This window comes from Lactobacillus kefiranofaciens, assembly GCF_900103655.1.
GTDB classification, from domain to species: domain Bacteria; phylum Bacillota; class Bacilli; order Lactobacillales; family Lactobacillaceae; genus Lactobacillus; species Lactobacillus kefiranofaciens.
In genome coordinates, this window is the sequence record NZ_FMXC01000007.1 from 1 (window position 1) to 57671 (window position 57671).

Genomic DNA, 57671 nt, shown 5'->3' on the forward strand with positions numbered 1-57671 from the left:
AAAAGCATCAGTTCATGATGCCAGGGAGACAGTTGAACTGATGGAAAATACCCATCCATCTAATTACTATCTTCTTGGCGACGAAGGCTATTTAGGCAAAGAACTGCATCAACAGCTAAAACAAATGGGTTATGAACTTTGGACACCATATCGTAAAAATATGACAGGAGCTAAAAAGCACAATGATCATCAATTGATGGCTATTCGCAGAACAATTGAAAGCGACTTTTCGCTTCTGACCTATTACAATGCCGAGAACAATCGAGCACGTAGTCTGATAGGCTTTCAAAGCCGGTTAGAAATTGCAATTTTAGCTTATAATTTGGCTTATTGTCTAGAACGATTTAACTAGCACCACGCGTATTATTTATACTATTCTGGTTACAATAGAAGTTACAAATAATAATCGGTGAGGAAATATTGGTGTTAATGGATAGATATCTTGTATTGCTGTTATCAGCTGCAATTTTGTTATTACTCATTTTTAATATAAAAACCTCGCGTCGCTTTAATATGTGGGATCACTGGCTGCACCACCAATTGGTAAAAAAGCATGATGGTTATAGTTGGCAAGTAATTGCTTTTATTAATGATCCCAAGCTCATGGTTGTGTGGGACGTATTATTAGCTGGTATTTTGTTGAATCAGGAACGTGACCTGACTGCTCTGTGGGTGTTGGGAACGTTAGGTTTTGCTGACTTATCAGGAATTGTCTTAAAAAAGATGATCCGTAGAAAGCGCCCTTTTTTGCATTCCAAAATGGAAACTGGTTATAGCTTTCCCAGCGGTCATGTATTGGGTGCGACTACAATGGGCCTAATCTTATTGCAGCTATTTGCTAAAGAGTTCGGTGTTGGCTTTATTATTAGTGTTATTGCTTTATGGGTAATGGTAATTATTTCTCGGCTGAGCTTAAAGGCTCATTATCCTTCAGATGTGATTGGCGCGACTAGTTTAGCGATTGTTTGTTTTAGCATTTCACAACAATTATTTTTAGCAATCTAAACTAATAAAAAATGATTTGATTCATCTTTTTTTATTTTTTGCTTAAAACACTAAATATTGGTATTTGCATTATCAAACATACAAGATATGTGCTATCGTAATTAAAAATGTATTTTTGAAAGGTGTATAAAAATGGCAATTCTTGAACAACCTTATTTAGATCTTTTGCAGAAAATCATGACTGAAGGCCATGATAAGAGTGACCGAACAGGTACAGGAACTAGAAGTTATTTTGGAGCTCAGATGCGTTTTGATTTATCTCAAGGTTTTCCACTCCTAACTACAAAGAAGGTGCCTTTTGGCTTAATTAAAAGTGAATTATTGTGGTTTCTGCGTGGTGATACCAATATCCGCTTTTTGTTAGAACATTATAATCATATTTGGGATGAATGGGCTTTTAAAAATTGGGTAACCAGCGCTGAATATGATGGCCCTGACATGACTAACTTTGGCTTAAGAAGTCAAAGCGATCCGGATTTTAATCAAGTTTATCAAACCGAGATGAAAAAATTTGATGAACGAATTTTAAGTGATAAAGATTTTGCTCAAAAATATGGCAATCTTGGCGATGTCTATGGCGCACAATGGCGACACTGGGAAAAGCGCGACGGCGGCTTTATTGATCAAATTGCTAACGTAATCAAACAGATTAGGGAATCGCCTGATTCGCGGCGCATGATCGTGACAGCTTGGAACCCAGAAGATGTGCCAACTAGCGCATTGCCACCATGTCATGTAATGTTTCAGTTTTACGTAGTTGATGGCAAGATTAGCGTGCAGCTTTATCAAAGAAGTGGCGATATGTTCTTAGGCGTACCTTTTAATATTGCTTCATATGCGCTTTTACTGAGTATGATTGCTAGAGAAACAGGACTTGAAGTAGGAGAATTTGTTCATACTTTAGGGGATGCTCATATTTATCGCAACCACTTTAATCAGGTAAAAGAATTGCTCAGCCGACAGCCCTATGATTCACCTAAATTGTGGCTGAATCCTGAGAAAAAGCGGATTGAGGATTTTGAAATGCAAGATATCAAAGTAATCGATTACCAACATCATGGCACGATTAAGGCGCCTGTTGCCGTATAAAGGAAAAGTTATGATTGAATATGTGTGGGCAGAAGATGAAAAACATCAGATTGGGCTAAATGGGCATTTACCCTGGCATTTACCAGCTGATTTACGCCATTTTAAAGAAAAAACGATTGGGCATCCCATAATTATGGGCAGAAAAACTTTCATGAGTTTGCCAAAATTATTACCTCAAAGAAAGCATATTGTTTTGACTAGTAGTCAGGAACTTAGGCAAAAGTATCAGCATAATAAACAAGTGCTGATTTTATCTTCTTTAGCTGAGATCAATGACTATATACAAAAGCACAAGCAAGAAAAAATGTGTGTCATCGGTGGCGCATCAGTTTTTAAGGCTCTGATAGATCAGGTAGATATTTTGGAAAAAACGGCGATTGAAGCAGTTTTTGAAGCTGATACTAAGATGCCGGCGATAGATTATGATCAATTCGCTTTGCTTAATAAAGAACATCATGTTTCGGATAGCAAGAATAAATACCCATATACTTTTTTAACTTATCAAAGGAAATCTTGAAAAGAAGCCCGCTAAAATTGCGAGCTTTTTTGATTATTAGGTATAATAGTGTCACGAGAGAAAATATTTACTGGGTAATAAAAATGAACGAAGAAAAAACTAACTTAGAAACAGGTTTGACTTCTGTGGAAGTTGAACACAGAATTCAAGCAGGAGAAGTAAATAAAGCGGTTGATGACCAATTTAAGACGAATAAGCAGATTATTCGTGAGAACTTATTTACTTACTTCAACTTAATCTTTTTGGTACTCTCAATTTTATTGGTAGTTGTGGGAGCTTATAAGGATTTGACTTTTTTACCGGTAATTATTTTGAATACTGTTATCGGAATTGTGCAAGAAATTCGTGCTAAGAAGATTTTGAGTAAATTAAACGTAATGAATACCACAGATATTATGGCATTACGTGATGGGCAGGAAGTCAAAATATCAATTGAAAACCTAGTTAAGGATGATATCGTCTTGCTTAAAACAGGTGATCAGATTCCAGCTGATGGTCATGTGATAAAAGGCAATATTCGAGTAAATGAGTCGCTATTAACCGGTGAAGCAGACGAAATCACTAAAGGAATTGGTGATGAGTTGATGTCAGGCTCTTTTGTTGTTTCTGGTACAGCTTACATGCAGCTGGAAAAAGTAGGTAAAGAAAGTTATATTTCTAAACTAACGATTAAGGCTAAAGCAATGGGTAGTAGTGAGCAATCCGAGATGGTGCGCTCGATTAACAAGTTGATCAAATGGGTCGGCATTATCATTATTCCGTTGGGAATTGCATTGTTTTCAATGAGTTTCTTTATTAATAAGATGTCGCTCTATCGTAGTATTGTGTCGATGGAAGCAGCAATTATCGGAATGATCCCAGAAGGGCTGTATTTGTTAACTACGATTGCTTTAGCACTTGCGGTAGTTCGGCTGGCACGCAATCAAGTAATGCTGCATGATATGAAGAGCGTGGAAACTTTGGCTAGAGTCAATGTCCTTTGCGTGGATAAAACTGGTACAATTACCGAACCTAAGATGAGCGTTGAAAAAGCTATTCCTTCGAAGAACTATAAAGGCAATTTGAATAAGATTATTGGTGATTTCGCGCAAAATATGCCGGCGGATAACGCCACGATGAAGGCTGTACATGAATTCTTTACAGAAAACAATGACAAGAAAGCCAACGGTATTCTGCCGTTTACTTCCGTAAATAAATATAGTGGTGTCATTTTTGATGATCATACTTTACTGATTGGTGCACCAGAAATGGTTCTGCGTGATCAATTTGATGAGTATCAGGCTGAGTTTGAACATTATGCGGCTACGGGCTACCGAGTATTAATTGTAGCAAATTATCCAGGTGTGTTAACCGAAAATGATTCAGCTTTAGTAAAACCGGTTGAGGTGTATGGTTATATTCTATTAACAAATCCAATTAGAAAGGAAGCTAAGGCAACATTTGAATATTTTGCTAAACAGGGCGTAGAAATCAAGGTGATTTCTGGTGATAATCCGGTCACTGTTTCTAGAGTTGCGCAGCAAGCTGGAATTAAAAATTCAGATAGATATATCGATGCGCAAGAAATTCCTGAAGATGGTTATGAAGAGGCAATGCAAAAGTATAGCGTTTTTGGCCGAGTGAAGCCTGAGCAAAAACGTAAATTTGTTAAAGCATTGCAAAATCAGGGCAATACAGTCGCTATGACTGGTGATGGTGTAAATGATATCTTAGCTATGAAAAAAGCTGATTGCTCAATTGCTATCGCTTCAGGCAATAGTGCGGCAGTTCAGGCATCACAAGTGGTTTTGCTAGATTCAAACTTTGCTAGGATGCCTAAAGTAGTTAATGAGGGCCGCAGGGTAGTTAATAATATTCAACGTTCAGCAAGCTTATTTTTAGTGAAGAATATTTTCTCATTCTTGATGGCAATCTTTTCATTGATCATGGTAATTAATTATCCATTACAGCCATCACAGATTACTTTAATTTCGGCTTTTACAATTGGACTACCTTCATTCCTGCTTGCTTTAGAGAGCAACAAGAACAGAATTCGCGGTCAATTTATTCCCAATATTTTGTCACAAGCAATTCCTGGTGGGGTCACTGATATGCTAGCAGTAAGTATTTTGGTAGTAGCTGGAGGCTATTTTCAACTAGATCATAATAATGTAGGTACTACGGCAACGTTATTGCTAATTGCAGTAGGAATGATGGTGTTATATCACATTTCTGCTCCGCTTAATCGTTTTCGTTTACTGGTAATGATTGGCTCTTTTGTGGGACTGGTTCTAGCAATTATTTTCTTGCATAATTTGTTCTCGATGTCGATGATTACTGATAAGGCGCTCTTTATCTTAGCAGTCTTGTTCTGTGCGGCAACGACAATTTTCCGTTGGCTATCTAGAATCTTGGATGGAATTCGCGAAGTATTTATTGTTTTTGACCAAAAAGGGAAGAATATGACATTTGGCGATTTTCATGAGGCCTATAAACGCGGCAGAGAAAATATAATTGAATAAAAATGAAAAAAGTTATTGACTAGATTAAAAGATAATGATAGTCTATTTATAACAAATCAAAATTTAGTATCTTGAAAAGCTGAGTAACTAGAATCTTATTTTTAAAGAGAGCTAACAAAGTGGTGAAAGTTAGCAAATAAGAACTAGTGAATATGGGCTTGGAATGATATCTGGTAGTGATAGTTAGCTATCAGCGGAGTTGCATCCGTTAGTAGTGCAGACTATTTTTTTGATAGTCAGTAAGATTTATCATGTGAATGATAAATGAATTAAAGGTGGTAACGCGAGCATTCGCCCTTTGGGGGTGGATGCTCTTTTTATTTTCATTGATAAATTAGGAGTTGAGTTTTATGAGAAAACGTAGACGAAGAAATACAATTATTTTGTCAATTATCGGAATTTTAATTCTGATTGCAGGCTGGTTTAGTTTTGGACCTGGTCTTAATATCAATAATCAAGCGCAGAATAAGACAGTTGTAGTAGGTGTAGTTTCACAAAGCAAACAAGATGCGGCTATTTGGAAGAGTGTAGCCAAAACTGCCAAAGAAGATTATGGGATCACTATTAAAATCAAAAATTTTACTGATTATAACCAACCCAATAAGGCTTTAAAATCTGGTGATGTGGATTTAAATGCTTTTCAACATTATGCCTTCTTAAAAGCTTGGAACAAATCTAATGGTGGTGGCGTAGTTCCTATTGGGAGAACTTATATTGCACCAATTCGCTTATATTCTAAGAAATATAAGAAACTGGCTGATTTGCCAGATGGAGCAACGATTGCCATTCCTAATGATGCTACTAATGAATCAAGAGCTTTATTTGTATTAAAGAATGCCGGCTTAATCAATTTAAGAAAGGGCAAGGCGTTAGTTACTGTTGCTGATATTACGAAGAATCCACATAACTTTAAATTGAAAGAGGTTGGCGCAGAACAAACTGGCCGGGTGATCAACTCCGTTGATGCGTCAGTAGTCAACAATGACTATGCTGGACCTGCTGGCTTAGGTGATAAGCAAACTATTTACATTGAGCCAGTCAACAAAGATTCTAAGCAATGGATTAACATCATTTGTGCTAAGAAGGGTCAAGCAAATAACAAGCTTTACCAAGACGTAGTAAAAGCTTACCAAACCAAGAAGACAAAGCAATTAACTAAACATTTTTATGGCAATTCACAGATTGCTGCTTGGGATATCAAGATTAAGTAGGAGGGGTAAGGATGAGTATTATTCAATTAGATCATATTAATGTAGATTTCCCGCAAAAAAAGGGGAAAGTTGTGCAGGCTGTTCATGATGTAAGCTTACATGTTGAAAAGAGCGATATTTACGGCGTAGTTGGCTTTTCTGGTGCTGGTAAGTCAACCTTAGTTAGAACCATCAATCTCTTGCAGCACCCTACTGCAGGCGATATTAAAGTCAATGATGTTGATTTTGTTAAAAATGGTAAGCAGGTAATTTCAACTAAGCAATTACAGCTAGAGCGTAGAAAAATCGGCATGATTTTCCAGGGTTTTAATTTATTAAATGAAACAACGGTTTTAGAAAATGTAGCTTTTGCTTTAAAGCATGCTAAATTATCTGATGATGAATTAGAAAAAAGATCCTTGGAGCTGCTTGACTTGGTTGATTTGAAAGATAAAGCAAACTTTTATCCAGTTGAACTCTCAGGTGGGCAGCAACAACGAGTAGCAATTGCGCGAGCTTTAGCCAATCATCCAGATATTTTAATTTCGGATGAGGCAACTAGTGCGTTGGACCCACAAAACACCCAGCAAATCTTAGATCTGCTAAAAAGCTTGAATAAAAAATTAGGCTTAACGGTTGTCTTAATCACGCACGAGATGGACGCTGTAAAGAAGATCTGTAATAAAGTTGCAGTGATGGAACACGGCAAGATGATTGAAAATGGCAATTTGAGACAAGTCTTTTTGCATCCAAAGAAGGAATTGACTAAACGATTTGTAGGTGGAAGTCTTGAAGCAATTCAAACTTTAGATGCCTTGAATCTAGGCAAGCTGACTGAAAATGAAGAAGTTTATCAGTTGGTCTACAGCATCGCCAACGTAACTAAATCGATTATTATTGAACTTTATCAGCAAATTGGCGTCGAAGTTTCAATGTTGTATGGCAACGTGGAGTTGTTAAACGGTGAAGCAATTGGTACTTTGGTGGTATTGGTAAAAGGTGATGCAGAAAAGCAGGAACGAGCTAGAGAATTCCTGAAAAAGCAAAATGTTACTTTAACTAGATTGGATGAAAAGGGGAATTTAGATGATTAGTTGGTTTGCAAAAGTTTGTCCAAATGTAGTTCAGTTAGGCTGGGGTGGAGATGCCGGCTGGGGAACTAGTATTTTTCAAACATTATTCATGACTTTTTGGGCTACAATCTTCGGTGGCATTCTGGGAATCATCTTTGGCGTTTTGCTAGTAGTGACTAAAGATGATGGCATTCGTCCCAATAAGTTCTGGTACAATGTCTGCGATAAGATCGTTTCCATTTTTAGAGCCATTCCATTCGTAATTTTGCTGGCCTTTGTAGCACCAGTTACGCAAAAGATTGTTGGTACCCAAATTGGGATAAAGGCAGCATTAGTTCCGTTGACTTTGGGCGTTTTCCCATTTTATGCTAGGCAAGTGCAGGTTGCTTTAGAAAGCGTAGACACAGGTAAGGTCGAAGCAGCACAAAGTTTGGGTGCAACAGTATCAGATATTATCTTTGATGTTTATTTGCGTGAATCACGTTCAGAACTAATTAGAGTTTCCACAGTAACAATTATTTCGCTGATCGGTTTGACTGCAATGGCTGGTGCGATTGGTGCTGGTGGCTTAGGTAATACTGCAATTTCATATGGTTATAATCGTTTTAATAATGACGTAACATTGGCAGCAACAATTTTAGTTATTGTTTTAATTTTTATTGTACAAATAGTAGGTGACTTCTTTGCTAAGAAGATGAATCATCAAAATAGATAGGAAAATGCATCTCTTAATGTAGGAGGTGCGTTTTTTTATTTTAGGTAGCTTATGCTAGGAGTATGTGAAATAAGCGTACTTTTAGCATTTTATTTTTAAATAATAAGTCGTTTTATTTGTTATTTTTAGATTAAGCATAGTATTGGTCTTGAAAGCGATTAAAAAGTGAGAGAGGAGAGATTAAAATGGATGAAAAACTGGCGCTTGCCCAAAAGCCAGTTAGCAAAGGCTATAGATATTTTATGGTTTTCCTATGTATGCTAACGCAAGCAGTGCCATATGGAATAGCTCAATTGATTCAGCCATTATTTGTGCATCCATTAGTTAATACATTTCATTTTACATTAGCTTCATATACTTTGATTTTTACTTTTGGTGCAGTTGTCGGGTCACTGGTATCACCATTAGTTGGTAAAGCATTGCCAAAAGTTAATTTTAAAATTATGTATCTAATCGGTATTGTTCTATCGGCTGGAGCATATGGGATTTTCGGACTTAGTACAAAATTGCCTGGCTTTTACCTGGCTGGCATCATTTGTATGGTTGGTTCGACTTTTTATTCAGGTCAAGGTGTTCCTTGGGTAATTAACCACTGGTTTCCAGATGAAGGCCGTGGTGTTGCATTAGGGCTTGCCTTTTGTGGTGGTTCTGTTGGTGAGATTTTCTTACAGCCAATTACTCAAGCAATTTTAAAGAGCTTTATGGTTGGCGGTGCTAAAACAGGACATCTAACTTCAATGATGCCATTCTTTATTTTTAGCATTGCACTGCTAGTTATTGGTGTAATTATCGCGCTGTTCATTCGCGTTCCTAAAAGTAATGAAATTGTTTCTAGTGCAATTGATAAAAAAGATAGAGCCACTAAAGCTCAAACTAACCAGGATTTTCAAGGCTGGTCTAGTAAAGAGGTCTTGAAAATGAAGTGGTTCTGGATTTTTAGTATTGGTTTTCTGATTTTTGGCCTAGGCATGGCCTCTTTGAATGAAGATTATGCGGCCTTTTTGGATACCAAAATGTCTTTAACACAAGTAGGATTAATTGGTTCCGTCTTTGGCATGGCCGGAATTGTCGGTAATATCTCTGGCGGTTATCTATTTGATCGTCTTGGAGTAGCTAAAGCAATGACCTATGCTGGAGTAATGCTGGTAATCTCGATTTTGTTAATGTTGTTAATTAGCGTGCATCCTTACGGCGATTCCATGAATTCAGTTGCTGGGATTGGTTATGCTATCGCTAGTGGTTTATCGGTATTCAGTTACATGTCCGGGCCGGCTTTCATGACCAAGAGTCTCTTTGGCGCTAAAGCTCAGGGGGTAAATTTAGGTTATGTAAGTTTGACCTATGCAGTTGGCTTCGCCATCGGTGCACCGTTATTTGGCGTAATTAAGGGGATGACTAATTTCACAATTGCTTGGTGCTTTACGCTGATCTTTGTATCAGTTGGCTTCATTTTGTTGATTATTGCTGCACTAAGAATTAAGCGGTTGCAAAAGCAATTAATTTAATAAACATAAACAGAGTAAAAACAGATTTAGTAGAGAAAGAGGGACGTTAAAATGAGTAGGAATAATGTCGCTGTTGACCAGAAAAAGACAGTAAGCAATGGCTATAAATATTTTATGGTCTTTCTATGTATGCTGACCCAAGCAATTCCTTATGGGATTGCCCAAAATATTCAGCCGTTATTTGTTCATCCGCTCGTTAATACATTTCATTTTACACTGGCATCTTATACTTTGATCTTTACCTTTGGGGCCGTAGCTGCTTCAATTGCTTCACCATTTATTGGTAAAGCATTGGAAAAGGTTAACTACAAGATCATGTATTTGATTGGTATGGGTCTTTCGGCTTTAGCTTCTTTAAATGAAGACTATGCTGCCTTCCTAGATACGAAACTAACCTTAACTGATGTTGGTTTGATCGGCTCAATGTATGGTGTTGGTTGTTTAATTGGTAATGTATCTGGTGGTGTCTTGTTTGATAAATTCGGCACAGCTAAATCAATGACCTATGCAGCTTGCATGTACGTCTTATCAATCGCCATGCTGATTTTCGTTAGTCTGCAGCCTTATGGTGCCACTCAAAGCAGAGTAGCCGGTTATGCTTATGCGATCTTTTGTGGACTAGCAGTATTTAGCTACATGTCAGGTCCTGCCTTTATGGCAAAAGATTTGTTTGGCGCTAAAGAACAAGGGGTAATGCTAGGTTATGTTGGTTTAGCTTACGCAATTGGTTTTGCGATTGGTGCGCCATTATTCGGCATTATTAAGGGAATGTCTAGTTTTACCGTTGCCTGGTACTTCATGCTGGCCTTTGTAATTATCGGCTTTGCCCTTTTAATTGTGGCTGTTATTCAAATTAAGAAATATCAAAAGAAATATATTGCTGAGCAAGCTGCAAAAGGCGCTAACGCCTGAGGAGGAAAGACTATGTGTACAGGATTAAGATTTACAGATGATCAAGGTAATCTATACTTTGGTCGCAACTTAGATGTAGCACAGGATTATGGTGAAAAAGTTATTATTACCCCTAGAAACTATCCTTTGCCGTATAAGTTTTTGCAGGATACGAAGACTAAAAAAGCTGTTATTGGGATGGGAATCGTTGTTGACGGCTATCCATCATATTTTGACTGCTATAACGAAGACGGTTTAGGAATTGCCGGTTTGAATTTCCCTCACTTTGCGCAATTTAGCTCAGGCCCAGTTGAAGGGAAGACCAACCTGGCTTCTTATGAAATCATGCTCTGGGTAACCGAAAACTTTTCAACCGTTGAGGAAGTTAAAAAAGCTTTGAAGAATTTAAACTTAGTCAACGAAGCAATTAATTCTTCATTTCCAGTTGCTCCGCTTCATTGGATCATTAGTGACCAAAATGAAGCAATTGTGGTAGAAGACTCAAAACAATATGGTTTGAAAGTCTTTGAAGATAAGTTAGGTGTTTTAACTAATAGTCCTGATTTCAATTGGCATTTGACCAATTTAGGCAATTACACTGGCTTAAATGTTCATGATGCCAGTGTTGAAAATTGAAATGGTCAAACTGTGACACCTTTGGGCGTTGGCACTGGCAGCTTAGGTCTACCTGGTGATAGTATTCCTGCCGACCGTTTTGTTAAGGCAGCATACCTCAATGCTAACTATCCAGTAGTAACTGGTGAAAAAGCTAATGTCGCTAAGTTTTTTAATATTTTAAAATGTAACCGCATTATCTTAATTTTATTGAAAAAGAAAGCTCTTACAGGTATTATAAAAGGTGATTGAAAATTAATGAAAACCTTATATCACTTAATAAGGAGGAAAATTATGAGCGAAGAAGAATATCGTATTGAGAGTGACACTATTGGTCCCGTTAAGATTCCTAAAGATGCATTATGGGGTCCTCAAACTGAGAGAAGTCGCAATAACTTCCCGAGTGGTGAAAGAATGCCACTGCAAATCATTCGTGCTTTTTTACACTTAAAGAAAGCAGCCGCTGAATCAAACGTTGAAGTAGGGGATGAGTCTAGAGAAAAAGGTGAAGCAATTGAAGATGCTATTGATCATCTTTTAAAGTTGAACGATACAGACTTGCGTAAAGACTTTCCACTTCATGTTTTGCAAACTGGTTCAGGTACGCAAAGCAACATGAATGTCAACGAGGTTGTTGCTAATTTAGCTAATAAATTGCATCATGGCTTAGAAATTTTACCAAACGATGATGTTAACCGTGGTCAATCATCTAATGATACTTATCCAACAGCTATGAATATTGTTGCAGTGGAAGTATTAGACAAGCTTGAGCCAGCTATTCAGCACTTAATCGATGAATTAGTGATCAAAGAGAAAAAGTACTGGAAGACTGTGAAAGTAGGACGTACTCACCTTCAAGATGCAACGCCTTTGACTTTTGGGCAAGAAGTTTCTGGTTACATTTCAGCTTTAAAGCATGATCTAGCATATATTCAAGAATTGAAGCCGACTCTTTATGAACTGGCTATCGGCGGCACCGCAGTTGGTACTGGTTTGAATGCTGCACCAGGTATGACTGAAAAAATTGCTGGCAAATTGTCCGAAGTTTATGGTCATGAATTTAAGGTTAAGACCAACAAGTTCTGGGGCTTAGCTCACCACTCTGGCCTTGACGTGATGCACGGTGCTCTCAAGACTTTAGCTGCTGATATGTTTAAGATTGCCCAAGACATTCGTTTGCTTGCTTCTGGTCCTCGTGCTGGTTACCATGAATTAAATATTCCGGCTAATGAGCCAGGCTCAAGTATCATGCCAGGTAAGGTTAACCCAACCCAGGCTGAAGCTGTAACAATGGCTGCCGCTAAAGTCTTTGGTAATGATACTACAATTACCTTTGCCTGCTCACAGGGTAACTTTGAAATGAATGTCTTCAAGACTGTTTTAATTGCTGCCTTCCTTGATTCATGTAACATTTTGACGGGGACGATTACCGGCTTTGCCGACAAGATGATTCATGGCTTGACTGTCAACGATGAACGCATGGATGAATTATTGGAGAATTCATTGATGACAGTTACTGCTTTGTCACCACACATTGGCTATCATGCTGCGGCCAAGATCGCTCAAGCTGCAGATAAAGAAGGTACGACCTTGAAAGAAGCTGCCTTAAAGAGTGGTAAAGTGACAGAAGAACAATACGATGAGTGGATGGACTACATGAAGATGACTAACGTTGATAAGTCCACTCCAGAAGAATAATAGGGAGAAAATATGCCTAATAACGAAGAATTAAAGAAAAAATATGATGCAGTTATCATCGGTTCTGGTGGTACTGGTTTAACTGCTGCATTGCAAGCACGTGAACTCGGTTTAAATGTAGTTGTTTTAGAGAAAAATGGTAAAACTGGTGGCAATACCAATCGAGCTTCTAGTGGGATGAACGCTTCAGAATCACTAGTTCAACTGAATGAAGGGATTATTGACAACAACCGCGATTTCTATGAAGAAACTTTAAAAGGTGGCGGTTTGTTAAATGACCGTGCCATGCTTAAGTATTTTGTGCGCCATTCAGCAATCGCCATTAGCTGGCTGATGAAATATGGCGTTCGGTTGACTGATTTAACTATTACTGGAGGGATGAGCAGAAAGAGAGCTCACCGTCCTGGCTCCATGGAACCAGTTGGCTTTTATTTGACTTCGCGTTTGACCACGCAAGTTAAAAAGCAAGGCGTTAATATTTTTACCAACGCTAGAGTAACTAAGCTTTTACAGGATAGTAAGGGCAAGGTTAATGGCGTGGTTGTAGACACCGATGACGGTGAGAAGACCATTAAGGCTCAAGCGGTCTTATTAGCAACTGGTGGTTTTGGTGCTTCAAAAGAAATTATCAAGAAGTATCGACCGGATTTAGTTGACTACAAGACGACTAATCAACCAGGCGCTACTGGTGATGGCTTGAAATTGGCTAAAAACGTTGGAGCACAACTAATGCAAATGAACTTTATTCAGGTGCACCCAACCGCTAATACCGACAATCCTCACGTTTACTTAATTGGTGAAGGTCTGCGTGGTGAAGGTGCCATCTTGGTCAACAAGAGCGGCCAACGTTTTGTCAATGAATTAAGCACGCGAAAGATTGTATCTGATGCAATTACTTCATTACACGAAGATGGCGCATATTTGATCTTTGATTCTGGTGTACGTGGTCACTTCGCTGCGGTAGAATTTTATGATCATATTGGATTGGTTAGGCATGGCGATAATTTAGCTGATTTGGCTAAAGAAATTGGTGTTGATCCGGCAAACTTGGAGACAACTGTGGCTGACTGGAATAAGGCAATTGAGAGTCATAAGGATAAAGAGTTTGGTCGAACAACTGGGATGGATCGTGCCATTGATCGTGGTCCATACTATGCTATTCATATTCATCCAGCTATTCATTACACGATGGGTGGTATCCATATTAATACTGAAACCCAAGTCTTGGATACTAATGGTAATGTAATTAAAGGATTGTATGCGGCTGGTGAAGTTTCTGGTGGACTTCACGGTAATAACCGAATTGGTGGTAACTCAATTGCTGAAACAGTTATTTTCGGTCGTCAAGCCGGTATTCAAATGGCTAAGTTTGTTCGTGAAAACAAGTAGGATGCTGATGATCAAATAAATAGTGTCTAATGTAAGCGCTTAGTGTATAATGATCATGTAAATAAACAGTTAATAACTTTGAAAGGACTAATATAACTTATGAGTAGAAAAGTATTTCTTGTTGGTGATGGTGCTGTAGGTTCAACTTTTGCAAATGATTTATTGCAAAATGCTACTGTTGATGAATTAGCAATTTTTGATGTTGCTAAGGATCGTCCAGTTGGTGACTCAATGGATTTAGAAGATATTACTCCATTTATGGGTCAAACTGATATCCACCCAGCTGAATACAGCGATGCTAAGGATGCAGATGTATGTGTAATTACTGCTGGTGTGCCAAGAAAACCAGGTGAAACTAGATTAGACTTAGTTGCTAAGAATGTTAAAATCTTGAAGAGCATTGTTCAACCAGTAGTTGAATCAGGCTTTAAGGGTGTCTTTGTTGTTTCAGTTAACCCAGTAGATATTTTAACCACCTTAACTCAGAAATTATCAGGCTTCCCTAAGAGTCGCGTAATTGGTACTGGTACTTCACTTGATTCAATGCGTTTACGGGTTGAACTTGCTAAGAGATTAAATGTGCCAGTTGCTAAGGTTAACTCCATGGTTTTGGGTGAACATGGTGATACTAGTTTTGAAAACTTTGACGAATCCATTGTTGATGGTAAGCCATTACGTGACTACTCAGAGATTAACGATGATGTTTTAAGTGAAATCGAAACTGACGTCCGTAAGAAGGGTGGCAAGATCATTGGCAACAAGGGTGCAACTTTCTATGGTGTTGCAATGATGCTTACTCAAATCGTGAGTGCTATTTTAAACAACCGTTCAATCTGCTTACCATTATCAGCTCCAATTAATGGCGAATATGGTATTAAGCATGATCTTTACTTAGGTACTCCAGCCGTAATTAATGGTCAAGGAATTGAACAAGTTATTGAAACTAAGATTTCTGATGCTGAACAAGCTAAAATGACCAACTCAGCTGATAAGATGCAAGAAGTCTTAGATGGAATTAAATTAGATTAATAAAAAGCTCCTCACCAAGCTAATTGATTAGAGGTTGGAATTAGGATTAGGTGATTTTTGATCACTTAATCTTTTTTCTTTTCTAATGGCTTATTCCGGCTGAACTTGGCTTATAATGATAATTAAGTATAGAAAATTTAGGATGGTTGAAGAATAAGTATGTCTCTGTTTAAAAAAGAAAGAAACAAAGCAATAGTTAACTTTATAGATATAGATAATGGATCTGCTCAACTAGCTAGCTCAGGCGAGTTGAATGGAGAAGCAGGGCAAAGGATTGTATATGATAGTCAAGCTCAAATTAATAGCTTAGAGCAGCAAGGATATGTATTAGAGAAAAATAATTTTAATCCAAATGGAGAAACGCCATTTTTTGGAAAGCAAACAGAATATGTAATTTCTTTTAAGCATCAGAAAATAGCAATTACTCATCCTGATGAGAAATCAGGTATTACGTCAGCTGATTTGAAGAAAGTTGGACAACAGATTGTGCACTATGATGGTGCTGCTAATCGAACACCACAAGATAGCGTTAATCAAGTTGTTTTTAGGCGGACAGTGCTAGTTGATCGAGTAACTGGACAAAAGAAGATGCAGCCTTGGCAGCCTGCTGAGCAAAATTTCTTGATGGTTTCTACACCTGAAATTCCCGGATATATTGCTCAACATGCTTATGTTGGCGGTGAAAGCGTTACGCCATTAGACTGCAACCGTAATTATGAGGTAACCTATGAGATTAATCATGCACCCTCAAGCAATCAGCAAAAAGTTGAAATTAAATGAGATTAAATATGTTGATCTAAGTAATGATAATGAAGAAATTACTACCGATACACTAGTAGGCGAGCCGAATGCCGTAGTTAATTATGATCCCCAGGAAACGGTTGCTAAGTTAAAGCAGCAAGGATATCTATTGATCAATAATGGTTATAATCCTAATCAAGAAATTCAATTTTTTAGTAATAATGACGATTATGTTCCTACTTTTATTATGACCATGAAGCGTTCGGTTGTTCTGGTTGATGCAGATCATCCTACCAAACTTATTCCTAAAAGAGAGTATGCTAAGCAGATTCAACTGATTGTTAGCTATAGTGGTGCTGGTGAGTTGACCCCACCTGACAATATTCAAACAATTAATTTAACTAGAAAACTTCAGATTAATGAAGCTAGTGGTGAGATTATTAAATCTAGTCCTTGGCAAGCTGACCAAGAAAAGTTTAATGATGTTCAGGTCCCATTAATTCCGGGCTTTCATGCCGATAAAAACAAGATTGCGGGGATGAAAAGCAAGATCTCTATCGAAAAAGTAGTGAAGTATCAAGCTAATGGTAGAATTATCCCAATTGATGCAGAAGGCAATGAAATTCCTAATGCCAAGCAACCAATTTATAAGACTGACGGATATGATCCTACCAAAGTAGAAGCTGGTATTATCTTGCCTGTAATTAAGGACTACAGTTGCGATTTAGTAACTATTACTCCAAAGGATCCCGCCAAAAATACTAAGGTAGTTTATCAACCAGTGAAACAAGATGATAATGTACTGGTAATTAAAGTAGGCCAGCAAAAGGCGAAAAAAACTAATACAAAGAAGAAAGCAAAAGTTGAGCCTAAATCTCAACCTCAAACTAGAACAAAGTCTCAGAAAAAGCCGATCCAGATGGCAGTGGTCAATTTTATTGATTTGGATCAAAATGGTAGGCAGTTAACATCTTCTGGTATCTTGAAAGGTTATGCTGGCAGCAGCATTAACGCTTTATATAGTACTAAAATACCACTTAAAATTATTAAACAGGCAGGTTATCATATTGTCTTTAACAATTTTGACATCCCAGATACGGTGCAAAAATTTGGTGATCAGCCATCAATCGTCCAGATTTTTACCATTGGCCTAAGTCGAAAATAAACTAAAAGAGTGAATGAGTTTTCACTCTTTTTTGGTTGCAGAGCAAATCAAAACACTGTATGATTAAGATATTAATAAAAAATTAAAGAGATTAATAAAATCGAGGTAAAATATGACAGTTATTTCAGAGCAAGAATTAGCTGAATTTTCAGCTAATTTCAATTCTAATAAGAAGAATGAGGTGGCTTCTCGTGCCGCTCGTCGTAGTGGTCTGCTTGAAGCATCATTTAATGACCGTGTATCAGAACGCTTGAACCATGTATTTTCAACTGAGCTTGATATTGGTGGCGTTACTGATCAAAAGCATTCTGGACGTTGTTGGGAGTTTACTACGTTGAATGTTTTGCGTCATTATTTTGGTAAGGAGAACAAAGTTAAGAATTTCACTTTTTCACAAGCTTATAATTTCTTCTGGGACAAGATTGAACGTGCTAATGCTTTTTATGATGCGATTATTCGCTTAGCAGATCATCCTTTGACAGATCGTCATGTTCGAGCTTGGCTAGAATTTGCTGGTGAAGATGGTGGTCTTTGGACAATGGCTATTAATTTGGTTAAAAAGTATGGCGTAGTGCCTTCATATGCAATGCCAGAGAGTTTTAATACCAACAATACTACTGCTTTAGCTGAAAATCTTGCTCGCAAGGAACGAAAAGATGCTCTTGTTTTACGTAAATTGGTTAATGAAGGCAAGCAGGATGAAGCTGAAAAAACTAAGAAACAATTCTTAAATGAAGTTTACCGAATGGTAGCTGTAGCTCTGGGAGAACCACCTAAGAAATTTGATTTGGAATACCGTGATGATGATAAAAAATATCATTTAGAACGCGATTTAACGCCACAAGCTTTTGTACAAAAATACTTTAAAGATTTTAATTTTGACGATTATGTAGCTTTGTCTAATATTCCTAATCATGAATATAACAAGGTCTACCATTTGCCACTTTATGATAATGTCGCTGGTGGCGATCAAGTAAAATATTTAAATGTGCCAAGTGAATATCTAGCTCAAGCTGCTGTGGCTCAACTTAAGTCAGGTGAAGCAGTCAGCTTTGGTAACGATGTGTTAAAGCAAATGGAGAGAAAGACAGGTTTTCTGGATACTGATTTGTATAAGACTGATCAGTTATTTGATGTTGATACGCAGATGAGCAAGGCAGATCGTTTGAATACTGGTGAAGGTTTTGCCACGCACGATATGACCTTAGTTGGTGTTGATGAAGATAATGGTCATATTCGTAAATGGAAGGTAGAAAATTCCTGGGGTGACAAGTTTGGTCACAAGGGCTTCTATGAAATGAGCCAGGCTTGGTTTGAACAATACGTCTATGATGTAATTGTAAAGAAAGAATTTTTACCAAAGGAATTACAAAAGTTGGTTGATCAACCAGCAATCGATGTAATGCCTTGGGATAATTTTGGTGAATAATAAATAACCTCTATATGAAGTTAAGGGATCTAGCAAAAAAGGCTAGATCCTTTTTTGTTGGAAAAATAAAACTTAAAATTATCAAAAATAGCCTATAAATTTAAATAATTTAAAATTTGTAACCGCTTAACGCCTTGATAAGTGTATAATATTAATTGTGAGTTGAAACAATTTTGAAGTTAAAAATTGTTTTAACAAAGTAGAGGATAACTGTCTTGAATCAAAAACAAGAAGGGGAGAAATATTCTATGCCTGTAGGAAAGAGAATCTATCTAGAGCGACAGATGCCTGATCCGCAAATTGTCGCGGGATTTAAGGGGATACCTGCGTCGAATACAGCTGATTGTATGGAACGTAACTGTGCAATGAATCCACGTATCAAGTTGATGTCTAATCCCGATGAAGAAATGGTGGGACCTGCATTTACTGTTCATACTAGAGCCGGTGATAATCTAGCTATTTATGCTGCATTAAGATATTGTCAGCCTGGGGATGTGATTGTGATTGACGATGAGGGCGATAATACCAGATCCTTAATTGGTGAAGTAATGATGTCATATTTGCGTGATCAAAAGAAGATCGCTGGAATTGTGATTGATGGCCCGATTCGTGACATTGATAATTTACAACATTGGAAGTTACCAATTTATGCAACGGGTACTACACCAGGTGGTCCATACAAGGAAGGGCCTGGTGAGTTGAATGTACCAGTCGCTTGTGGGAATGTGAGCGTTAATCCAGGCGATGTGATTTTAGGCGATCCGGATGGCATTATCTGTATTCCGCGTCAAGATGCACCGTCAATTTTGCCTAAGGCACAAGCCTTTCATCGACAAGATGATGCTAAAGCGATTGCTTTTAGCAAGGGTGAAGTTGATCTTAGTTGGGTTGATCATTCGTTGAAAGATAAAGGCTTTGATATTATTGACGATGTTTATCGGCCATAGGGAAGCAGGGGAAAACTTATGAAAGCTTTAGAGAAAGTAAATTATAAAGGCTTTATTTGGCCTTTGATTGTCGGAATTGTGCTGTGGTGCATTACACCATGGCGTCCTAGTGGTTTAACGCCGCAAGCTTGGCAAATGTTTGCCATCTTTGTTGCGACGATTGTGGGCTGTATTACTAAGCCATTACCAATTGGTGGTACAACCTTGACTGGGCTAGTAGTGACTGTCTTAGTTGGCTTGGCTCCAATGAAGGACGTGACTAATGCTAAGGGTATGGTAGTTAACCAAGGCGTGCTTAGTTCGTTTGGTAATTCTGCAGCTTGGCTAATTGCGATGGCCTTTATTATGGCTCACGGAATCAGTAAAACTGGTTTAGGTAATCGCATTGCTTATATTATGATTCAAAAATTTGGTAAGAAGTCATTAGGTATTGGCTATGCAATTACTGGTTTGGAATTAGTTTTAGGTGCTTTGATTCCGTCTAACTCTGCTCGTACTGGTGGGGTTGTTTGGCCTGTAGTTCAATCAGTATCTAAGGAAGGATATGATTCTAAGCCTGATGAGGCATCACGTAAAAAGATTGGTGCTTATATTGACTTTACAGCTTTTCATGCCAATATTTTGTCGACGGCTTTATTCATTACTGGTGCTGCGCCTAACATGGTTGCTCAACAATTAGCTGCTCAAAAAGGATATCAAATGTCTTGGGCCGGTTGGTTCTTTACTGCAATTGTGCCTGTAGCTGTGGGTGCAATTATCGTGCCTTGGGTAATTTATAAAATGTATCCACCAGAAATCAAGGAAACTCCTGATGCTAAGAAATGGGCTGATGCTAAATTGCAAGCAATGGGTCCAATGTCTGTACCAGAAAAGATTATGTCAGCTGTCTTTGCATTGTCTATTGTGCTTTGGGTTTTATCTGGTTTCTTCAAGATTCCACAATTAGATGCGACTTTTGTTGCCTTCTTAGCTGTCACTATTTTAATGGTAACTGGCGTTTTAACTATGCAAGATGCCTTGAAAGAAACCGGTGCTTGGAACATTTTGATTTGGCTTTCAATTCTGATGTTTATGGCTGGTAAATTGATTTCATACGGCTTCATTGATTGGTTCTCCAAACTTGTACAAAGTGATTTACGTGGTGTTAGCTGGGGCTTTGTATTAGCGATCTTGGTCTTGCTTTTATTCTATACTCACTACTTCTTTGCTAGTGGTACCGCTCATATGACTGCACTTTACTTGTCATTCTTGTCTGTTGCTGTTGCAACTGGGGCTCCTTTAGGTCTTTCTGCGATGCTGTTGGCCTTCACGGGTGCCTTCAACGCTTCAACTACTCATTATGCTAATGGCCCTGCTTCAATTTTGGCTACGACCGGTTATGTCAAGCAAGGCGAATGGTGGAAGATGAACTTTGTTTTAGGTTTGATCTATCTAGTTATCTTTGGTGTGATTGGTACTCTTTGGATGAAAGTAATCGGTGTTTGGTAAAAAATTAAGCAATCTGGAATTCCCGGATTGCTTTTTTGCGTCATAATATTAATTGAGCCAAATAAATGAAAGAAGAGTAAAGATGAAATTCAAAACTAATGACGATGTGATTTTACATTATACTGATACTAGTGAAAAAGAAAAGCCTGTTTTACTGGGAATTCCAGGCATCGGTGGATCTATTCAGATGTGGCGAAATTTGATTGCTTTATTTAATGATAAGTATCGTTTTATTATGCTAGATCCACGTAATCAAGGTCAGTCTGAGAGAACCTATCGCGGACAGCGAATTAGCCGTCATGCTGTAGATTTAGAAGAATTAATGGTTAAACTTGATTTGCATGATGTTGTAGCAATTGGTAATTCCATGGGGGCAGCTAACCTTTGGGCATACTTATCAATTTATGGTAAAGGCAGATTAAAAGCGATGGTTGATTTGGATCAATCGCCTAAAATGATTGCAGACAAGAGTTGGAAGTATGGTTTTAAGGATTTGAATTGGAATAATTATCCGACGATGCTAAAGTTTGATTTTGGTAAAGCATTTTATCACCATATTGATGACCAGATTTTTCAAGCTGCTAAAAAGGAATACCAAGAATTTCCTTATGATCCCGCTGAAAATTATAATTGTTTAGTCGAACATGCAGAACAGAATTGGCGGGACATGATTATGGATATGCCAGTGCCGATGCTAATTATTGCGGGTGAAAAATCGCCATTCTTTAATCCAGAGTTTATTAAAGCAGTGAAGTTTTTAAACGAAGATATTAAGACAGCGATTATTCCAGAATGTGGACATTTGCCCCAAGCTGAGCAACCAGAGAAGACTTATCATATCATTACCGACTTTTTGAATAATTTAAAAAATTGATTCATAAATTGAAATAATTCAAATAATAGAGTAAACTATATTTATGAAAGCGATTACTCAAAAATAGTTAGGTGGCATGCTTATGGATCAAGTCGTTGATTTGTTTTTAAGTGACGCATCAACTCGAAAGAAATGGGAGGAATTATTAAGTTCACTTGGTTTGCATGACTTCAGCGAACGTGAAGTTGACGTAATTGACCATACAATCGGGCTAAAAGATGAAGAAGGCAATTTAGTTGGCACGGGTAGCGTGGCTGGCAATGTTTTAAAATATATCGGCGTAAAAAATGACAATATGGCCCAAGGTGCACGTTTTAATAAGGTTGTTTCAAGCTTAATGCAGTATCTAGTTAATGAACGAATTTTTCATTCATTTGTATTTACGAAGGCAAAATATGCGACAAGCTTTGAACATTTGCACTTTAATTTACTGGCCAAGACGGATACGGCTGCTTTTCTTGAGAATGGCATGCCGGATGTTACCGACTATGTTGCCGATTTACCTAAAGTTGAAGATCAAGCAACCAAGAAGGTTGCAGCCATAGTGATGAATGCTAATCCTTTTACCTTAGGACACCAATATTTGGTTAAATTGGCTAGTGAAGAGAATGATTTAGTTTACGTTTTCGTTGTCGCTAATGATGCTTCATTGTTTAGTTTTGATGAGCGTCTCGAATTGGTTAAAGCGGGCACTAAGGCATTTGCCAATGTGAAGGTTGTCTCAGGTGGAGACTATATGGTATCACCGGCAACTTTTCCAGCATATTTCTTAAAAACACCAGCCGATTTAATCAAAGTACAAACAGTAATCGATGCTGCTGTATTCAAAAATAAGATTGCCCCGGACTTAAACATTCACAAACGTTATTTAGGTCAAGAACCGTTTTCAAAAACCACCAACTTCTATAATGAAAGTCTAATAGATGAGCTTGGACATGATATTGATGTAGTAGTTGTTAAACGCCTTCAAGAAAATCAAGAAATTGTCACTGCTACTAAGGTAAGACAATTAATCAAGGCAGATAAGTTAAAGGAAATCAGTAAATTCGTACCGCCAACAACGTATGAATTTGTTAAAAAAAACATGGATGAATTACAATCCAGAATTAAGAAAGGAATGAAAATTGATGGAAATTAAAACCACAGCCGTTGCTGGAACACTTGAAAGTTCTGATATTCAAATCATGATTTCTAAAGGTTCTAACGGCATTGAAATCGATTTGGAATCGGAAGTTGAAAAAGCATATGGTGATCAAATTAGAAAAGTAATTACTGATACTTTGAAGAGCTACGGACTTGAAAATGCTAAAGTTAAGGCAACTGATAAGGGTGCACTTGACTGTGTAATCAAGGCTCGTACTTTAGCTGCAGCACAACGTGCAACTGAAACGCAAGATAAGCCAGATTTGGAGGTGCTCTAATGACTTACGTTAAGAATCGTTTGCGTAGAACTATGATGTTTGTACCTGGCAACAATCCAGCCATGATCAAGGACGCTGGTATTTATGGTGCTGACTCAATCATGCTTGATTTGGAGGACTCAGTTTCATTAACCGAAAAGGATGCTGCCAGAATGCTTGTTTACGAAGCAATTAAGACAGTTGATTTTGGCGTTAGTGAGATTGTTGTCAGAGTTAATGGACAAGATACGCCATTTTATGACGAAGATGTTCGTGCGATGGTTAAAGCTGGTGTCGATGTTATTCGTTTGCCAAAGACTGAATCAGCAGCCATGATTCAAAAATTGGTTAAGGATATTGAACACTGGGAAGATGAATATGGCATTGAAAAAGGCTCAATCGGTGTAATGGCTGCTATTGAAAGTGCCAAGGGCGTTTTGAATGCACCAGAGATCGCTACTGCAACGCCATTAATGATGGGCTTAGCCGTATCAGGTGAAGATTACACTGCAGATATGCATACGCACCGTTATCCAGATGGTCGCGAATTGGAATTTGCTCGCAACATGGTTTTACAAGCTGCTCGTGCTGCTGATGTATATGCTTTTGACACTGTCTTCTCCAATATGAAGGATACTGAAGGCTTCTATCGTGAAACCAATTATATTCATGAATTGGGTTATGACGGTAAGAGTTTGGTAAATCCACGTCAAATTCAAATGGTTAATAAAGTCTTCAACCCATCCAAAGAAGATATTGAACAGGCCAAGAATGTTGAAAATGCTATTCGTGAAGCTAAAGCTAAGGGTTCAGGTGTTATTTCACTTAACGGTAAGATGGTTGATAAACCAGTCGTAGAAAAAGCAACCCGTGTCCTTGAAACTGCTAAGGCTTCTAACTTGATTGATGAAGAAGGTAACTACATTGGAGAATAAAGTTAAACGCGAATTACCAGACGATTTAATGAACAAAATGGGATTAAAGCCATTTGAAACTACAGAAATTGGTCATCCAGAAGTAAAACGTGTAGCTCCTAAAGTCAGAGTTACTACTGGTCAAAACAAGATTGTTGATTCACTTGATGAAGTAATCAAGAATAACTTGCAAGATGGTATGACAATTTCATTCCACCACCACTTTAGAAATGGTGACTTTGTCTTTAATTTAGTTATGGATAAGATTATTAAGATGGGCTACAAGGATTTGACTTTAGCTCCAAGTTCATTGACTGGTGTAATGAATGATAAAGTAATTGAAGCAATCAAGAAGGGTGTAATTACTAACATTACTTCTTCAGGGATGCGTGGCTCCTTAGGTGACTTCGTTTCTCATGGCGGCTTGAAGAATCCAGTTATTTTCCGTTCACACGGCAATCGTGCTCGGTCAATTGAAGATGGAGAAATCAAGATTGACGTTGCTTTCTTAGGCGTACCTGTATCAGACCCAGCCGGTAACGCTAATGGTCAAGATGGAGATGCTGTCTTTGGCTCATTAGGTTATGCTTTAATGGATGCACGATATGCTAATAAAGTGGTTTTGTTGACAGATAATATTGTTGACTATCCAAATACTCCTGCATCAATTAAGCAGGATCAAGTTGATTATGTAGTTAAAGTCGATAAGGTAGGAGATCCTGATAAGATTGGTTCAGGTGCTACTCGTTTCACGAAAGACCCTAAGGAATTGAAGATTGCTCAAATGGTTAACCAAGTAATCGTTAACTCACCATATTACAAGCAAGGCTTTAGTTTCCAAACTGGTTCAGGTGGTGCCGCATTGGCTGTAACCCGTTATCTTCGTCAAAGCATGATCAAGGACGGCATCACTGCTTCATTTGCCTTAGGTGGTATCACTAAGCCAACTACTGATTTACTTGAAGAAGGCTTAGTCAGAAAAGTAATGGATGTTCAGGACTTTGACAAGGGTGCTGCACAATCGATGGCTAATAATAAGAATCAACAAGAAATTGATGCTTCTTGGTACGCTGATCCACATAACAAGGGTGCCGTAGTAAATAACCTTGATGTTTCTATTTTATCAGCTTTGCAAATTGATACTGATTTTAATGTTAATGTAATGACTGGTTCTGATGGCGTAATTCGTGGCGCTGTAGGTGGTCACCAAGACGCAGCAGCTGGTGCTAAGATGACGATTATTACTGCTCCACTTGTTCGTGGCAGAAATGCAACTGTTGTACCTAGTGTTGAAACGATTGTTACCCCAGGTTCATCAATCGATGTTTTGGTAACTGAGCGTGGTATTGCAATTAATCCAGCTCGTCAAGACCTGATTAAGGCATTTAAGAATGTTCCAGGACTTAATATTTTGGACATTAAAGACTTGCAGAAGATGGCAGAAAAGCAAGTTGGTGCACCAAAGCCACTTGAATATACTGATAGAACTGTTGCTTTAGTTGAATACCGTGATGGTACAATTATTGATGCAATTAAAGAAGTTAAAGACTAGAGAATAAAAATAATAAAAAGAGTTGACAGTCTATGCAAAAATAGGATTGGTCAACTCTTTTTTATTTTTGAAGAACAAAACAGTCTACCGGTTTTAGGGTAGACTGTTTGCATATACATCTATTGTCCTGAGTAACTATAGTATGACAGCTCTATTTAAAAAATTCACTTATTTTGTCTTGAAGTTTATTTTTTGATAAAGTAAGTAAATACTGTACGCAATTAGAATAATGGGGGATATAAATGGAAAGTTGGTTGTTTTTAGCATTAGTCTTAGCAGTGGCCGTAATTGGTAAAAATATGTCGCTAATCATTGCCACAGGAGTAGTTATGCTTTTTAAGCTATTACCATTTACCAGTAAGTGGCTGCCTACGATTCAAGCAAAAGGAATTAATTGGGGAGTAACCGTGATCTCGGTGGCAATTTTAATTCCAATTGCTACTGGACAGATTGGTTTTAAAGATTTGGTTAAAACTTTTAAATCACCAGCTGGATGGATTGCAATTATTGCTGGTATTGCAGTAGCTATTTTATCGAGATATGGTGTTGACCAGTTGGCGGCTGTTCCGCAAGTTACAGTGGCTTTAGTATTAGGTACTATCATTGGTGTGGTAGTATTTAAGGGGGGGGTGCAGCTGGCCCTGTAATTGCTAGTGGGATGACTTACCTAGTAATCACTTTGTTTAATTTGCATTTTTAGATGCTATAATTTAAAAAAGAGGTGAGTGCAATGACAATAATTGTACATGAGAATATGACGCAACGACTTGATGATTATTTAGAACGTCGTTTACGCAATTATGAAGTCATTACGCCGCCGATTCCTAAGAGACCTAAGATTATTACGATAGACAATAAGAAAGATAAGCATCGTAAAAAGAACGCTAATTAACGAGGTAAAATAATGAATAAAAAAGAACGAACAGAACAACTAAATATGAAAATTGGCGCTTATGTAGCTACTGAAACTAAAACTATTTGGGTAGACGAACATACTATGCAAATTGCAACTATCATGATTGATGCATATGGCGATACTGTGTATGTTTGGGCAGAAGACCATGGTGATTATTGGCGAATTACTGATGGCGGACGAATTTTGTTCAAACTTGATCCTAAGGCTGAGGACAAGGAATTAAACGAGACAGCACAGGATATCGCATATGGTTCAGGCTATGAATTTGATCCGGAACATTATGAGATCTATGTAGATGTTGCTCAAGAAAATGTAGCGCAAGTTATCATGAAATTGGCTCAGTTAGAAGTAGCAATTTCATATTTAGGCTAAAAAAAGCTGCCATTTTTTGGCGGCTTTTTCATTTAGTCTTAAAATGATTAACGTGCTGCATAAAGATAAAAAATGCAGACACTATATTAACAATTACAGCAGGCAAAGCTAAGACGGCAGTGAAGCCGTATAGTGCATTGCCAACTACGCCCAGGATCGGTCCGACTAGCGAGATCTGCAAGTTATGGGATTGAACTACAGCGATGGCATTAATAATTACGCCAATCCAGGCAAATAGATAAAAGAACATTGCTACCCTAGTAGTAAAATCGGCACCAAAGATTGCAAACCATGATGCAATGAAGAGTAAGCAATTAATTAAATTGATCGCCCCAATCCAGATGTCGTATTTAGATTTTTTCATTTTTTCCTCCAATAAAATTATGCCATATTTTGTAAAACACGGTTAGCGATGACATCATTTGTCACTAGATGAGTTAATGTTCCAGTTCTTAAAGCACCAAGTAATGCGGTTGCTTTAAATTGATCTCGAACAACGCAAAAGCGAATCGGCGTTTTCATAATATCAGTAATAGAAACACCACAGATATGCTTTTCAAAATTCTGGAAAAAGTGACCGTCGATATCATAAGGTCGGCCCATGATTGTACCTGCAACTTTTTCTTCGGGGATATCTTTAAACAATATAGGTACATAATTTCTGTCTAAGAACTGATTAACTTTGATTGACTGCATGGTGCCAATCCCTGTGAAGAGTAGATCTAAATTATGATAGCAGGTCTCAATCACTTCAAAATAAGGCTCGCGTTTTAATTCCATAATCAAGTCAGAATTGAGCATATAAAGAGGCGCTGGTAAAGACAGACTTTGTACGTGCAATTTTTCTGCTGCTTTTTGAGCTAATGGATTCTTGCGACGGTTAGCATTAATTGCCTGTCCTAATAATTGAACGAAATAAAGCTGATTTAAGTTTTTTTCGTCAAAGTCATTAATAATGCCACGCATCGTGGAACCCCAACTGATGCCGATTGTTTTAGCATTTTTTAAATAAGTTTCAATCTGTTTAGCAGCGAAGTTAACGATGGCTTCTGCATCCTCATCTTTATTTTCAGAACTTTGCAAAATGAATGCTTCTTTAAGATTGAACTTTTTTTGAAATTCTCGTTCTAGTTGTTGGTTACGCTTAATGCGATGAGTGATTTGAATTTTTACAATTCCACGGTTCTCTGCATCTTCTAATGCTTTAGCAATTAGATAGCGTGAAAGATCATATTTCTGTGAAATTTCTGCAATATTTAGCTTGCTTAAATAAAAGTCATGTGCAATTCCAGCAAGTTCTTGATCAGTTAATTGTGCCAATTTTTATCCATCCTTTATCACTTTTTAATTGATATGTTAATTATAAATTTAAAATAGTCAAATGGCGTATAAAATTTTGAAAAAGTATCAATAAATTGCCTCCTCCAAAATGTGTTAAAATAGAGAAGTTAATTTTTGCTAAATTTTAAAATTGTGAGGGAAAGTAAACATTACTGATGAAAGAAAAGGAACGAGAATACCATTTATCGAAAAAACATCATATGAAAATTCTATGGGAAGAATTTTTTAAGAGTGATGATGATACCATGGCTCAAGATGCCACTCTGGTTGATAAAGCATCGATCGTTGGTCGTGTCGGGATTATGCTTTTGAGTTGCGGTACTGGTGCTTGGCGTGTGCGAGATTCAATGGATACAATTGCTCGAACATTGGGAATTACTTGCTCGGCTGATATTGGTCTAGTTTCAATAGAATATACTTGCTTTGATGTAGATAATGAATCTTATTCACAGACATTGTCACTCCCATCCACGGGTGTGAATATGACCAAATTAAATGCGATGGAAAAATTTGTCCGTCAATTGGAAGCAGGCCATGGTAAATGGACGATTGGGCAGATTCATAAGCGACTACGTGAGATTGAGAGCCAAAAATCAGCATATTCTTCATTAATTGCTGGTTTAAGTTCTGGATTAGCCTGTGCAGGCTTTATATTCTTGTTAGGTGGAGGCTGGCCGGAAGTTATCTGTGCTTTCTTTGGCGCAGGTGCAGGCAACTTTGTCCGTGCAGGTATGGGAAAGAAAAAGATGACTTTGGTGTCAAAGATTGCTGTAGCAGTTGCAGTTGCTTGTGCAGTTTACTTTTTGTGTTTCCACTTGGGGTTACTGCTATTTCACTATGATTATCATCATGCATATGGCTATATCGGTGCAATGCTGTTTGTGATTCCAGGTTTTCCATTTATTACATCTGGTCTGGACATGTCAAAGTTAGATATGCGTTCAGGTTTGGAACGCCTGACTTATGCCGTTTTGATCATCATTATTGCTACAATGGTTGGTTGGGGCGTTGCCACTATTTTGAACTTGCATCCCGGATCAATGCCTAAGTTAAATATAAATTCAGGTATGCTCACGTTTTTAAGATTAATTGCCAGTTTCTGTGGGGTATTTGGCTTCTCAATTATGTTTAATAGTCGTCCAGATATGGCTGCTACAGCCGCAATTATGGGCGCTATGGCGAATACTTTGCGGCTAAGTCTGTTTGACTATGGTCATATGGCTCCTGCCTTAGCTGCTTTTATTGGTGCGTTAATGGCAGGTCTACTTGCAAGTATCGTTAGAAAAAAGGTTGGTTTTCCAAGAATTGCAATTACTGTTCCTTCAATTGTTATTATGGTGCCAGGTCTGTATATGTATCGTGCCGTATTTAATTTTGGGGTGACGAATATTAATATTGGTGCTTACTGGATTACTGAAGCATTGATGATTGTGATTGCCTTGCCATTAGGGTTGCTAGCTGCTCGTATCTTGACAGACAAGAAGTGGAGACATGCAGATTAAATGAAAAAGAGACGAAATTTAAGTTTCGTCTCTTTTTTTGTGATTTTGAATTAGTTTTTATGCTTTTTTCTATCAATTGCTAAGCTAATTAAGCCACCTAATGCAACTAAGCTTAGACCAAGAATGTCTAATTTCGCTTTATTTTCTCCGGTTTGCGGAAGGGTATTATAGCCTTGGTTTTTACTTTGAATGCTTACGTTAGATAAGTTATTCCCTTTAGGTTCAGTATTATTGAATGAACTGCTCTTAGGAATATTGCTATGACGATAATCATGTTGACGTTCATTACGTTTATGATACTTGCCATTTTCACCCCATGGATTATTATTATTGCTCCAATTATGTGATTGTTTACCAGTTTTCTTAACTATTTGTTTAGGATGACGAGTAGAAGTCTTGTGTTTAGTGGGTTGGGTAGGCTCAATAGGCTCAGTGGGCTGAGCTGGTTTAGTCGATTAACTGGTTGAGTAGGTACTGTTGGCTGAGGCTTTGATGGATTAGGACTAGGCTGTGGCGTTGGGATAGGACTAATTACATCGTAAGGTACTTGAACATCAATTTTAGCGTTAGCTGGCAAAGCCGAGATTTCATTATTGTTGAATGTAATCAGTTGAATCTTGCCATTTTTTCCTTTGACAATCAGCAATTCTTCAGTCTCATGTTTGCCAGAAGTATCTGTAATAATAAACTTACCCTCGGGATTTAATTTATAATGATCATCTAAATTTTGTGGCAGTTTACCAAATGGAATTGCTTTAAATGCCAGCTCGATATTGCTATTGTCTTTAGCCGAATCTAAAATCCAATTGCTTTCAGTTGACTTGTGAGTTACTAGGTCAGTTTTTATATTTCTGACAAAATTCAGTTCGTAGTCTAGTGGCCGATAAGTAGCAGGAACTTTTTAACCTTGCTTGGGACCATTCTCATAGTAGTAAGAGATATGCTCTTTGACACTAGCAATCTTTTTTTCATTCTTAACGTTATGTATAAAGTGTAAAACAAAAGTTTGATCTACATTTTCGTTATTATCGAATTTGCCATATGAGATATTGGAATATTTTTTATTTGTAGTAGAGCCTTTACCAGTAACGCCATTGAATATGTAATGGTTATTTGTCAAAAAGCTTACAACTGAGTCTGCATTTTTAAAGGAGATATCTTGTTGAGTAGAATTATTGTCTTGCTTTTGGTAATTGTCATCGATCTTTGTTTTTTGTGAGTGTTGGCTTAAATAAGTATCTAGAGGTTCATTATCCGTGTCATCGTAGAAAGTAACATGAGCGGCTTCTGTTACATAATATGGAATAGTGATGACATATTTGTCCTCATTTTGTGCTGAAGCAGTATTAATAACCAGTTGATGATCAGAGTTTAAATTAAAGTGTTGATCATTCTTAGTAACGATCATTTGCCCGAAATCAGCTGTATATTTTTTAGCAGCTTGTTTTGAAGCATTAGGTTTAATGATAATCTTATTATTTGAAATATCTTTCCAAGTTTTTCCGTTATCTTCGCTATACTTAGTCCAAGTTTTTCCGTTATCTTTTGATAAGAATTTAATTGTAGCAGTAGTCGAATCAAAAGGACTATTTGATAATCTACTACCATTTTTATAAACGTGATTAATTTGATAATTAATAAATTTGGTTTGTTGATCAATATTACTGTCCGATTCACCACTTATTTTATTAGTCCAGCTTGTAGTTTGGTGGTCAATTTGTTCACCAGTTCCATTTAAAGTGTGAGTATATGCAATAGTAGTACTGTCATTAGGAATTGCAGTAGCATTGCCTAAAAAGGTATCTAGTTGAATAAAGTAAGCGTGTTTACCATAGTTATTATTACCGTTTATTTTAAATGGCCCTTTTTGTGAAACTTTAAATCCATTGTGGTCTTTTTTAGTAGTCGAATCAACATATGTTAAATTTGTTTTTAATAGATTTTCGAATTCTGGTTTTTGATTTTGTCCAGTTGCAATCTGATTATAGTAAGTAGAATTTTGAGTTTGGTCTTGTGGATCGTGATAGTAATCAGCTACTCCATGACGATAGCCATTGTTATCAACTGCCATACCAGTCGGGACCTCAAATACCTTAATAGAAGATGGAATTAAAATTTGACCGGAACTAAAAGAAGTACCAAAAGTGGCATTTATTAATGAATAAAGGTTAGTATTGTTTTTTTGACTACCATAATTGAAGTAAATTCCCCATTGAAGAATTTTGCTATTTTCGTTTAATTTAAAATCCTTAATATCAGCTGTTGAAAAGTTGCTTTTTTCGGCATAGCTACCGTTAACACTATTGAAGGTTTTTACGCCCATTAGGAAGCCTTTTAAAATTTCTCTCTTTGAAACTTTTTCTTGATAAGGCTTTAGATCGGCGGTGAAGGCAGTATATGAAGTATCGTTGACTTTAATAGCAAATTTTTGATCATTAGTATCACGTTTAATAAAATCTGAATTACCTTGAACAGGAAGAGTAAGTTTTAAATCTTGAGGTTGTCTCATAGTTGGAGAAGACCATTTAGCCACAATTGAACTGCCATTTTGTTTATCTTCGCTAGGAACGATGGTCCAAGTTGATTTCTTGTCGTTTTTATCAGGAATTATTTGCTTTTGATAAGGAATTTTAAAATCTTTGTTTTTTCCAGCATTTGGCAAATTAATAGTTAAGGAACTGTTATTATCTAATTTTGGATTAGTAACTTTAATAGTAATATTTACTGTATCTTGACCTGCCATTAAGGATACATTTTTTTGTTTATCTATGGGAGTAGTATTATTTCCGTCTTTATCTGTTTTGTTTGCAGTAACCTTGATTGTTTCATTAGCAACTGTTTTTCTTTCAAAGAAAGCAGAATAAGGGTGGTTACTCTTTTTTACATCAAGGGAAGTTTCTTTATCATTATCATTTAAAGTACTATCAGTTATTGAAGCTTTTAAAGTATTATTGGTTGCTGGAGCTTTATCATTTGATTTAAGGGTAGTGTCCGTCTGTTTATTAAAGTCTGCGGATGCCGGGTTAGAAACCTCATCTGCTTTGGGGTGTTGTGACTTAGCTTTGGTCTTCACTTGAGAGACTGATTCAGGATTATTTTGTGTATCAGCTTGCACTAATTGACCATTTTCTAAGAAAAAGGCGGTTCCTAGTGTCACTGCAGCTAGGCCAACAGTTAATTTTCTAAAGCCAAATTTGGGTTTACCATTAAATTTATTATTAAAAATTAAATCATTTTTATGTTTCATATCTAGACCTCGTATTATTGGAAATTTAAAAGAATGATCTTTCTTAAGTCATTCTTACACTAGCACAAATAAATAACGATATTCATAAAAATTATGAATTAATTTAAAGTTTTTTTACAAAAATCTATATATCAAGTAAAAAGTATTCACATGACAATATTTTATGTACATAAATATAAAATAGCGATCATCAATATGAAACAATAAAAAAAGAGCAGTATTAAACTACTCATTTTTAAATATCATTAACTTGCAACTTTATTTGGCTATTGCTAATGCTGTCACAACAAGTGCAGCGATAATAGCGACTGTAAAGCCGACAATCCCTAATAATATATTCAATTCAGTCATCTTCTTCTATAATCAGTCACGTTCTACATGTGGTACAAAACTAGTTTAACATAAAAATAAGATAATGACTTAATAAATTTGAAGCGCTTTCACTCTTTTAAATCAACGAATGGAGCATGACAGAACTTAGCCAAGTCTTTTGGATTGAGAAAAACGCTTCGACCAAGTTCACCACTTGAAACAGCAATTTCATCGTTCTTTTTCATTGAATCATCAAGATAAATAGGTAATTTTTCCTTAAAATAAATACCAATTGGAGTGTTTGCACCATGAATGTAACCTGTCGTTTTGGCTAATTTCTTTAAAGGAAGCATTTCACATTTTTTATTACCAGATACCTTAGCCAATTTTTTCATGCTGAGATGCTCAGTAATGGGCACAACCCCAACTAAAGGGCCAGTTTTATTTCCTTCACAAACCAAGGTTTTGTAGACTAAATGCTCTTTCTCTTCTAAAATAGAAGTGTCCATTTGTGCGACCCCACCTTTATCTTTGGTTACCGCAAATGAAGCTTGATGATACTTGATCTTATGTTGGTCTAAAATTTTTTCTACTAATGTTTTTTCAAGTTTATTCTTTTTATTTTTCTTCTTTGACATATTTATCACCTTTAATCATGATAGCATTGCTCAAAGAAAATCCCAAAGGAGTTTTACATTAATGAAATTATTAATTATTAAAATTGACACTAGTCATGAAGTAGAAGATGCGCTTGGCATTTATGCAATGGATAATCTAAATGCATTAGGGATTGAGTCTAGACAGCGCAACGATTTTGAACAAGCAGGGTGGTTGCATGACTCAACCGTGGTTGAGATGGATGATATTAAGGATTTACCTAAGGATACCTATTTTTATGCTTATTTTGACGAAGAAGCAGATAAGGATGATTTAGTTAAAAAGTTTGCGGAAAAGTTGCAAGAGCTGCAAGGTTATGGTCTTAAGATTGGGGATGCAAAAATTACTACTTCTTACATTAAAGATCAAGATTGGAATACCGCTTGGCAGAAGTACTACCATGTCATTGATTTTTCAAGACACTTAGCAATCGTTCCTGAATGGGAAGACTATCAGCCAGCTTTTAAGGATCAAAAGCTGATTAAGCTTGATCCAGGTTTAGCCTTTGGTACTGGCAATCATAAGACTACTCAACTTGCGATGATGGGGCTTGAACGCGATATTACTAAAAAGCCAATTAGTGTGGTTGATGTTGGTACTGGATCCGGTATTTTAGCCATTGCAGCGGCGAAATTAGGTGCTACTGATATTTTAGCTACTGATATTTCTGATGAATCAATGACTGCAACTAAGCAGAATGCTGCCTTGAACCAAATCAAAAATATTCGAGTGCAAAAGACTAGTTTATTAGCTGATGTTAAAGGAAAGTTTGATATTATTGTAGCTAATATTTTAGCTGAAATTTTGCTTGATTTGATTCCGCAAATGGACGCCCATCTAAATGAAGGAGGAAAGGTTATCTTTTCAGGGATTGATTACAAGCAGTTGCCTAAGATTCAAAAATCTCTTGCTGAGAATGGGTTCAAGATTGATCTAACTATGAGACAAGGTCGCTGGATTGGGTTAGCAATTACTAGAAAAGATAAATAAACGTGGTAAAATAATATCAATTAAATTAAACTTTAATGAGAGGCATAGATTTTTAATGAAAAATGGTGGAAAGAAGACCCAAGAAATTCCAATAGTTAAAAAAATGAGTAAGTATGTTTGGATGCCGCTCATCTGGTGGAGTATCTTAGCTGCGGTTTTGCCTTATATTTTCAGTCTTTGCCGGATACCAATTGCTTGGCGTTTAGGATTGCTTTTTTTCGTAATTAACTGTGCAATTGCCTATCATCTGGGTTGTTTAATCGTACGATTGAAGCTTAATTATGGTTGGATTTTGTTAATGCCGATCCTATTTTGTTTAGCAATTTTGCCGCATTTTGCACTCTATAATTTAATGTTTGGTTTAATTTATTTAATAATTGAAGTTTTCGGACTAATGAATAAGAATATTTATCGCTAGAAGGGATGACCAGAATGTCCAAATACGTTGAAATGACTCATGATCAGGTAATTGATGCCTGCAAAAAGTATATGAATGATGATCAAGTTGCCTTTGTTGAGAAAGCATATGAATTTGCTGATAAGGCCCATGCTGGACAAAAACGGGCATCTGGACAACCTTATATTATTCATCCCACTCAAGTTGCAGGGACTTTAGCAACTTTAGGATTAGATCCAGATACTGTAGCCGCTGGCTTTTTACATGATACAGTGGAAGATACGCCAGTTACTAACGATGAATTAAAAGAAAAATTTGGTGAAGATGTCGCCTTTATCGTTGATGGCGTAACTAAATTAAATAAATACGAATATAAGTCTCATCAAGAATTTTTGGCTGAAAATCACCGTAAAATGTTGATCGCAATGGCTAAGGACTTGCGGGTCATTATGGTCAAATTAGCTGATCGTTTGCATAATATGCATACTCTGCAGCATTTGCGTCCCGATAAGCAACGCAGAATTGCTTCTGAAACCATGGATATTTATGCACCACTAGCCGACCGTTTAGGTATTGGGACAATCAAGTGGGAACTAGAAGACATGAGTTTTCACTATCTTAACCCAGAAGCTTACTATCGCATTGTTAATTTGATGGACGTTAAGAGAAGTCAACGTGAAAAATATATCGCTGATACCATTAAGACATTGAAAAAGACTTTGGATGAATTGGGCATTAAGTACGAGATTTATGGCCGTCCTAAGCATATTTATTCTATTTACAAAAAGATGGTCAATAAGCACAAAGACTTCGATGAAATTTACGATTTGTTGGCTGTCCGTGCAATTGTTAAAAATGTGCGTGATTGTTATGCGGTCTTAGGTGCCGTCCATACCGAATGGAAACCGATGCCAGGCCGCTTTAAGGACTACATTGCCATGCCTAAGGTCAACGGCTATCAATCACTCCATACTACTATTATTGGACCGGGTGGTCGACCTCTAGAAATTCAAATTAGAACTGAACAAATGCATGAAGTTGCTGAATACGGTGTTGCTGCTCACTGGGCTTACAAGCGTGGCAACTTTAGCGGTGTGCAAACTACCTCTTCTGGTGAAAAGTTAGACATGGTACGTGAGATCCTTGAATTAAAGGATGAGACTAAAGATGCTGGGGAATTTATGAAATCCGTTAAAAGCGATATTTTCTCGGACCGTGTATATGTATTTACCCCAAGAGGTGAAGTATATGAATTGCCTAAGGGATCAGTAACTTTAGATTTTGCATATGCAATTCATACTCAAGTTGGTAGTCATGCCGTAGGGGCAAAGGTTAACAATAAGTTAGTACCACTAGATTACAAGTTAAGAAATGGTGACGTCATTGAAATTATGACGCAGACTAATGCCACACCATCGCGCGACTGGGTAGATATTGTTAAAACTTCTAGAGCTCGTAATAAGATTCGGCGTTACTTCAGAAGTCAGGATCGTGAACAAAGCATTGAGCATGGACAGCAAATGCTTGCTAATGTGATCCGTGAAGAAGATCTTGCTCCAAAAGATTTTATGGATAAAGAGCATATTGAGAAGATCTTAGATCACTTCAATTACCATACTCCAGATGAATTGTATGCTGCAGTGGGCTTTGGCGATTTATCTGCACAGGCCGTAGTCAACCGTTTAACAATTGATTTACGTCGTGAAGATGAGAAGCAAAAGCAAAAAGAATTAGAAGAAAAGATTCTGAATTCTGGTCAACAGTCCATACAAGAGGAACAGCCAAAAAAGAACACCAATTCAGCTATGAAGGTAAAGCATAAGAATGGCGTTATGATACAAGGCGTCAGTGATTTAATGCTTCATTTGGCTAAGTGTTGTAATCCTGTTCCAGGTGACAAGATTATTGGCTATGTTACCAAAGGTCGCGGAGTAACGATTCATAGAGCAGATTGTCGCAACATTACCAAGGAAGCGGCACAGCAAGGGCGTTTGATCGATGTGGAATGGGAAAATGTTGAAGAAAACAGTGTTCAGTCATTCAGCGCCAATATCGAAGTCTTTGGCTACAATCGCTCTAATTTATTGAGCGATGTCATTAACAAGTTGAATTCACTTACCAAAAACATTACCAATATTTCTGGTAAAGTTAATGAAGACAATATTGCTCATATGTACGTTACTGTGGCGGTTAAGAATGCCGATCAGCTTGATGAAATTTTAAGTAAATTACGCGACATTCCAGATGTTTACGAAACTAAGAGGTCAGATAATTAATGAGAGTTGTAATTCAAAGAGTTAATCACGCCAAGGTAAATATTGCTGGCAAAACTGTTGGCAAGATCGGCAAAGGGTTTATGTTGCTAGTCGGCATCAAGAACGGAGATGAACTCTCTGTTGTTAAAAAAGCAGCCGATAAGATTGCTAAGATGCGAATTTTTGAAGATGAAGAGGGCAAAACTAATTTATCTTTAAAAGATGTCGGCGGTGAAATTTTAAGTGTTAGTCAATTTACTTTAATGGCTAATACTAAAAAGGGCAATCGTCCTAGCTTTGTTGATGCCATGCGTCCTCCGAAGTCTAAAGAACTATGGGAAGACTTTAACAAAGAACTTGAAGCAGATGGCTTTCATGTTGAAACTGGTGAGTTTGGTGCTGATATGCAGGTTGACCTAGAAAATGATGGACCATTTACAATCGTTTTGGATTTGTAAAAAATCGCTTACAAAGGTTGACTTTAAAGCTGTAAAAATATAAGCTAAAAAAGAATTATCGATGACAAAGAATGAAGATTAGCGATGATCTATTTTTAGAGACTGCTTGTTGTGGTGCAAGAGCAGATAGATCAGAATCTGTGACACCTTTATCAGATAATGGATCGTTTGGCGAGCGTTAATCGCAGCAACCAAAAAAGGTGGTACCGTGCTAATTTGAGCGCCCTTGATTAATTTCAGGGGTGCTTTTTATTTTTATCAAGATAGCAAAATATAAAAAGGATGATTAAATGAGAGTTCAAAAACCAAAAGGTACAGTTGATATTTTGCCTGATCAATCTGGTTCATGGCAAAAAGTCGAAGAAACTGCAAGAAACTTCTTCAATCGTGCCAATTACCGTGAAATTCGCACGCCTAGTTTTGAAAATTATGAGATTTTTTCACGTTCCAGTGGTGACAGTTCAGAAATTGTAGAAAAGCAAATGTATGATTTTAACGACAAAGGCGGTCGTCATATTGCTTTACGTCCAGAAGGTACGGCTGGCGTAGTTCGTGCTTACGTCGAAGACAAGATGTACGCTCCAGAAGTAGTTAAGCCATTTAACGTTTTCTACATGGAATCAACTTTTAGATATGAAAGACCACAAGCAGGTCGTCAACGCGAATTTCACCAAATCGGAGTTGAAAGTTTTGGCTCAAGCAACCCATTATCAGATGTGCAAACTATCATGATGGGGCATGATTTGCTGGGTGAATTGGGCGTTAAGAATTATCAACTGCATATCAATACTTTAGGTAATGAACAAGTGCGTAAGGATTACCATGATGCTTTGGTAAATTACTTTACTCCGGTAAAGGATGAATTATCAGAGGATTCACAAAGAAGATTGCGTGATAATCCTCTTCGTATCTTAGATTCAAAGGATGACTGCGACAAGAAGTTCTTGCCAGATGCACCTAAGATTCGTGATTTCTTGGATGACGATTCTAAGGCTAACTTTGAAGCAATCTTAAAGATGCTGGATCAATTGGGCATTGATTATGTCATTGACGATGACTTAGTTCGTGGTCTTGACTACTATACTGGCGTAATTTTTGAATTCATGGTTGAAGATAAGAGTCTTTGGGAATCAGCTACTACTATCTTAGGCGGTGGTCGTTACGACCATTTGGTAGAAGAATTTAATGGCCCAGCTACTCCAGCTGTTGGTTTTGGTATTGGTGAAGAAAGATTAATGCTTGTTTTGGAAAAGCAAAATCCTGCTTTGTTTAAGAATGAAGGCTTAGATTTCTTCATCACTAATATCGGTGAAGGAACCGCCCAAAAAGCAATCGAGATTGCTAGAAGCTTGCGTAAGCAAGGCTTTGAAGCTGATTTTGACGTTAACCAAAAGAAGCTTAAGGCGCAATTTAAGAAGGCTGACCGTGATCATGCTAAGTTCGTTATTACTTTGGGTGAAAAAGAACTTGAAAATGGCGTCTTAAACGTTAAGCGTTTGGCTGATGGCAAGACCATTGATTTGAGTTTAGAAGATCTCAATGATATGAGTAAGGTAATGGGAGAATTAAAGGATTAGCATAATGGAAAAGATTGAAAAAAGAACAGATTATTGTGGCAATATTACTGAAAAGTATATCGGCGAAAATGTAAATCTTTATGGTTGGGTACAACGTGTACGTAACCTGGGCAACTTGGTATTTATCGACTTGCGTGACCGTGAAGGCTTAGTACAAATTGTGGTTAATAAGGATTCTGGTAAGGACTTGATGGATATTGCCGACTCTCTTGGCAATGAATACGTTCTTCAAGTTAAGGGTAAAGTTGTTAAGCGTTCAGAAGTCAACCCAGATATGAAGACTGGTCAAGTTGAAGTTGACGCTACTGATATTATTATTTTAAATAAAGCTAAGAACCCTCCATTTGAAATTAAGAACGGTGTAGAAATTTCAGAACAAACTAGATTAAAGTACCGTTACCTTGACCTTCGTCGTCCAGAAGTTCAACAAGCTATCATCTTACGTTCAAAAATTTTGCGTGCAACGCACGAATTCTTTGACGAGAATGGCTTCATTGATATTGAAACCCCAATTTTAGGCAAGTCATCTCCAGAAGGTGCACGTGACTACTTAGTTCCATCAAGAATTTACCCAGGTAGTTTCTACGCTTTGCCACAATCACCACAATTGTTTAAACAATTATTAATGGGTGCTGGTTTTGACAAGTACTACCAGTTAGCTCGTTGTTTCCGTGACGAAGACTTGCGTGGTGACCGTCAACCTGAATTTACTCAAATCGATATGGAAATGTCATTTGCTGACGAAGAAACTATCCAAGGCTACACTGAAGGTCTTTTAAAGAAGATTATGAAGGATGTTAAGGGTATCGACCTTAAGACTCCTATTAAGCGAATTACTTGGACTGATTCAATGAACAGGTACGGTTGTGACAAGCCAGATACACGTTACGGCATGCTTATTCATGACTTAAGCCCAATCTTTAAGGATAGTGACTTTAAGGTATTCTCAGGTGCAATCGCTGACGGCGGCTTCGTTAAGGGTATTGCCGTTAAGAATGGTGCTAAGGAATACTCACGCAAGAAGATCGACAAGAAGGCTGACTTCATCAAACGTTTTCACGCTAAGGGTTTAGCTTGGGTTAAGTTTGAAGATGGCGAATTCTCAGGCCCTGTTGCACGCTTTTTAACTGATGAAAACAAGGAAGCTTTGAAGAAGGAATTCAATCTTGAAGGTGGAGAATTAGTTGTCTTCATCGCTGACAAGTGGAAGGTCTGCTGTGACAGTTTGAACCACTTGCGTCGTGAATTTGCTCATGAAACTGGTATTATTCCTAAGGGCGTTTATGACTTTGTCTGGGTTGTTGACTGGCCATTATTCGAATATGATGAAGGTCTTGGTCGTTGGGTTGCAGCTCACCACCCATTCACCATGCCAGATGATAAGGGCGTTGAATTATTGACTACTGAACCTCATAAGGCTCACGCACGCAGCTACGACATCGTTATGAACGGTGATGAAATGGGCGGTGGCTCAATTCGTATTCACAAGCGTTCAACCCAAGAAAACATGTTCAAGGCATTAGGCTTCACTAAGAAACGTGCTTATGAACAATTCGGTTACTTGATGGATGCCTTAGATATGGGCTTCCCACCTCACGCAGGTTTAGCTATTGGTCTTGACAGATTTGCTATGATGCTTGCCGACAAGGATAATATCCGTGACGTATTGGCCTTCCCTAAGAATGCTAGTGCTTCAGAACCAATGATGCATGCTCCAGCTCCAGTTGCTGATCAACAATTGAATGATTTAGGTATTGAAGTTGAAGACAAGTACCAAGATAGTGTTAAAGCAACTGAAGCTCGTCTTGAAAAGATGGCAGCAGAGGATGCTGAAGAAAACTCAACTTGGGACAAGTAATAAATTAAGATATAAAAAAGGCGATCCAAAGGATCGCCTTTTTTGATACAGTTTTAAAGATTTTTTACAAAATTGATAATACGCTTTAGAGCTTCTTGCATTTGTTCATTTGAAGAAGCATAGGAAAGACGAACATATCCTTCGCCACCTTTACCAAAATAACGACCAGGAGTTACACCAACTTGAGCTTTTTGGGCTAATTCAAAGGCAAATTGCTCGTCATCAGTGCCATATTGCTCTGGAATTTTAGCGAAAATATAGAAAGCACCTTGAGGTGTGGCCATTTCAAAGCCAACTTTTTCCAGCCCAGTTTTCATAAATTGCAAACGCAATTCATAAATTTTTTTCGCTTCTTTGGGATCGTCGTGTCCATTGTTTAAGGCTTCAACCGCCGCCATCTGAACGTTGTCTGTCACCGCTGTGACTAAGAAAGCATTAATTTTACAAATGCTTTGCATTATTTCCTTGGGACCTGCTATGTAGCCCAATCGCCAACCAGTCATTGCGTAAGCTTTAGATACGCCAGAAATTAAGATATTGCGATCTGGAATATATTCAGAAAGTGAATGGTGCTTTACTGTGTCATAAACAAGTTCTGCATAAATTTCGTCAGTTACAGAATAAATTTGATATTCTTTGATTACTTCTGCAAGTTCTTTTAAAATTTCAGCGGGATAAACGCGGCCAGTTGGATTAGATGGGTTAGTAAGAATAATCGCCTTAGCTCCCTTGCCACGACCGTCTAAAACATGGCGTAAGTGTTGAGGGGTGAGGATAAAATTATCTTTTTTGGTATCAATTTGGATAGGAATTGCACCAGTCAATTTGATTAATTGAAAGTAAAGTGCCCAAACTGGGGTTGGCACTAGAATCTTGTCACCAGGATTAAGCAAGGCCATGAAGACATCGTTTAAAGCACCTGTAGCACCAACAGTTGCACAGATTTCACTTGTAGGATCGTAATGAATACCAATTTTGCGTTCAAGATAGTTACTAATTGCATCAAGTAGTTCCGGTTTACCTGCTTGAGGAGCATAGTGTGAATCATTAGCTTGGATGTCACGGATTGCGGCATTTTTGATATGATCTGGCGTATTTAGATCAGGTTCACCAATGGTTAACTTAATAATACCAGGAATACTTGAGACTTTTTGATCAAATGCACGAATTTTAGAAGCGGATAAATTATTAAGTCTTTTGTTAATAATAGGAGTTAAGTCACTAGATAAATTTGGCATATATGTATAAAATCCTTTCTTTAATACTATTGATTTTATCGAAGCAAACAAAAGAAGACAACATATTTCTTTTCAAAAAAAGAAATGACAGTAAATCATTTCTTCTTTAGCACTTTATTTAAATCGGTATAAATTGTCTTTTTTTTATTCAAATTATGTAGCAGTGGTGAGCTTGGCAAAGTGCCATTCATTGGTTTAGCTGGATGATGTGGCTTTTTGGGTTTAACTGATTGATCAACGATTTTGACAGTGTCAACATTATTTTTTGGTGGTGTTGGTGCTGCCGAGTTGCTACAAGCAGATAAACTCGCCCCTAGTAATAAGAGCAATAATAATTTACAAATAAGTTTCATTTTTCCTCCAAAATATGATCCCCGAAAGATATTCTACTATTTTTTTACTTAATGATAAAATAAAATTAAATTGAAACATGAAGGGATTAAGATGACGAGAATAACAGTATATATGACAGGTGGGATTGCGGCTTATAAGGCAGTAGAGGCAATCCGTGATTTGGAGAAAAAGGGTCATGAAATTAGAATTGTAATGACTAAAAACGCTGAGCATTTTGTAACCAGTAATACTCTTGCCGCCTTAACTAAGTATCCAGTTCTAGATGACTTATGGAGTAAAGAAAATGAAGCTAGCATTCCTCATGTACATTTGGCGTGCTGGACTGAATTAGCGTTAGTTTTACCAGCTACAGCAAATTTTATTGCTAAAATGGCTGTTGGAATCGCCGATGACGCAGCTAGTACGACAATTCTAGCTACTGCGGCTCCTAAGCTAGTAGTACCTGCTATGAATGATCAGATGTGGTTTAACCCGGCGACTCAACGTAATTTATCTTTTTTGCGCAAAAACGGAGTCCAGATTATGGATCCGGCAACAGGAATGCTAGCAGAAGGCTATGCAGCTAAGGGGAGAATGCCAGAAATCACCGACATTGTTAAGTGGGTTGAAGATTTCTTAAAACAGAAAAAGCTTCTCCAAGATAAGACAATAATTGTAACAGCAGGTGGAACTGAGGAACCAATTGATCCTGTTCGTTTTATTGGAAATCGCTCCAGCGGCAAAATGGGAATCGCAATTGCAACGGCAGCAGCAAGTTTGGGTGCACAGGTAAAATTGATTTATGGGAATGTCACTACTACGTTGCCTCGAAACTCTAAGATTGATTTGATTTCTGCGCGATCAAGTGAAGATATGCTACAGGCGATAGAAAAACATTTTAAGCAGGCTAATATTTTAATTATGGCAGCTGCGGTAGCTGATTGGCGTATGCAAAAAGTGGCAGATCATAAATTAAAAAAGCAAGTTCAGCAACCAACTCTAAATTTAACTTTAGTTAAGACGACCGATATTTTGGCAACGATAGCTCATCATAAACAAGAAAACCAGATCGTGGTGGGCTTTGCTGCAGAGACTAATGATTTAATGCAGAATGCTGAAAAGAAACTGCAATCTAAAGGTGCAGATATGATTGTGGCTAATGATGTGTCGCAAAATGTTTTTGGCAATGATCAAGATCAAGTTACGCTTTTAGATAAAGATGGGACAATTAATCGTTGGGCGCGGATGAGTAAGATAGAGATCGCTAAGAAGTTGCTTAAAATAGTTGCTTCTAAGCTATAATATATATGCATATATATTATAGCAAAAATATAAAAGCTGCTAATGTAATAATTTTGTAATATAGCAATCAACTATTTATGTATGTACTGAGACTATACAAATATATTTATTAAAAATAACATAAATTGCCTTTATAACCTCTAAAAAAGCTTGTTTTCCTACTTAAATCTAGTATTATAGGTAATGGGAATTAAGAGACTGAGGAGAAAGAGTTGATGCGTTAATAATCAGCCCTTTCTTTTTTATGGTTTAAATTCAAAAAACGTATAGAATTACTAAAAAATTTCTATAATATAAGAAAGCATAGAGGACTTGATATGACGCACTTTATAGCGGGCTTAAATGATGACATGGTCTCATAGTTGATACAATATTTCTGATATACGTATAGGATTTAGTGATATATTGGTGTATGCTATAAGTAAGATGCAAAGGAATTAAAAATTATAAGACGACTAAGTTTTTAAATAACTATGCACATATAGGGAATAGAAGAGGCAGAAACATATTAGATAAAATGTAGAGGTGTAAAGTGTGTACTCTGATAAAACAATAACATTAAACAACGGAATAAAAATGCCTCAAATTCAGCTGGGTACCTGGCTCATCAACAACGATGACGTTAGAAAAACAATACGTCAAGCAATTGAGGTAGGTTATCGCGCCTTTGACACTGCTAAGGACTATGGTAATGAAACGGGTGTTGGTAAGGGTATTTGGAATTCCGACGTGGAACGTAGTGATATCTTTTTAACTACTAAATTACCAACTGCAGTTAAGGATTATGAAGGTACAAAAAAGGCAATCGATGATGCATTGGATCGATTTAGCTTGGAATATATTGATATGATGCTGATCCATTCACCTCAACCTTGGATTGAAGTGAATCGAACTAATGATCGTCATTTCGAAGGAAATCTAGAGAATTGGCGCGCAATGGAAGAGGCGGTTAAAGCTGGTAAGATTAGGGCAATTGGTGTTTCGAACTTTCTAGAAGAAGATGTAGATAATATTGTCAAAAATGGTAGTATTAAGCCAGCTGTTAATCAAATTGAAGTTCATATTGGCAAAGTACCGAAAGAATTAATGGATTATTGCCAACAGTTAGGTATTCTAATCGAAGCATATTCACCACTTTCTCATGGTCGTTTGCTTAATGAACGCAAGGTACGAGAATATGCTAAGAAATATAAGGTTTCTGCAGCTCAATTAATGCTTGCTTTTGACCTACAGTTAGGTTGTGTTGTCTTACCTAAGAGTGACAATATTTCAGAAATGAAAGATAATTTAGCAGTTAATTTCAAAATCAGTGCTGAAGATATGGCAGAATTAATTAAATTGAAAGAAAAAGTACTTACTTTGTCAGTTTAGTGAGTATCGCGAAAAAGCGATACTTTTTTATTGGAAATCGAGAGTAATGGAAGATATTAAATTAATTGCCATTGATATTGATGGCACCTTAGTCAATTCTAAAAAGAAAATTACGCCTGCTGTTAAACAAGCAGTCTTAAGAGCGCGTCAAGCAGGGATGCAGATTGTTATTTGTACAGGTCGACCATTGTCTGGGGCACAGCAATATTTGGATGAATTAGGTTTAAATAATCAAGCTGATCAATATGTCGTTAGTTTTAATGGTGCTGTTGTTGAAACTACTAATGGTCAAGTTATTTTTAAGCAGGGATTGAATTATGAAGACTATATTGATCTAGAAGCAATTGCTCGTAAATTAAAGCTGCATTTCCATAGCGTTAGTTTGGATAGAATTTATACAGCTGAACGTGATTTAGGTCATTATACGATTTATAATTCTCGAGTGGTAAAATTAGAAGTTTCTTATCGAACACAGGCAGAGATGCGTCAAATCCCAATTATTAAGTGTATGTACATTGATGATCCAGCCTATTTAGATAGTAAGCTGGAAAGTTCATTGTTTAAGCAAATGGCAAGGCGAGTTGTTTTTTCAAAGACAGAGCCGTTTTATTATGAGGCTACTGCGGCTGGTGTTGATAAAGGAACTGGCCTAAAGAGATTATGTGATCATTTGAATATTGAGCCTAAAAATGTCATGGCTTTAGGTGATCAGGCTAATGATATGCCAATGCTTAAATATGCTGGTCTCGGAGTAGCGATGGGCAATGCAGTAGATTATACTAAAAAACATGCAGATGAAATAACTGCTGATTGTGATCATAATGGTGTTGCTGTAGCGATCAATAAAATCTTGAAATAAGATATTATTTTCCTTCAAAGAGTGTTATCTTTAACTAAAGCTATTGAATAGAGGTTTTGAAATAATGAATAAAGCAAAAGTTTTGGTTTTAGGCGGTTTTAAGGGACGATGCTTTAACTGATTTAAAGAATAACTGTGAAGTTACAATTGGTCCTGTAGGGCATCGTCCAGATGATGATCGTCAGTGGGTACTTGATCATATTGCTGAATATGATGGTGTGATTGTGGCTAAGATCCCTTTTGATAAGAAAATAATTGATGCTGCTAAGAATTTAAAAATCATTTCAACTTATGGGGTAGGTTTTGATCATATTGATGTTGCCTATGCTAAGCAAAAAGGCATTGTTGTTTCAAACTGTCCGAAAAGCGTGTTGCGTCCAACTGCTGAATTAACTTTAGCAATGATCTTGGGTTCAGCACGGCGGTTACGCTATTATGATCATGCTTTGCGTGAAGGTGTCTTTTTGGATGCTAATGAGTATGACAATCAAGGCTACAGTATTGAAGGCAAGACATTAGGTATTTTAGGTATGGGTAGAATTGGCCAGCAAGTGGCACGGTTTGCTAAAGCTTTTGGTATGAAGATAATTTATCATAATCGTCATTGTGTTGCTGAAGATATTGCTAATGAATTGCAAGCAAAATATGTTGATTTTGATACTTTAATTAAAGAGTCTGATTTCTTAACTTTACATTTGCCTTTGACTAAAGAAAGTCATCACGTTATTAATGCGGATGTCTTTAAGCAAATGAAGAAGACGGCATTTTTAATTAATGTCGCTCGTGGATCGCTCGTCAATGGTGAGGACTTAGTTTCTGCCTTAAAGAATGATGAGATTGCCGGAGCAGCACATGATGTCTTTGAAAATGAACCACATCCAAGACAGGAATTAGTGGAGATGGATAATGTAATTATGACACCACATGTGGGCTCGGCTACTCATGTTGCTCGTTATAATTTAACTAAAGAAGCAGCTGACAATATTTTGAATTTCTTTGAAAATAAACAAGCAGAAAACAAATTAATTAAAGGCAATCAAAAAAGCGCGATATTTGTTCGCGCTTTTTATTTTACATAATATTAATTATTCATGTTCTAGTTGACTGTGATGGTAACCATAAACAAAGTAAATTATTGCTCCAATAATTAACCAAATGCCGGCCATTAAATATATTTCTGAACTCAAATGACAGATCATGAAAATGCAGATTAAGCCAGAAATAATTGGTAAAAATGGATAGCCTGGAACTTTAAAGCCATCATTCGTAATATTTGTTCTTTTTCTTAATTTTAGAATGCCAAAGGAAACTAAGGTGAATGCAAATAAGGTACCAAAGTTAACTAGGTTGGCTAGCTGATCAACAGAGAAGAAAGCTGCTCCTAGTGCAATAATAATAGTGACTGCAATTAATGCATTTTGTGGTGAATGGTGCTTTTTGTCTAATTTGCTAAAGCTTGCAGGCAATAAACTGTCACGGGCCATAGCATAGATTAATCTGGAGCTGGAATAAATCATTGTCAGCATCATCGTAGCCATTCCTAACATCGCACCAAAGGACAAAAGCTCAGCCACCCAATTTTGGTGAACATATTGTAAAGCAAAGGCAACCGGATTGGAAACGTCAAGATGGGTATAATTGACCATTCCAGTTAATACGATGGATACGCCAAAGTAAAGTACGGCTGCAATTGCTAGTGTTCCAATAATGCCGATTGGCATGTTCTTCTTAGGATTCTTAACTTCAGCAGCTGAAGAAGAAACAACGTCAAAACCGAGAAAGGCAAAGAAAACTGTCGTTGCTCCCTTAATTACACCAGAAAAATGATAAGGCAAAAATGGGTGGTAATTGCCTGGTTTAATAAATTGTAATCCTACGAAGATAAAGATTAGAATAATCGCAATTTTAATCGCAACGGCGACGACATTGATTCTAATCGAATTTCGCATCCCATTTGACAAAAGAATACTGATTAAAAGAATAATTAAAACTGAAACTAGATCAAAATATACACCATGAGATAAATTCATTGGACCTGAAATAGCTTGAGGCACCTTTAAACCAAATGGGGCGATGAAGGAACTAAAATATGAGGACCAGCCAGCAGCTACAGTGGCTACTGATAGCATATATTCCAGAATTAATGCCCAGCCGATAAGCCAGCCGGTAAATTCACCATAGATGATGTTGCCATAAGAATAGGCACTACCAGCCACTGGAATTGCAGAGGCAAACTCTGCATAGCACATGCCGGCTAATGCACAAACAATTGCAGCTACGACGAATGATAAACTTACTCCAGGTCCTGCTAATGTAGCTGCAACCGTACCAGGCAGAATAAAGATTCCGGTTCCAATTACTGCGCCAACCCCGAGTGACATTAGATCGACCGCATTCATTGTTTTAGAGAACTTGATATCTTTGCCAAGATAATTCTGAATGCTTTGTTTTCTAAAAATGTTAAATTTCACACAATCATCCCTTTAATATAAAGATAGATTAATTTTACATTATATTTTTAATTATTTGAAGAAGAAAAAGCCTATTCATGCGAATAGACTTTTTTAGTTAGCTTTGATTTTTTGCTTGTACCACTTAATGGAATAATAAATAGTCGCTAGAAGAATCAATGCCCCAATGACTAAAGAATATTCTTCAAAGATATTTACAATCACGTGCCATTTTTCACCCATATAAGAGCCTAAGCAAATAAGAATTGTATTCCAGATCAAACTACCTAGCGTAGTATAAAGTAAGAACTTCGTGGGCTTGACTTTAGCAATACCAGCGGGAATTGAGATCAAGCTCCTAATGACTGGGATGCAGCGACCATAAAAAATAGCCCCCGTACCATATTTTTCAAACCATTTAATTGCTTTTTTTACATCGCCTTTTTTAAAACCCAGCATTTTAAATAGTTTGTGATTAAAAATTTCTTCTAGTCTTGCTTCATTGAGCAAGCTGCCAATCCAATAAAGAATGAGGGCTCCTAATACTGCACCGATGGTTGAAGCGACAATCACTAACGGAACGCTCATTTGTGAATGGTGCGTTGCAAAGCCGGCAAAAGAAAGAATAACTTCTGATGGGATTGGGGGAAAGATATTCTCAATGGCAATTAATAAACTTACCGCAAAGTAGCCTAGTTGATTAATTAGGTCAAAAACGATATTTGTCATGTATTTTTCTCCTAGTTGATTTTCTTTAATGTATCAAATTTTGGCCTAGATAGCTATGTTTCTAAGCAAAGTTAATATCTTCTTAAAAAAGCTGTGTTAAACTATAAAATGCAAATTTTTGGTGGGGTGCAAAAAATGGCAACACAATTAATTGAAAATAAATTGAAGCTTTTGCCTGAAAAACCGGGCTGCTATTTAATGAAAGACGTGAATGGCTCAGTTATTTATGTAGGCAAATCCAAGAACTTAAAAAATAGAGTACGCTCATATTTTAAAAGCAAACAGGTGGGACGCCGAGCTGAGTTGGTTCGTGAAATTAGGGATTATGATATTATTACGGTTTCTACAGACAAAGAAGCCTTCTTACTAGAAATTACGTTAATTAAAAAGTATCAGCCATACTATAATGTGCAATTAAAGCAAGGTACAGGCTATCCATATATTGAAATTACCAGAGAGCATGATCCGCAGACTCGCTTGACTAGTATTGTCCATAAGGATGGAGGCTATTACTTTGGCCCATATCCTAACGTGTATGCAGCCCAGGCTACTTTGAAGTTTATTCAAAAAGTTTTTCCACTGCGGCGCTGTCATGGCTACCAGGGAAGGCCATGTTTGTATTATCATATGGGGCAATGTTTAGGAGCTTGTTTTAATAAAGTTCCTCAAAAAGAATACGATGAACAAATTAAAAAGATCAAAAGCTTTTTAAATGGTGATATTGGTTGGGTTAAACAAGATCTGACTGAAAAAATGAGTCAGGCTGCAGCAAACTTAGAATTTGAGCGCGCTGCTGAGATTCGAGATCAGCTAAAATATATTGAAGAGACTGTTGAAAAGCAAAAAATTATTTCTAACGACAATACGCAACGTGATATTTTTAATTATTACGTTGATAAATCATGGATCTCTATTCAGATTTTCTTTTTGCGCCAGGCTAAATTGCTAAGAAGAGAGACGAAGATGTTTCCTTTAACAGACGCGTCTGATCCAGAAGATACATTTGCCACATTTATCGTTCAGTTTTATGAACAAAAAAACCGAGTATTGCCAAAAGAAGTTTTGCTACCTGAAGGTTTTGATAATCACACTCTAGCTGAAGTCTTAAAAGTTCCAGTCAGAACGCCGAAAAGAGGACAGAAGAAATCTTTATTAGATATGGCTAAAGACAATGCTAAACTAAAATTGGATGATAAGTTTAGGCTGTTAGAATTGGGCAATCGTAAAACTAAGGGAGCACAAAAAGAAATTTTTAATGCACTCGGCTTGCCATATGGTCACATTATTGAAAGTTTTGACCATTCACATATTCAAGGTGCTGATCCAGTGTCAGCATTAGTTGTTTTTAAGGATGGTGAACCCTTTAAGACGGCTTATCGTAAGTATAAGCTAAAGGGTGAAGTTGAACACCAAAATGGTGGAGACGAAGTGCGTAATACTCGTGAAGTAGTTAGACGGCGTTATGGGCGTTTGCTACGTGAACATAAGAAGATGCCGGATTTGATTCTTATGGACGGGGGACAAATCCAAGTAGATGCCTGTGAAGATGTTCTGCGTAATGAGCTAAATTTAAATATTCCGGTAGCTGGGATGGTTAAGGATGATAAGCACAGAACCAATCATTTGTTATTTGGGGATCCAATCAATGGTATTCCTTTAAAGCTAATACCGTTAAATCCTCAATCTGAAGGGTTTTATCTAATGACTAGGATTCAAGATGGGGTCCACCGCTTTGCTATTACTTTTCATCGCAGACGTCATGCGAAGAATGCCTTGTCTAGTCGACTTGATTCAATTAAGGGTATTGGACCTAAAAGTCGCAACAAATTGCTCAGAACTTTTGGATCTATGAAAAAGATTAAAGAAGCCTCAATTGAGGATTTAAGAGCTGCAGGACTAACTTTACCGCAATCGCAAACTGTAAAATTAACATTGTAATACCTAGAAATCGCGCTAATTGGCGCTCTTCTGTGGTATAGTATAAAAGTTAGATTAAGACGGAAGGAAGAGAAAAACATGCCAACATTTGTTGATCAAACTAAAATTGAAGTTCAAGCCGGAAAAGGCGGCGATGGCATGGTGGCTTTCCGCCATGAAAAATATGTTCCTAATGGCGGACCAGCTGGTGGCGATGGTGGTCGCGGTGGTAGTATTATCTTTGTCGCAGATAGTGGCTTGCGAACATTAATGGATTTTCGTTATCGGCGCAAGTTTAAGGCTGATAACGGTGAAAATGGTCGGATTAAGTCACAATATGGTCGCGCTGCTAAAGATCTTTATTTAAAAGTACCAGTTGGCACTACGGTTTATGATTTTAATACTGATGAATTGATTGGCGATTTAGTTGAAAAGGATCAAGAACTAGTTGTAGCTAAGGGTGGTCGCGGTGGCCGTGGTAACATTCACTTTGCAACTAGTGTAAATACGGCGCCTGAAATTGCCGAAAATGGTGAACCGGGTGAAGATCGGGTTTTACGCTTAGAACTTAAATTGTTAGCTGATGTAGGACTAGTCGGTTTTCCATCAGTAGGGAAGTCGACGCTACTATCAGTGACTACTAAGGCTAAACCTAAGATTGCGGCTTATCAATTTACTACTTTAACGCCTAATTTAGGCATGGTGATTTTGCCAGATGGTCGTGATTTCTCTATGGCTGATTTGCCTGGTTTAATCGAAGGGGCAAGTCAAGGCGTTGGCTTAGGTATTCAATTTTTGCGTCATGTTGAGCGAACTAAGGTCATTCTGCACTTGATCTCGATGGATCCGAATAATGGCCGTACAGCTATTGATGATTACCACACCATTAAGCAGGAATTGAAAAACTATGAAACAGATTTATCCAAGAAGCGCGAATTAATTGTTGCTTCACAGATGGATATTCCTGGTGCCGAAGAAAAATTAGCAGAGTTTAAAAAAGCATTACAAAAAGAGGACAATAGCGAACCTGTTTATGAAATTTCAAGTGTTACTCATCGAGGCGTAAGCAAATTGATGAATGATACGGCAACTTTAGTTGCAGAAGTAGAAAAAGAGCGCGCTGAGCAAGAGCCTGAAATTACTCAAAAGACAAAGGAATATAAATACAAGGCTCCACAGAAGAATGAATTTACTGTAGAAAAAGTTGGCGAGCATGAGTTCGTTGTTAAGGGTGAGCAATTGGAGCGGTTAGTCCAGATGACTAACTTAGATCATCAAGACGGCATTATACGATTAGCTAGACGGTTGAAACGCTTAGGCGTTGATGACGCATTGCGTGACAAGGGAGCAGTTAATGGCGATGACGTTGCTATTGGCAAGTTTGTCTTTGAGTTCGTGCAATAAGGGTAGAGATAACATATGAAAAAAAATCGGTTTATAACAGGATATTCTGGACTTAGAGCATTAGCAGTTATTGGTGTAATTCTTTATCACCTTGATCCTAATTCCTTTATGGGGGGCTATCTTGGTGTGCCGATTTTTTTCGTGCTATCAGGATATTTGGTAACTGATCATATGATGAATTCGTATGTTCAAACAGGATCATATGATAATAAGCATTTTTATTTAAGTCGGATAAAGAGACTGTATCCGCAATTAATTACGGTTTTATGGCTAAGTGCCGCATACATCTTTGTCTTTCAACGAAATTTGTTAGCTAAATTGAATCAAATTGTATTGGCTAATTTATTAAACGTTTATAATTTTTGGCAAATTGGTAATGGACAGAGCTATTTTGAACGCTTTGCTTCAAATGAGTCGCCTTTTACTAACCTATGGACGATGTCTATTGAAGGTCAATTTTATATCGTATGGCCGATTATTATTTATTTGTTAGTAAAATTAGTCAGAAAAAAGAAGAATATCTTTTGGATTTTATTTGGTTTATCTTTAGCTTCCGCAATTGAAATGGCTGTGCTGTATTTATTGCGATTTGATATTAACCGAATTTATTATGGTACTGACACACGTTTCTTTTCGTTGGGATTAGGAGCAGTACTTGCTTTAATTTGGCCAATTGCGCAACTTAATCCACATGTTAGAAAAAAAGATACTTTAATTTTGGATATCATGGGGCTAGTTTCCTTCCGTAATCATGATGATGTTGTTCTTTTCTAAGGCAATGGATCCCCAAAGATCATTTGCTTACTGTGGAGGGATGCTATTATTTACGCTTGATATCTGTATTTTAGCGGGAGTGATTGCGCACCCAGGTAGCCATTGGAATCGTATTTTGACTAATAAGTTATTTGATTGGATCGGCTCTAGAAGTTACGGGATTTATCTTTACCAATTTCCAGTAATGATCTTTTTTGAAGATAAGGTGAATATTGGTGATCATCCTAATGCTTATCATATTATTGAAATTATTCTTATTTTGTTGATCACGGAGATTACTTATAGATTAATTGAGAAGCCAATGAGCAAGACCTCTTGGAGTAAAACTAAAGCTTATTTTGCTAGGATTTTTGATTGGGATGCGACTGATTATGCTAAAAAAATTCAGGCCTTTATTGCATTTTTGATCTTAATTGTAGGTAGTGCTGCAATCGTTGTTGCACCACGTGTTAAAGCAGAAGATTTTAATAAGAGCCAATTGGCTGAGAGGATTAATCAAAATACTAAAAAGCAGAAAACTGATAATGCTAAGTTAATTAAAAAACTGAAAAAGCAAAAGCAGAAAAAAGAAGATAAATCAAAAGCTATTCAAGAAGCAACGAAGCAGGCTACCCAGCATCCTGTAAATAAGTCTTACGTAAAATATGGAATTTCTCAATTGGATTTACAACTAGCACAAAAAGTCCAAGTAACAGCAATTGGCGATTCTGTAATGGCAGGTTCGAGCAGCAACTTAAAGCAATTGATGCCTAAAGCGTTGATTGATGCGGCTGTATCACGGCAATTAAATGTGGCATTTGGTCTTTTGGATAATTATAAGAGTCAGGGCGTTTTAGCTGATAATGTCCTAATTGGCTTGGGAACAAATGGACCATTTTCAATGGATGATTTAAATAAAATTATGTATGCTGTTGGTCCTAGAAGAAAAGTATTTTGGGTTAATGTACATGTGCCGACCCGTGATTGGCAAAATTCGGTGAATAGCTTGATAAAGCAAGGAGCAAAAAGATATCATAATCTTATAGTGATTGATTGGTATTCATATTCGAAGAATCATCCTAAGTGGTTTTATGGCGATCATACTCATCCTAATTTAATTGGATCAAAGTATTATAGCGCGCTAATTACCAAGACAATTGTTAAGCATTCAAAATTTTAAATTAGAATAGGATTTTCATGGAATTAGAATTCTTAGGCACTGGGGCGGGTCAGCCGTCAAAGCAGCGTAACGTTTCCAGTGTTGCACTTAAATTATTAGATGAATTAAATGAGATTTGGCTATTTGACGTTGGAGAAGCTACACAGCATCAAATTTTAAGAACCAATATTAGACTACGTAAAATTACTAAAATTTTTATTTCTCATAATCATGGTGACCATATTTTTGGTTTGCCAGGATTACTTTCAACTCGGTCTTTTCAAGGCGACGTTGGTCCATTAACAATTTATGGTCCCACTGGAATTGAACAGTTTGTTAAAACTGCATTGAAAGTTTCTAGAACTAAGATTTCATATCCAATTAAGTATGTAGTTTTATCAGAACCAGGTTTGATTTGTGAAGACAAGGATTTTCGTGTATATACGGATCAATTAGAGCATCGCATTCCTAGTTTTGGCTTCCGTGTAGTAGAAAGTTCACATTCTGGCGAATTATTGATGGATAAATTAGCTAAATATCATGTACCAAATGGGCCACTTCTTGGTAAACTAAAGAGGGGTGAGCAAGTAGCCTTAGCAGATGGTACTGTTTTAAATGGTAAAGACTTCTTGGGCCCTGAAAAGCCTGGTCGGATTGTGACGATTATCTATGATACGCGTTCTACGCCTAGCATTGCTCGTCTGGCTAAAAATGCAGATGTTCTAGTACATGAATCAACCTTTGCTGGCAATGAAGCCAAGATGGCTCATAATTATTATCATTCTACGGCAGTTGAAGCAGCAAAAGTAGCTAGAAAAGATAATGTGAAAAAATTATGCTTGAATCACATCTCCGCTCGTCATATGGGAGCAGAGGCTAAAAAATTAGAAAAACAAGCGCAAAAGTTTTTTCCGAATACAATGTTAGTGAATGATTTTGATCGGGTTAATATTCCAATGAAAGGTTCAAAAGAATGAAAGATTCATTAAGAAATAAAGTTGTTATTGTTACTGGTGCTTCGAGTGGTATTGGACGTTCCATTACCCTTGAAAGTGCAGGCCGAGGTGCTACGGTGATTTTAATTGCGAGAAGAAAGGATCGCTTGGAAGAAATTGCAGCTGAAGCTAGAGAATTATCAGGTGCTGAAGCATATGTCTTTTCAGCTGATATGGGTAAGCCTGATGATATTGAAAAAACTTTTGATGAAATTACTAAGCAAGTTCATCATATTGATTTTTTAGTTAATTGTGCTGGATTTGGTAAATTTGAAGAATTTATGGATCAAAAGATGCAAGATGTGACTAATATGTTCCAAGTTGATGTTTTAGGCTTGATGTACTTTACTCGTTTAGTAGGACGTGTCATGCTTGAACAGAGAACGGGACAGATTGTTAATTTCGGCTCTATTGCTGGCAAGGTGCCGACTACTAAGTCAGCTGCTTATAGTGCTGCTAAGGCGGCAGTGATCCAATTTTCAAATGTATTGCGTCTTGAATTGAAACCATTTGGCATTAAGGTAATGACGGTTAATCCAGGACCGGTTTACACTAATTTCTTTAATGTTGCTGATAAAACTGGCAATTATGTCAAAAATGTACAAGAATTTATGCTTGATCCAGATGATGTAGCTTGGCAAGTAGTTCATTTCTTTGGTAGTGACAAGCGTGAGCTTAACTTGCCCCTCAGCTTGGCAGTATGCGCAAAGTTATATAACTTGTTCCCAGCAATTGGTGATAAACTTTCATTAGAGTTTGCTTCTAGAAAGTGATGGATATGAAAAACCAAAAGAATTTAGTTATCGGTTCAATAGTAGCTTTAATTGCAGTGATTTTTGTTATTTTGAATACTAAACCAGTTGTAATTAATTTCGGTTTTTTCAACGTTAAATTGCCGTTGATCGTGGTCTTGGTAGTGATGGTCATTATTGGGATGATCATTGCCTGGTTCTTTGGACACGATAAAGAAGAGAAGCATCATTTTTTCAATAAAAACGAGAAGAAAACTGAATAGATCTTGATTTATTCTAGATTGAATAGTATCATTGAATCACGTGAGTAATTCAGGGTAATTAATCCTGAAGCTTAAGACTACAATAAAGGAGATCAATTAAATGGCAGTTCCTGCAAGACATACTTCTAAACAAAAGAAACGTTCACGTCGTGGTCATATTAAGTTAAGTGTTCCAGCAATGCACTATGATGCAACTACTGGTGAATACCGCTTAAGCCACCGTGTTTCACCAAAGGGTTATTACAAGGGTCGTCAAGTTGTAAAGAACAACGATAACGGCAATAACTAATAAAAGGGCACCTGTAATGATGGTGTCTTTTTTTATGCCTCAGAAAAGGAAATAAAGCGATGAAATTAGTATTTTTACATTCAAGTGATACCCATGGCTTTCTCTTGCCTACGGATTATCAAAATAAAACCAACTATGACGCACCATTTAGTTTAAGTAGAGTTAGTTCAGTAATAAAGTCTGAGAAGAAAAAATATGGGGCTGATCATGTAGTAGTTACTGATGCGGGTGATTGCCTACAAGGAGGT

General features: G+C 37.1%; 50 protein-coding genes, 5 pseudogenes and 1 other annotated feature (1 of these 56 running past the window's edge). Of the genes and pseudogenes, 46 read left to right on the forward strand and 9 right to left on the reverse strand.

What is annotated here, in order from left to right:
• From BLP58_RS04060 to BLP58_RS04185, 27 genes and pseudogenes are all read left to right on the forward strand, one after another.
• Positions 1 to 352 (forward strand): annotated as a pseudogene (locus BLP58_RS04060) (IS982-like element ISLh1 family transposase); the annotation flags it as partial.
• 77 nt (positions 353 to 429) lie between these two features.
• Entirely contained in the window at positions 430 to 1005 is a 576-nt protein-coding gene (locus BLP58_RS04065) for a phosphatase PAP2 family protein (protein WP_013854254.1), read from the forward strand.
• A 132-nt stretch (positions 1006 to 1137) separates the two neighbouring features.
• Positions 1138 to 2094 (forward strand): thymidylate synthase, encoded by a 957-nt coding sequence (locus BLP58_RS04070; protein WP_013854253.1) that lies wholly within the window; start codon positions 1138 to 1140, stop codon positions 2092 to 2094.
• A 10-nt stretch (positions 2095 to 2104) separates the two neighbouring features.
• On the forward strand, positions 2105 to 2611 hold the full coding sequence (locus BLP58_RS04075) for a dihydrofolate reductase (RefSeq protein WP_013854252.1): 507 nt from the start codon (positions 2105 to 2107) through the stop codon (positions 2609 to 2611).
• A gap of 83 nt (positions 2612 to 2694) precedes the next feature.
• Positions 2695 to 5112 (forward strand): cation-translocating P-type ATPase, encoded by a 2418-nt coding sequence (locus BLP58_RS04080; protein ID WP_013854251.1) that lies wholly within the window; start codon positions 2695 to 2697, stop codon positions 5110 to 5112.
• 62 nt (positions 5113 to 5174) lie between these two features.
• Positions 5175 to 5414: a binding site (T-box leader), on the forward strand.
• A 48-nt stretch (positions 5415 to 5462) separates the two neighbouring features.
• Complete coding sequence (locus tag BLP58_RS04085; protein ID WP_013854250.1) at positions 5463 to 6323, forward strand: MetQ/NlpA family ABC transporter substrate-binding protein; 861 nt, start codon at positions 5463 to 5465, stop codon at positions 6321 to 6323.
• Positions 6324 to 6334: 11 nt separating this feature from the next.
• The gene (locus tag BLP58_RS04090; protein ID WP_013854249.1) at positions 6335 to 7396 is read left to right on the forward strand and encodes a methionine ABC transporter ATP-binding protein; all 1062 of its coding nucleotides are present in this window, start codon (positions 6335 to 6337) and stop codon (positions 7394 to 7396) included.
• Positions 7389 to 8090: a methionine ABC transporter permease gene (locus tag BLP58_RS04095; protein ID WP_013854248.1), complete on the forward strand. Its 702-nt coding sequence runs from the start codon at positions 7389 to 7391 to the stop codon at positions 8088 to 8090. The genes BLP58_RS04090 and BLP58_RS04095 overlap by 8 nt, the downstream gene beginning before the upstream one ends.
• A 185-nt stretch (positions 8091 to 8275) precedes the next feature.
• Positions 8276 to 9595, forward strand: a complete 1320-nt coding sequence (locus BLP58_RS04100; protein WP_013854247.1) for a conjugated bile salt MFS transporter — start codon at positions 8276 to 8278, stop codon at positions 9593 to 9595.
• Positions 9596 to 9646: 51 nt separating this feature from the next.
• Positions 9647 to 10507, forward strand: a complete 861-nt coding sequence (locus BLP58_RS04105) for an MFS transporter (RefSeq protein ID WP_013854246.1) — start codon at positions 9647 to 9649, stop codon at positions 10505 to 10507.
• A 12-nt stretch (positions 10508 to 10519) separates the two neighbouring features.
• Positions 10520 to 11287 (forward strand): annotated as a pseudogene (locus BLP58_RS04110) (linear amide C-N hydrolase); the annotation flags it as partial.
• Positions 11288 to 11395: 108 nt separating this feature from the next.
• Positions 11396 to 12799, forward strand: a complete 1404-nt coding sequence (locus BLP58_RS04115; RefSeq protein WP_013854245.1) for a class II fumarate hydratase — start codon at positions 11396 to 11398, stop codon at positions 12797 to 12799.
• A 12-nt stretch (positions 12800 to 12811) separates the two neighbouring features.
• Positions 12812 to 14188 (forward strand): flavocytochrome c, encoded by a 1377-nt coding sequence (locus BLP58_RS04120; RefSeq protein ID WP_013854244.1) that lies wholly within the window; start codon positions 12812 to 12814, stop codon positions 14186 to 14188.
• Between the two features lie 99 nt (positions 14189 to 14287).
• The gene (locus BLP58_RS04125; protein ID WP_013854243.1) at positions 14288 to 15217 is read left to right on the forward strand and encodes an L-lactate dehydrogenase; all 930 of its coding nucleotides are present in this window, start codon (positions 14288 to 14290) and stop codon (positions 15215 to 15217) included.
• 159 nt (positions 15218 to 15376) lie between these two features.
• Complete coding sequence (locus BLP58_RS04130; RefSeq protein WP_013854242.1) at positions 15377 to 15997, forward strand: mucin-binding protein; 621 nt, start codon at positions 15377 to 15379, stop codon at positions 15995 to 15997.
• Positions 15945 to 17123, forward strand: coding sequence for a mucin-binding protein (locus tag BLP58_RS04135; protein WP_025084115.1), 1179 nt, complete (start codon positions 15945 to 15947; stop codon positions 17121 to 17123). Before BLP58_RS04130 ends, BLP58_RS04135 begins: the two co-directional genes overlap by 53 nt.
• Before the next feature lie 112 nt (positions 17124 to 17235).
• The gene (locus BLP58_RS04140) at positions 17236 to 18552 is read left to right on the forward strand and encodes a C1 family peptidase (RefSeq protein WP_013854240.1); all 1317 of its coding nucleotides are present in this window, start codon (positions 17236 to 17238) and stop codon (positions 18550 to 18552) included.
• A 248-nt stretch (positions 18553 to 18800) separates the two neighbouring features.
• Positions 18801 to 19499, forward strand: a complete 699-nt coding sequence (locus BLP58_RS04145; protein ID WP_013854239.1) for an RraA family protein — start codon at positions 18801 to 18803, stop codon at positions 19497 to 19499.
• Positions 19500 to 19517: 18 nt separating this feature from the next.
• The gene (locus BLP58_RS04150) at positions 19518 to 20987 is read left to right on the forward strand and encodes a DASS family sodium-coupled anion symporter (RefSeq protein ID WP_013854238.1); all 1470 of its coding nucleotides are present in this window, start codon (positions 19518 to 19520) and stop codon (positions 20985 to 20987) included.
• A gap of 82 nt (positions 20988 to 21069) precedes the next feature.
• Positions 21070 to 21861 carry an alpha/beta fold hydrolase gene (locus tag BLP58_RS04155; RefSeq protein ID WP_013854237.1) on the forward strand — a complete coding sequence of 264 codons (792 nt, stop codon included), beginning with the start codon at positions 21070 to 21072 and terminating at the stop codon, positions 21859 to 21861.
• A gap of 82 nt (positions 21862 to 21943) precedes the next feature.
• On the forward strand, positions 21944 to 22999 hold the full coding sequence (gene citC, locus BLP58_RS04160; RefSeq protein ID WP_013854236.1) for a [citrate (pro-3S)-lyase] ligase: 1056 nt from the start codon (positions 21944 to 21946) through the stop codon (positions 22997 to 22999).
• Positions 22989 to 23282, forward strand: coding sequence for a citrate lyase acyl carrier protein (citD, locus tag BLP58_RS04165; protein WP_013854235.1), 294 nt, complete (start codon positions 22989 to 22991; stop codon positions 23280 to 23282). The genes citC and citD overlap by 11 nt, the downstream gene beginning before the upstream one ends.
• Positions 23282 to 24196 carry an aldolase/citrate lyase family protein gene (locus tag BLP58_RS04170; RefSeq protein WP_013854234.1) on the forward strand — a complete coding sequence of 305 codons (915 nt, stop codon included), beginning with the start codon at positions 23282 to 23284 and terminating at the stop codon, positions 24194 to 24196. Before citD ends, BLP58_RS04170 begins: the two co-directional genes overlap by 1 nt.
• Complete coding sequence (gene citF, locus BLP58_RS04175) at positions 24186 to 25727, forward strand: citrate lyase subunit alpha (RefSeq protein WP_013854233.1); 1542 nt, start codon at positions 24186 to 24188, stop codon at positions 25725 to 25727. The genes BLP58_RS04170 and citF overlap by 11 nt, the downstream gene beginning before the upstream one ends.
• A gap of 242 nt (positions 25728 to 25969) precedes the next feature.
• Positions 25970 to 26427: pseudogene (locus BLP58_RS04180) on the forward strand (DUF441 domain-containing protein).
• Between the two features lie 30 nt (positions 26428 to 26457).
• Positions 26458 to 26619 (forward strand): hypothetical protein, encoded by a 162-nt coding sequence (locus BLP58_RS12075; protein WP_013854231.1) that lies wholly within the window; start codon positions 26458 to 26460, stop codon positions 26617 to 26619.
• Between the two features lie 12 nt (positions 26620 to 26631).
• Positions 26632 to 27015 (forward strand): DUF1828 domain-containing protein, encoded by a 384-nt coding sequence (locus BLP58_RS04185; RefSeq protein ID WP_013854230.1) that lies wholly within the window; start codon positions 26632 to 26634, stop codon positions 27013 to 27015.
• Between the two features lie 28 nt (positions 27016 to 27043).
• On the opposite strand, the gene BLP58_RS04190 is transcribed toward BLP58_RS04185, so the two are convergent.
• Positions 27044 to 27379 carry a transporter gene (locus BLP58_RS04190; RefSeq protein WP_013854229.1) on the reverse strand — a complete coding sequence of 112 codons (336 nt, stop codon included), beginning with the start codon at positions 27377 to 27379 and terminating at the stop codon, positions 27044 to 27046.
• A gap of 17 nt (positions 27380 to 27396) precedes the next feature.
• Positions 27397 to 28335, reverse strand: coding sequence for a sugar-binding transcriptional regulator (locus BLP58_RS04195; protein ID WP_013854228.1), 939 nt, complete (start codon positions 28333 to 28335; stop codon positions 27397 to 27399).
• Between the two features lie 176 nt (positions 28336 to 28511).
• On the opposite strand from BLP58_RS04195, the gene BLP58_RS04200 reads away from it, so the two are divergent.
• Positions 28512 to 29858 carry a threonine/serine exporter family protein gene (locus BLP58_RS04200; protein ID WP_013854227.1) on the forward strand — a complete coding sequence of 449 codons (1347 nt, stop codon included), beginning with the start codon at positions 28512 to 28514 and terminating at the stop codon, positions 29856 to 29858.
• Positions 29859 to 29908: 50 nt separating this feature from the next.
• Here the strand turns inward: BLP58_RS04200 and BLP58_RS12625 are convergent, their stop codons facing one another.
• The 3 genes from BLP58_RS12625 to ybaK all read right to left on the reverse strand — a co-directional run bounded on the left by BLP58_RS12625 (position 29909) and on the right by ybaK (position 34055).
• On the reverse strand, positions 29909 to 30283 hold the full coding sequence (locus BLP58_RS12625) for an LPXTG cell wall anchor domain-containing protein (protein WP_158306213.1): 375 nt from the start codon (positions 30281 to 30283) through the stop codon (positions 29909 to 29911).
• 476 nt (positions 30284 to 30759) lie between these two features.
• Positions 30760 to 33105, reverse strand: coding sequence for a YSIRK-type signal peptide-containing protein (locus BLP58_RS04210; RefSeq protein WP_025084116.1), 2346 nt, complete (start codon positions 33103 to 33105; stop codon positions 30760 to 30762).
• Positions 33106 to 33545: 440 nt separating this feature from the next.
• A complete protein-coding gene (ybaK, locus tag BLP58_RS04215; protein WP_013854224.1) occupies positions 33546 to 34055 on the reverse strand; it encodes a Cys-tRNA(Pro) deacylase in 510 nt (169 codons plus the stop codon).
• A 61-nt stretch (positions 34056 to 34116) separates the two neighbouring features.
• Here ybaK and prmA point away from each other — a divergent pair, with 61 nt between their 5' ends.
• From prmA to aspS, 6 genes are all read left to right on the forward strand, one after another.
• The gene (gene prmA, locus BLP58_RS04220) at positions 34117 to 35064 is read left to right on the forward strand and encodes a 50S ribosomal protein L11 methyltransferase (protein WP_013854223.1); all 948 of its coding nucleotides are present in this window, start codon (positions 34117 to 34119) and stop codon (positions 35062 to 35064) included.
• 55 nt (positions 35065 to 35119) lie between these two features.
• Complete coding sequence (locus tag BLP58_RS04225) at positions 35120 to 35482, forward strand: hypothetical protein (protein ID WP_013854222.1); 363 nt, start codon at positions 35120 to 35122, stop codon at positions 35480 to 35482.
• A 14-nt stretch (positions 35483 to 35496) separates the two neighbouring features.
• On the forward strand, positions 35497 to 37737 hold the full coding sequence (locus BLP58_RS04230) for a RelA/SpoT family protein (protein WP_013854221.1): 2241 nt from the start codon (positions 35497 to 35499) through the stop codon (positions 37735 to 37737).
• The gene (gene dtd, locus BLP58_RS04235; protein ID WP_013854220.1) at positions 37737 to 38174 is read left to right on the forward strand and encodes a D-aminoacyl-tRNA deacylase; all 438 of its coding nucleotides are present in this window, start codon (positions 37737 to 37739) and stop codon (positions 38172 to 38174) included. The genes BLP58_RS04230 and dtd overlap by 1 nt, the downstream gene beginning before the upstream one ends.
• A gap of 290 nt (positions 38175 to 38464) precedes the next feature.
• Positions 38465 to 39751, forward strand: coding sequence for a histidine--tRNA ligase (gene hisS / locus BLP58_RS04240; protein WP_013854219.1), 1287 nt, complete (start codon positions 38465 to 38467; stop codon positions 39749 to 39751).
• Positions 39752 to 39755: 4 nt separating this feature from the next.
• Positions 39756 to 41609: an aspartate--tRNA ligase gene (gene aspS, locus BLP58_RS04245; RefSeq protein WP_013854218.1), complete on the forward strand. Its 1854-nt coding sequence runs from the start codon at positions 39756 to 39758 to the stop codon at positions 41607 to 41609.
• A 53-nt stretch (positions 41610 to 41662) separates the two neighbouring features.
• On the opposite strand, the gene BLP58_RS04250 is transcribed toward aspS, so the two are convergent.
• Together BLP58_RS04250 and BLP58_RS04255 are read right to left on the reverse strand one after the other, a co-directional pair.
• Positions 41663 to 42847, reverse strand: a complete 1185-nt coding sequence (locus BLP58_RS04250; RefSeq protein ID WP_013854217.1) for an aminotransferase class I/II-fold pyridoxal phosphate-dependent enzyme — start codon at positions 42845 to 42847, stop codon at positions 41663 to 41665.
• 95 nt (positions 42848 to 42942) lie between these two features.
• Positions 42943 to 43200, reverse strand: coding sequence for a hypothetical protein (locus tag BLP58_RS04255; protein WP_013854216.1), 258 nt, complete (start codon positions 43198 to 43200; stop codon positions 42943 to 42945).
• A 91-nt stretch (positions 43201 to 43291) separates the two neighbouring features.
• Here BLP58_RS04255 and coaBC point away from each other — a divergent pair, with 91 nt between their 5' ends.
• From coaBC to BLP58_RS04275, 4 genes and pseudogenes are all read left to right on the forward strand, one after another.
• Entirely contained in the window at positions 43292 to 44482 is a 1191-nt protein-coding gene (gene coaBC / locus BLP58_RS04260; protein WP_041817226.1) for a bifunctional phosphopantothenoylcysteine decarboxylase/phosphopantothenate--cysteine ligase CoaBC, read from the forward strand.
• Between the two features lie 576 nt (positions 44483 to 45058).
• Positions 45059 to 45853 carry an aldo/keto reductase family protein gene (locus tag BLP58_RS04265; RefSeq protein WP_013854214.1) on the forward strand — a complete coding sequence of 265 codons (795 nt, stop codon included), beginning with the start codon at positions 45059 to 45061 and terminating at the stop codon, positions 45851 to 45853.
• 46 nt (positions 45854 to 45899) lie between these two features.
• Positions 45900 to 46712, forward strand: coding sequence for a sugar-phosphatase (gene yidA / locus BLP58_RS04270; RefSeq protein WP_025084118.1), 813 nt, complete (start codon positions 45900 to 45902; stop codon positions 46710 to 46712).
• 64 nt (positions 46713 to 46776) lie between these two features.
• Positions 46777 to 47791 (forward strand): annotated as a pseudogene (locus tag BLP58_RS04275) (NAD(P)-dependent oxidoreductase).
• A gap of 6 nt (positions 47792 to 47797) precedes the next feature.
• Here the strand turns inward: BLP58_RS04275 and BLP58_RS04280 are convergent.
• Positions 47798 to 49183, reverse strand: a complete 1386-nt coding sequence (locus BLP58_RS04280; RefSeq protein ID WP_013854211.1) for an APC family permease — start codon at positions 49181 to 49183, stop codon at positions 47798 to 47800.
• 93 nt (positions 49184 to 49276) lie between these two features.
• Entirely contained in the window at positions 49277 to 49891 is a 615-nt protein-coding gene (locus BLP58_RS04285) for a DedA family protein (RefSeq protein ID WP_013854210.1), read from the reverse strand.
• Positions 49892 to 50026: 135 nt separating this feature from the next.
• Between BLP58_RS04285 and uvrC the strand changes: the two genes are divergently transcribed.
• From uvrC to BLP58_RS04325, 8 genes and pseudogenes are all read left to right on the forward strand, one after another.
• A complete protein-coding gene (gene uvrC, locus BLP58_RS04290; protein ID WP_056956874.1) occupies positions 50027 to 51829 on the forward strand; it encodes an excinuclease ABC subunit UvrC in 1803 nt (600 codons plus the stop codon).
• 78 nt (positions 51830 to 51907) lie between these two features.
• Positions 51908 to 53212, forward strand: a complete 1305-nt coding sequence (gene obgE / locus BLP58_RS04295) for a GTPase ObgE (RefSeq protein WP_013854208.1) — start codon at positions 51908 to 51910, stop codon at positions 53210 to 53212.
• A gap of 15 nt (positions 53213 to 53227) precedes the next feature.
• Positions 53228 to 55145 (forward strand): annotated as a pseudogene (locus BLP58_RS04300) (acyltransferase family protein).
• Between the two features lie 17 nt (positions 55146 to 55162).
• A complete protein-coding gene (gene rnz / locus BLP58_RS04305) occupies positions 55163 to 56101 on the forward strand; it encodes a ribonuclease Z (RefSeq protein ID WP_013854207.1) in 939 nt (312 codons plus the stop codon).
• Positions 56098 to 56892, forward strand: a complete 795-nt coding sequence (locus BLP58_RS04310; protein WP_013854206.1) for an SDR family NAD(P)-dependent oxidoreductase — start codon at positions 56098 to 56100, stop codon at positions 56890 to 56892. Before rnz ends, BLP58_RS04310 begins: the two co-directional genes overlap by 4 nt.
• Before the next feature lie 5 nt (positions 56893 to 56897).
• Positions 56898 to 57134, forward strand: a complete 237-nt coding sequence (locus BLP58_RS04315; RefSeq protein WP_013854205.1) for a lipopolysaccharide assembly protein LapA domain-containing protein — start codon at positions 56898 to 56900, stop codon at positions 57132 to 57134.
• Positions 57135 to 57234: 100 nt separating this feature from the next.
• Entirely contained in the window at positions 57235 to 57423 is a 189-nt protein-coding gene (gene rpmF, locus BLP58_RS04320; RefSeq protein ID WP_007125527.1) for a 50S ribosomal protein L32, read from the forward strand.
• Between the two features lie 59 nt (positions 57424 to 57482).
• Positions 57483 to 57671 carry the beginning of a bifunctional metallophosphatase/5'-nucleotidase gene (locus BLP58_RS04325; RefSeq protein WP_013854204.1) on the forward strand. Its footprint extends 1371 nt past the window's final position, so the window shows 189 of its 1560 coding nt (coding positions 1-189); it begins with the start codon at positions 57483 to 57485; the stop codon falls past the right edge of the window.

What these genes read in the sequence shown, in the direction of transcription:
- BLP58_RS04065 (WP_013854254.1), top strand. Translation starts at nt 430, where the DNA reads ATGGATAGATATCTTGTATTGCTGTTATCAGCTGCAATTTTGTTATTA.
- BLP58_RS04070 (WP_013854253.1), top strand. Translation starts at nt 1,138, where the DNA reads ATGGCAATTCTTGAACAACCTTATTTAGATCTTTTGCAGAAAATCATG.
- BLP58_RS04075 (WP_013854252.1), top strand. Translation starts at nt 2,105, where the DNA reads ATGATTGAATATGTGTGGGCAGAAGATGAAAAACATCAGATTGGGCTA.
- BLP58_RS04080 (WP_013854251.1), top strand. Translation starts at nt 2,695, where the DNA reads ATGAACGAAGAAAAAACTAACTTAGAAACAGGTTTGACTTCTGTGGAA.
- BLP58_RS04085 (WP_013854250.1), top strand. Translation starts at nt 5,463, where the DNA reads ATGAGAAAACGTAGACGAAGAAATACAATTATTTTGTCAATTATCGGA.
- BLP58_RS04090 (WP_013854249.1), top strand. Translation starts at nt 6,335, where the DNA reads ATGAGTATTATTCAATTAGATCATATTAATGTAGATTTCCCGCAAAAA.
- BLP58_RS04095 (WP_013854248.1), top strand. Translation starts at nt 7,389, where the DNA reads ATGATTAGTTGGTTTGCAAAAGTTTGTCCAAATGTAGTTCAGTTAGGC.
- BLP58_RS04100 (WP_013854247.1), top strand. Translation starts at nt 8,276, where the DNA reads ATGGATGAAAAACTGGCGCTTGCCCAAAAGCCAGTTAGCAAAGGCTAT.
- BLP58_RS04105 (WP_013854246.1), top strand. Translation starts at nt 9,647, where the DNA reads ATGAGTAGGAATAATGTCGCTGTTGACCAGAAAAAGACAGTAAGCAAT.
- BLP58_RS04115 (WP_013854245.1), top strand. Translation starts at nt 11,396, where the DNA reads ATGAGCGAAGAAGAATATCGTATTGAGAGTGACACTATTGGTCCCGTT.
- BLP58_RS04120 (WP_013854244.1), top strand. Translation starts at nt 12,812, where the DNA reads ATGCCTAATAACGAAGAATTAAAGAAAAAATATGATGCAGTTATCATC.
- BLP58_RS04125 (WP_013854243.1), top strand. Translation starts at nt 14,288, where the DNA reads ATGAGTAGAAAAGTATTTCTTGTTGGTGATGGTGCTGTAGGTTCAACT.
- BLP58_RS04130 (WP_013854242.1), top strand. Translation starts at nt 15,377, where the DNA reads ATGTCTCTGTTTAAAAAAGAAAGAAACAAAGCAATAGTTAACTTTATA.
- BLP58_RS04135 (WP_025084115.1), top strand. Translation starts at nt 15,945, where the DNA reads ATGAGATTAATCATGCACCCTCAAGCAATCAGCAAAAAGTTGAAATTA.
- BLP58_RS04140 (WP_013854240.1), top strand. Translation starts at nt 17,236, where the DNA reads ATGACAGTTATTTCAGAGCAAGAATTAGCTGAATTTTCAGCTAATTTC.
- BLP58_RS04145 (WP_013854239.1), top strand. Translation starts at nt 18,801, where the DNA reads ATGCCTGTAGGAAAGAGAATCTATCTAGAGCGACAGATGCCTGATCCG.
- BLP58_RS04150 (WP_013854238.1), top strand. Translation starts at nt 19,518, where the DNA reads ATGAAAGCTTTAGAGAAAGTAAATTATAAAGGCTTTATTTGGCCTTTG.
- BLP58_RS04155 (WP_013854237.1), top strand. Translation starts at nt 21,070, where the DNA reads ATGAAATTCAAAACTAATGACGATGTGATTTTACATTATACTGATACT.
- citC (WP_013854236.1), top strand. Translation starts at nt 21,944, where the DNA reads ATGGATCAAGTCGTTGATTTGTTTTTAAGTGACGCATCAACTCGAAAG.
- citD (WP_013854235.1), top strand. Translation starts at nt 22,989, where the DNA reads ATGGAAATTAAAACCACAGCCGTTGCTGGAACACTTGAAAGTTCTGAT.
- BLP58_RS04170 (WP_013854234.1), top strand. Translation starts at nt 23,282, where the DNA reads ATGACTTACGTTAAGAATCGTTTGCGTAGAACTATGATGTTTGTACCT.
- BLP58_RS12075 (WP_013854231.1), top strand. Translation starts at nt 26,458, where the DNA reads ATGACAATAATTGTACATGAGAATATGACGCAACGACTTGATGATTAT.
- BLP58_RS04185 (WP_013854230.1), top strand. Translation starts at nt 26,632, where the DNA reads ATGAATAAAAAAGAACGAACAGAACAACTAAATATGAAAATTGGCGCT.
- BLP58_RS04190 (WP_013854229.1), bottom strand. Translation starts at nt 27,379, where the DNA reads ATGAAAAAATCTAAATACGACATCTGGATTGGGGCGATCAATTTAATT.
- BLP58_RS04200 (WP_013854227.1), top strand. Translation starts at nt 28,512, where the DNA reads ATGAAAGAAAAGGAACGAGAATACCATTTATCGAAAAAACATCATATG.
- BLP58_RS04210 (WP_025084116.1), bottom strand. Translation starts at nt 33,105, where the DNA reads ATGAAACATAAAAATGATTTAATTTTTAATAATAAATTTAATGGTAAA.
- ybaK (WP_013854224.1), bottom strand. Translation starts at nt 34,055, where the DNA reads ATGTCAAAGAAGAAAAATAAAAAGAATAAACTTGAAAAAACATTAGTA.
- prmA (WP_013854223.1), top strand. Translation starts at nt 34,117, where the DNA reads ATGAAATTATTAATTATTAAAATTGACACTAGTCATGAAGTAGAAGAT.
- BLP58_RS04225 (WP_013854222.1), top strand. Translation starts at nt 35,120, where the DNA reads ATGAAAAATGGTGGAAAGAAGACCCAAGAAATTCCAATAGTTAAAAAA.
- BLP58_RS04230 (WP_013854221.1), top strand. Translation starts at nt 35,497, where the DNA reads ATGTCCAAATACGTTGAAATGACTCATGATCAGGTAATTGATGCCTGC.
- dtd (WP_013854220.1), top strand. Translation starts at nt 37,737, where the DNA reads ATGAGAGTTGTAATTCAAAGAGTTAATCACGCCAAGGTAAATATTGCT.
- hisS (WP_013854219.1), top strand. Translation starts at nt 38,465, where the DNA reads ATGAGAGTTCAAAAACCAAAAGGTACAGTTGATATTTTGCCTGATCAA.
- aspS (WP_013854218.1), top strand. Translation starts at nt 39,756, where the DNA reads ATGGAAAAGATTGAAAAAAGAACAGATTATTGTGGCAATATTACTGAA.
- BLP58_RS04250 (WP_013854217.1), bottom strand. Translation starts at nt 42,847, where the DNA reads ATGCCAAATTTATCTAGTGACTTAACTCCTATTATTAACAAAAGACTT.
- BLP58_RS04255 (WP_013854216.1), bottom strand. Translation starts at nt 43,200, where the DNA reads ATGAAACTTATTTGTAAATTATTATTGCTCTTATTACTAGGGGCGAGT.
- coaBC (WP_041817226.1), top strand. Translation starts at nt 43,292, where the DNA reads ATGACGAGAATAACAGTATATATGACAGGTGGGATTGCGGCTTATAAG.
- BLP58_RS04265 (WP_013854214.1), top strand. Translation starts at nt 45,059, where the DNA reads ATGCCTCAAATTCAGCTGGGTACCTGGCTCATCAACAACGATGACGTT.
- yidA (WP_025084118.1), top strand. Translation starts at nt 45,900, where the DNA reads ATGGAAGATATTAAATTAATTGCCATTGATATTGATGGCACCTTAGTC.
- BLP58_RS04285 (WP_013854210.1), bottom strand. Translation starts at nt 49,891, where the DNA reads ATGACAAATATCGTTTTTGACCTAATTAATCAACTAGGCTACTTTGCG.
- uvrC (WP_056956874.1), top strand. Translation starts at nt 50,027, where the DNA reads ATGGCAACACAATTAATTGAAAATAAATTGAAGCTTTTGCCTGAAAAA.
- obgE (WP_013854208.1), top strand. Translation starts at nt 51,908, where the DNA reads ATGCCAACATTTGTTGATCAAACTAAAATTGAAGTTCAAGCCGGAAAA.
- rnz (WP_013854207.1), top strand. Translation starts at nt 55,163, where the DNA reads ATGGAATTAGAATTCTTAGGCACTGGGGCGGGTCAGCCGTCAAAGCAG.
- BLP58_RS04310 (WP_013854206.1), top strand. Translation starts at nt 56,098, where the DNA reads ATGAAAGATTCATTAAGAAATAAAGTTGTTATTGTTACTGGTGCTTCG.
- BLP58_RS04315 (WP_013854205.1), top strand. Translation starts at nt 56,898, where the DNA reads ATGAAAAACCAAAAGAATTTAGTTATCGGTTCAATAGTAGCTTTAATT.
- rpmF (WP_007125527.1), top strand. Translation starts at nt 57,235, where the DNA reads ATGGCAGTTCCTGCAAGACATACTTCTAAACAAAAGAAACGTTCACGT.